The 47,490-nt window shown below is 59.0% G+C and carries 43 protein-coding genes, 8 pseudogenes and 1 riboswitch; of the genes and pseudogenes, 27 read left to right on the top strand and 24 right to left on the bottom strand.

Going from position 1 to position 47,490, the window contains the following annotated elements:
- Positions 1–440: 440 nt before the first annotated feature.
- On the bottom strand, positions 441–2,792 hold the full coding sequence (gene metE, locus NKI38_RS27520; RefSeq protein ID WP_352663246.1) for a 5-methyltetrahydropteroyltriglutamate--homocysteine S-methyltransferase: 2,352 nt from the start codon (positions 2,790–2,792) through the stop codon (positions 441–443).
- Between the two features lie 94 nt (positions 2,793–2,886).
- A riboswitch (cobalamin riboswitch) is annotated at positions 2,887–3,088 on the bottom strand.
- A gap of 269 nt (positions 3,089–3,357) precedes the next feature.
- Here metE and NKI38_RS27515 point away from each other — a divergent pair.
- Positions 3,358–4,350: pseudogene (locus tag NKI38_RS27515) on the top strand (IS630 family transposase).
- A 352-nt stretch (positions 4,351–4,702) separates the two neighbouring features.
- Here the strand turns inward: NKI38_RS27515 and NKI38_RS27510 are convergent.
- The 6 genes and pseudogenes from NKI38_RS27510 to NKI38_RS27485 form a co-directional block, all read right to left on the bottom strand.
- The gene (locus NKI38_RS27510) at positions 4,703–6,397 is read right to left on the bottom strand and encodes an alpha,alpha-trehalose-phosphate synthase (UDP-forming) (protein ID WP_352663243.1); all 1,695 of its coding nucleotides are present in this window, start codon (positions 6,395–6,397) and stop codon (positions 4,703–4,705) included.
- Between the two features lie 879 nt (positions 6,398–7,276).
- The gene (locus NKI38_RS27505; RefSeq protein WP_023812682.1) at positions 7,277–8,269 is read right to left on the bottom strand and encodes an adenosine kinase; all 993 of its coding nucleotides are present in this window, start codon (positions 8,267–8,269) and stop codon (positions 7,277–7,279) included.
- Positions 8,270–8,318: 49 nt separating this feature from the next.
- Positions 8,319–9,491 carry a methionine adenosyltransferase gene (metK, locus tag NKI38_RS27500; RefSeq protein ID WP_023812683.1) on the bottom strand — a complete coding sequence of 391 codons (1,173 nt, stop codon included), beginning with the start codon at positions 9,489–9,491 and terminating at the stop codon, positions 8,319–8,321.
- A 53-nt stretch (positions 9,492–9,544) separates the two neighbouring features.
- A complete protein-coding gene (gene glyA / locus NKI38_RS27495; protein WP_352583645.1) occupies positions 9,545–10,882 on the bottom strand; it encodes a serine hydroxymethyltransferase in 1,338 nt (445 codons plus the stop codon).
- A 28-nt stretch (positions 10,883–10,910) separates the two neighbouring features.
- On the bottom strand, positions 10,911–11,240 hold the full coding sequence (locus NKI38_RS27490; RefSeq protein ID WP_352663239.1) for an ArsR/SmtB family transcription factor: 330 nt from the start codon (positions 11,238–11,240) through the stop codon (positions 10,911–10,913).
- Positions 11,241–11,503: 263 nt separating this feature from the next.
- A pseudogene (locus NKI38_RS27485) lies at positions 11,504–11,809 on the bottom strand (recombinase family protein); the annotation flags it as partial.
- 436 nt (positions 11,810–12,245) lie between these two features.
- On the opposite strand from NKI38_RS27485, the gene NKI38_RS27480 reads away from it, so the two are divergent.
- On the top strand, positions 12,246–12,548 hold the full coding sequence (locus NKI38_RS27480; protein WP_352663237.1) for a hypothetical protein: 303 nt from the start codon (positions 12,246–12,248) through the stop codon (positions 12,546–12,548).
- Positions 12,545–13,021, top strand: a complete 477-nt coding sequence (locus tag NKI38_RS27475) for a type II toxin-antitoxin system VapC family toxin (RefSeq protein WP_352538830.1) — start codon at positions 12,545–12,547, stop codon at positions 13,019–13,021. The genes NKI38_RS27480 and NKI38_RS27475 overlap by 4 nt, the downstream gene beginning before the upstream one ends.
- Before the next feature lie 762 nt (positions 13,022–13,783).
- Here the strand turns inward: NKI38_RS27475 and NKI38_RS27470 are convergent.
- Positions 13,784–14,278, bottom strand: a complete 495-nt coding sequence (locus NKI38_RS27470) for a MaoC family dehydratase (protein WP_352663234.1) — start codon at positions 14,276–14,278, stop codon at positions 13,784–13,786.
- Between the two features lie 98 nt (positions 14,279–14,376).
- On the opposite strand from NKI38_RS27470, the gene NKI38_RS27465 reads away from it, so the two are divergent.
- Positions 14,377–14,538 (top strand): hypothetical protein, encoded by a 162-nt coding sequence (locus NKI38_RS27465; protein WP_352663231.1) that lies wholly within the window; start codon positions 14,377–14,379, stop codon positions 14,536–14,538.
- A gap of 218 nt (positions 14,539–14,756) precedes the next feature.
- Here NKI38_RS27465 and NKI38_RS27460 read toward each other — a convergent pair whose 3' ends face one another.
- From NKI38_RS27460 to NKI38_RS27445, 4 genes and pseudogenes are all read right to left on the bottom strand, one after another.
- Positions 14,757–15,047 carry a bifunctional hydroxymethylpyrimidine kinase/phosphomethylpyrimidine kinase gene (locus NKI38_RS27460; RefSeq protein WP_352657479.1) on the bottom strand — a complete coding sequence of 97 codons (291 nt, stop codon included), beginning with the start codon at positions 15,045–15,047 and terminating at the stop codon, positions 14,757–14,759.
- Positions 15,001–15,672: pseudogene (locus NKI38_RS27455) on the bottom strand (thiamine phosphate synthase). Before NKI38_RS27455 ends, NKI38_RS27460 begins: the two are co-directional and overlap by 47 nt.
- Positions 15,673–15,736: 64 nt before the next feature.
- A pseudogene (locus NKI38_RS27450) lies at positions 15,737–16,000 on the bottom strand (thiazole synthase); the annotation flags it as partial.
- A gap of 18 nt (positions 16,001–16,018) precedes the next feature.
- Positions 16,019–17,176, bottom strand: a complete 1,158-nt coding sequence (locus NKI38_RS27445; protein WP_352663228.1) for a porin — start codon at positions 17,174–17,176, stop codon at positions 16,019–16,021.
- 992 nt (positions 17,177–18,168) lie between these two features.
- Here NKI38_RS27445 and hemN point away from each other — a divergent pair.
- Both hemN and NKI38_RS27435 read left to right on the top strand, forming a co-directional pair.
- A complete protein-coding gene (hemN, locus tag NKI38_RS27440) occupies positions 18,169–19,614 on the top strand; it encodes an oxygen-independent coproporphyrinogen III oxidase (RefSeq protein ID WP_352663225.1) in 1,446 nt (481 codons plus the stop codon).
- A 152-nt stretch (positions 19,615–19,766) separates the two neighbouring features.
- Positions 19,767–20,056 (top strand): annotated as a pseudogene (locus NKI38_RS27435) (isopentenyl transferase family protein).
- Here the strand turns inward: NKI38_RS27435 and NKI38_RS27430 are convergent.
- From NKI38_RS27430 to NKI38_RS27420, 3 genes and pseudogenes are all read right to left on the bottom strand, one after another.
- A pseudogene (locus tag NKI38_RS27430) lies at positions 20,012–20,176 on the bottom strand (hypothetical protein); the annotation flags it as partial. The pseudogenes NKI38_RS27435 and NKI38_RS27430 overlap by 45 nt on opposite strands.
- 300 nt (positions 20,177–20,476) lie before the next feature.
- Positions 20,477–20,557: pseudogene (locus NKI38_RS33565) on the bottom strand (isopentenyl transferase family protein); the annotation flags it as partial.
- 317 nt (positions 20,558–20,874) lie between these two features.
- Complete coding sequence (locus tag NKI38_RS27420; RefSeq protein ID WP_352663222.1) at positions 20,875–22,662, bottom strand: F-box protein; 1,788 nt, start codon at positions 22,660–22,662, stop codon at positions 20,875–20,877.
- Between the two features lie 186 nt (positions 22,663–22,848).
- Here NKI38_RS27420 and NKI38_RS27415 point away from each other — a divergent pair, with 186 nt between their 5' ends.
- From NKI38_RS27415 to NKI38_RS27335, 17 genes and pseudogenes are all read left to right on the top strand, one after another.
- On the top strand, positions 22,849–23,100 hold the full coding sequence (locus NKI38_RS27415; protein WP_352663220.1) for a hypothetical protein: 252 nt from the start codon (positions 22,849–22,851) through the stop codon (positions 23,098–23,100).
- Between the two features lie 1,126 nt (positions 23,101–24,226).
- Positions 24,227–25,174, top strand: coding sequence for a LysR substrate-binding domain-containing protein (locus NKI38_RS27410; protein ID WP_352657468.1), 948 nt, complete (start codon positions 24,227–24,229; stop codon positions 25,172–25,174).
- 997 nt (positions 25,175–26,171) lie between these two features.
- The gene (sctQ, locus tag NKI38_RS27405; RefSeq protein ID WP_352663218.1) at positions 26,172–27,161 is read left to right on the top strand and encodes a type III secretion system cytoplasmic ring protein SctQ; all 990 of its coding nucleotides are present in this window, start codon (positions 26,172–26,174) and stop codon (positions 27,159–27,161) included.
- Positions 27,158–27,820 carry a type III secretion system export apparatus subunit SctR gene (gene sctR, locus NKI38_RS27400; RefSeq protein ID WP_352657462.1) on the top strand — a complete coding sequence of 221 codons (663 nt, stop codon included), beginning with the start codon at positions 27,158–27,160 and terminating at the stop codon, positions 27,818–27,820. The genes sctQ and sctR overlap by 4 nt, the downstream gene beginning before the upstream one ends.
- Positions 27,820–28,083: a type III secretion system export apparatus subunit SctS gene (gene sctS, locus NKI38_RS27395; protein WP_352657459.1), complete on the top strand. Its 264-nt coding sequence runs from the start codon at positions 27,820–27,822 to the stop codon at positions 28,081–28,083. Before sctR ends, sctS begins: the two co-directional genes overlap by 1 nt.
- A 29-nt stretch (positions 28,084–28,112) precedes the next feature.
- Positions 28,113–28,994: a type III secretion system export apparatus subunit SctT gene (gene sctT / locus NKI38_RS27390; RefSeq protein WP_352663213.1), complete on the top strand. Its 882-nt coding sequence runs from the start codon at positions 28,113–28,115 to the stop codon at positions 28,992–28,994.
- Positions 28,991–29,770, top strand: coding sequence for an EscU/YscU/HrcU family type III secretion system export apparatus switch protein (locus tag NKI38_RS27385; protein WP_352663210.1), 780 nt, complete (start codon positions 28,991–28,993; stop codon positions 29,768–29,770). Before sctT ends, NKI38_RS27385 begins: the two co-directional genes overlap by 4 nt.
- Positions 29,767–30,132: a hypothetical protein gene (locus NKI38_RS27380; RefSeq protein ID WP_352663207.1), complete on the top strand. Its 366-nt coding sequence runs from the start codon at positions 29,767–29,769 to the stop codon at positions 30,130–30,132. The genes NKI38_RS27385 and NKI38_RS27380 overlap by 4 nt, the downstream gene beginning before the upstream one ends.
- Positions 30,133–30,545: 413 nt before the next feature.
- Positions 30,546–31,115: a TyeA family type III secretion system gatekeeper subunit gene (locus tag NKI38_RS27375; RefSeq protein WP_352657451.1), complete on the top strand. Its 570-nt coding sequence runs from the start codon at positions 30,546–30,548 to the stop codon at positions 31,113–31,115.
- A gap of 88 nt (positions 31,116–31,203) precedes the next feature.
- Positions 31,204–31,632, top strand: a complete 429-nt coding sequence (gene sctX / locus NKI38_RS27370) for a type III secretion apparatus assembly protein SctX (protein WP_352663203.1) — start codon at positions 31,204–31,206, stop codon at positions 31,630–31,632.
- 5 nt (positions 31,633–31,637) lie between these two features.
- Positions 31,638–32,015, top strand: a complete 378-nt coding sequence (locus NKI38_RS27365; RefSeq protein WP_352657445.1) for a hypothetical protein — start codon at positions 31,638–31,640, stop codon at positions 32,013–32,015.
- Positions 32,012–34,108, top strand: a complete 2,097-nt coding sequence (gene sctV / locus NKI38_RS27360; RefSeq protein ID WP_352663200.1) for a type III secretion system export apparatus subunit SctV — start codon at positions 32,012–32,014, stop codon at positions 34,106–34,108. The genes NKI38_RS27365 and sctV overlap by 4 nt, the downstream gene beginning before the upstream one ends.
- Positions 34,105–35,460 carry an FHA domain-containing protein gene (locus tag NKI38_RS27355; protein ID WP_352663197.1) on the top strand — a complete coding sequence of 452 codons (1,356 nt, stop codon included), beginning with the start codon at positions 34,105–34,107 and terminating at the stop codon, positions 35,458–35,460. The genes sctV and NKI38_RS27355 overlap by 4 nt, the downstream gene beginning before the upstream one ends.
- A complete protein-coding gene (locus tag NKI38_RS27350; RefSeq protein ID WP_352657436.1) occupies positions 35,457–35,699 on the top strand; it encodes an EscE/YscE/SsaE family type III secretion system needle protein co-chaperone in 243 nt (80 codons plus the stop codon). Before NKI38_RS27355 ends, NKI38_RS27350 begins: the two co-directional genes overlap by 4 nt.
- A gap of 13 nt (positions 35,700–35,712) precedes the next feature.
- Positions 35,713–35,946 carry an EscF/YscF/HrpA family type III secretion system needle major subunit gene (locus tag NKI38_RS27345; RefSeq protein ID WP_352657434.1) on the top strand — a complete coding sequence of 78 codons (234 nt, stop codon included), beginning with the start codon at positions 35,713–35,715 and terminating at the stop codon, positions 35,944–35,946.
- A 222-nt stretch (positions 35,947–36,168) separates the two neighbouring features.
- Positions 36,169–36,285, top strand: a pseudogene (locus tag NKI38_RS27340) (integrase core domain-containing protein); the annotation flags it as partial.
- A 388-nt stretch (positions 36,286–36,673) separates the two neighbouring features.
- Positions 36,674–36,826, top strand: a complete 153-nt coding sequence (locus tag NKI38_RS27335; RefSeq protein ID WP_352657431.1) for a hypothetical protein — start codon at positions 36,674–36,676, stop codon at positions 36,824–36,826.
- A gap of 470 nt (positions 36,827–37,296) precedes the next feature.
- Here NKI38_RS27335 and NKI38_RS27330 read toward each other — a convergent pair whose 3' ends face one another.
- The 9 genes from NKI38_RS27330 to NKI38_RS27290 form a co-directional block, all read right to left on the bottom strand.
- Positions 37,297–38,991 (bottom strand): hypothetical protein, encoded by a 1,695-nt coding sequence (locus NKI38_RS27330; RefSeq protein WP_352663192.1) that lies wholly within the window; start codon positions 38,989–38,991, stop codon positions 37,297–37,299.
- A gap of 113 nt (positions 38,992–39,104) precedes the next feature.
- A complete protein-coding gene (locus tag NKI38_RS27325; protein WP_352663189.1) occupies positions 39,105–39,314 on the bottom strand; it encodes a hypothetical protein in 210 nt (69 codons plus the stop codon).
- A gap of 163 nt (positions 39,315–39,477) precedes the next feature.
- Positions 39,478–39,981: a type III secretion system stalk subunit SctO gene (gene sctO / locus NKI38_RS27320; protein WP_352657425.1), complete on the bottom strand. Its 504-nt coding sequence runs from the start codon at positions 39,979–39,981 to the stop codon at positions 39,478–39,480.
- Positions 39,978–41,348, bottom strand: coding sequence for a type III secretion system ATPase SctN (gene sctN / locus NKI38_RS27315; RefSeq protein WP_352657422.1), 1,371 nt, complete (start codon positions 41,346–41,348; stop codon positions 39,978–39,980). The genes sctO and sctN overlap by 4 nt, the downstream gene beginning before the upstream one ends.
- A 4-nt stretch (positions 41,349–41,352) precedes the next feature.
- Positions 41,353–42,003, bottom strand: coding sequence for a FliH/SctL family protein (locus NKI38_RS27310; protein WP_352657420.1), 651 nt, complete (start codon positions 42,001–42,003; stop codon positions 41,353–41,355).
- Positions 41,982–42,653, bottom strand: a complete 672-nt coding sequence (locus NKI38_RS27305; RefSeq protein WP_352657417.1) for a hypothetical protein — start codon at positions 42,651–42,653, stop codon at positions 41,982–41,984. Before NKI38_RS27305 ends, NKI38_RS27310 begins: the two co-directional genes overlap by 22 nt.
- Positions 42,654–42,703: 50 nt before the next feature.
- Entirely contained in the window at positions 42,704–43,468 is a 765-nt protein-coding gene (gene sctJ / locus NKI38_RS27300; RefSeq protein ID WP_352657413.1) for a type III secretion system inner membrane ring lipoprotein SctJ, read from the bottom strand.
- Positions 43,469–43,487: 19 nt separating this feature from the next.
- Complete coding sequence (locus tag NKI38_RS27295; RefSeq protein WP_352657410.1) at positions 43,488–43,892, bottom strand: EscF/YscF/HrpA family type III secretion system needle major subunit; 405 nt, start codon at positions 43,890–43,892, stop codon at positions 43,488–43,490.
- Complete coding sequence (locus tag NKI38_RS27290) at positions 43,889–44,206, bottom strand: hypothetical protein (protein WP_352663182.1); 318 nt, start codon at positions 44,204–44,206, stop codon at positions 43,889–43,891. Before NKI38_RS27290 ends, NKI38_RS27295 begins: the two co-directional genes overlap by 4 nt.
- An 842-nt stretch (positions 44,207–45,048) precedes the next feature.
- Here NKI38_RS27290 and NKI38_RS27285 point away from each other — a divergent pair.
- The 4 genes from NKI38_RS27285 to NKI38_RS27270 form a co-directional block, all read left to right on the top strand.
- A complete protein-coding gene (locus NKI38_RS27285; RefSeq protein ID WP_352657405.1) occupies positions 45,049–45,321 on the top strand; it encodes a hypothetical protein in 273 nt (90 codons plus the stop codon).
- A 7-nt stretch (positions 45,322–45,328) separates the two neighbouring features.
- A complete protein-coding gene (locus NKI38_RS27280) occupies positions 45,329–45,862 on the top strand; it encodes a SycD/LcrH family type III secretion system chaperone (protein ID WP_352657403.1) in 534 nt (177 codons plus the stop codon).
- The gene (gene sctE, locus NKI38_RS27275) at positions 45,855–46,868 is read left to right on the top strand and encodes a type III secretion system translocon subunit SseC family protein (RefSeq protein ID WP_352663178.1); all 1,014 of its coding nucleotides are present in this window, start codon (positions 45,855–45,857) and stop codon (positions 46,866–46,868) included. The genes NKI38_RS27280 and sctE overlap by 8 nt, the downstream gene beginning before the upstream one ends.
- A 225-nt stretch (positions 46,869–47,093) precedes the next feature.
- The coding region (locus NKI38_RS27270) for a hypothetical protein (protein ID WP_352663175.1) at positions 47,094–47,490 on the top strand (397 nt) is incomplete at its 3' end.

Below are 47,490 nucleotides of genomic sequence, written 5' to 3'. Positions count from 1 at the left end.
CCATGCTGACCTCCTTGCCCAGCATGAAGGTTGAATCAGATTTGCACGCCTAAGGGAATCCCAAGCCGATTCAGTCTCATTTCATCCCGCTCTAGCAATACCCGAAACCTGCAACCTCGCCCGTAGTCTGCGCAAATCAACTGGGGAAGCGGACAGACGCGCAGCATCATATATTGTCGCCGCCTGAGCGAAACATGCCAAGCAGTCTACTTTGAGAAACGACGTGTGTACGATTTGTTCGAGGAGCGGGGCCTGTATGTTCCCAAGGACCGATACTATAGCGTGGTGTCACATTTATATTTCTGCGGGATGAGGACACGTGCCGAAGGAAAATTGCACATTTTCGCCGTGTGGCTTATTTTCAAGAGTGTGATCGGTTTGGCATATTCCCGGCCGACATCCGCCACCGGCAACTCCCCACACGGTGAGGAAGAGAAGTCTTACGCCTGCATTTTCTGCTGGAGCGCGCGTGCTGCAGCGACCATGTTCATGAGGGCAGGGCGGACCTCCTCCCATTTGCGTGTTTTGAGGCCACAGTCCGGGTTTATCCACAGTTGGCCGTCGGACAGTCGCTCGCGGGCAAGCATGACTAAGTCCGAAATCTCGCCGACTTCCGGGACGCGTGGTGAGTGAATATCATAGACGCCGGGACCGATTTCGTTCGGATATTTGGAGCTCGTGAAGGCGTCCAACAGTTCCATCTTCGAGCGCGACGTCTCAATCGAAATGACATCCGCATCCATTCCAGCAATCGCGTGAATGATCTCGTTGAACTCCGAATAGCACATGTGGGTATGAATTTGAGTCGCGTCCTTTACACCCGTTGAAGCGATCCGGAAACATTCGACAGCCCAGTCGAGATAGACTTTCCAGTCAGATTGGCGCAGTGGCAATCCTTCGCGAAACGCGGCCTCATCGATCTGGACCATCCTTGCGCCGGATCTTTCGAGATCCGTCACTTCGTCGCGGATGGCGAGCGCGATCTGGCGGCAGGCTTCGGAGCGGGGTACGTCGTCGCGAACAAAAGACCAGTTGAGAATGGTGACTGGGCCTGTGAGCATTCCCTTCACGGGCTTTTCCGTAAGCGACTGGGCGAATTGCCACCAGCGCACTGTCATCGGATTGCGCCTCGATACGTCGCCGAAAATGATGGGGGGACGCACGTAGCGCGACCCATAGCTTTGTACCCAGGCATGCTGGGTGAGCGCGAAGCCGGACAACTGCTCGCCGAAATGCTGTACCATGTCGTTTCGCTCGAACTCACCGTGCACCAGCACGTCCAGCCCGATCTCTTCCTGCCAGCGAATTGCAGCCTCGATCTCCTTCTTCAGGAACGTCTCATAGTCGACATAGCTCAGCTGGCCCTTCGCATGAGCGGCCCGCGCCTTGCGTACCTGCGGCGTCTGCGGGAAGGACCCGATGGTCGTCGTCGGGAACGGCGGCAGCCCGAGTGAGCCGGCTTGGACTCTGGAGCGCTCGCCAAAAGCGCTCTCTCGTCGATTCGCGCTGTCCTCAATGCTAGCGATCCGCCCCTGAACAAGCGGGTCATGGATCCTCGTGGATGTCACGCGCGTGGCGGCAGCCTCGGCAGACGCTTTCAACGCGCCTGCCACCGCATCCCTGCCTTGGGACAGGGCCCGGGCCAGCAAGACCAGCTCGTCGGTCTTCTGGGCCGCGAAGGCGAGCCACGACCTGATGTCGGCGTCGAGTTCCGTCCCCATGCGCAGATCAATCGGCACATGCAGCATCGAGCAAGAAGGCGCGATCTCGACGCGGTCCAAGGGCCAGCCGGCGACGATCGGTTTGATGCGGTCGAGAATGGCGGGCAGGTTCGCACGCCAGACGTTGCGGCCATCGATCAAGCCAAGCGAGAGCACCAGATCCTTCGGAGCGAGCCGACCCCCCGTTTCCAGCTGCTCGGGAGCGCGCACGAGATCAATATGCAGCCCGGCCAGGGGCAGAGAAACCGCGGTTTCGAGATTGTCTCCCAGCGACCCGAAATACGTAGCCAGCATGATCTTCAGCTCGGGCGCGGCTTTCGACAGCTGGCCATAGGCGAATTCGAACGCAGCTCGTTCGTTCGGGTTCAGATCGAGGACAAGCGCTGGCTCATCGATCTGCACCCAGTCGGCTCCCGACAGCTTCAGCTTCTGCAGGACTTGCTCGTAAACGGGCAGCAGCCGCGGTAGGAGCGCGATGGGACCGAACCCCTCGGCAGGCGATTTCGCCAGCTTGAGGAAGGTGATGGGTCCAAGGATGACTGGGCGTGTGTGAATGCCGAGAGCTTTAGCCTCGAGGAAGTAATCGACCGGCTTCGATGACGAGAGGGCGAACGTCTGATCATCATCGAGTTCCGGCACAATGTAGTGGTAGTTGGTGTCAAACCACTTGGTCATTTCCATCGCGGTTACACCAGGTCCATGAGCCTCCTCCTGGTGACCAGCGTGTCCACAATCCTCCGTCTGACCCTGGTTGCCGCGCGCCATTGCGAAGTAGATGTCAAGTGGGGCCTCGCCGCTATTCCAGCCGAAACGGGATGGAACGGCCCCGACCATGGCTGCGGTGTCGAGCACATGGTCGTAAAGCGAGAAGTCGTTCGACGGGATTTTCGACACGCCGCGATCGCGCTGCTCTTCCCAGCTAGCGGCACGGAGCGCCTTCGACGTCGTGAGAAGGTCGCCAGCGGACGATGTTCCGGACCAGTAGCTTTCAAGCGCGAATTTCAGCTCTCGCCGACGACCGAAGCGCGGCACGCCGAGCGTTGCTACAGGAATTTCCTGAGAGTCAGTCATGTCATACCCCGATGGTTGGGGCGCCGATGACAAGGAAGGCGCTAGCAGGCCGGCACGAACGCCGGCTTGCAGCGCCACCGAGACACCCCGCCCGTGGACGTAATTCGCCGTGGCAGGTCTCCTGGCTCGCGGGGTCATAGCCTCTACCCGCCTTCCTGAGGGTATTCGCCTCAGTGACATGAGTGGGGTTGGCTCGCCGCTAACAGTTGCGGGGGCAGCGCCGGCATTGCACCGGCTTCCCTCTTAGCTCCGCTGCGGCAGCGCCGCACGCGAGGACCACGACACGCAGACAATCACAGCAGTCCGCTCTTTTGTCAATGACGCATAACGAAATGTTTATGTCGTTATGTGATTTCGCTTTTACGCTTGTCTAACATTGTGAAATATTCAGTCGCCCATTGGCGGCGCTGCTCCGCTGCCACCATTGTCCAACTAATGGATCCCTGTCGGGCTGCGACATCCCTCGCAGGTCGCCGATGAAGGATTTCGGACAAGACTTCAAGCGCGTGACAACGTCATTAGAGCGATTCCTATTTTGAGAGAATCGTAGGATTCCCAAAGCCGGATGTTTGTGATTCAAGATGCTGGCTGGATTGGAGGCCAGCATCTGATGACGCGAGCGCTTTCAAATGACCTTCGTGAGCGTGCAGTAGCGGCGGTTGGCGACGGGGAGACCTGCCGTGCGGTTGCCTCGCGCTTTGGCGTTGCGGTTTCCTCTGTAGTGAAGTGGTCGCAGCGTTACCGTGCCACTGGCTCGGTGGCGCCGGGCAAGATGGGCGGACATCGCAAGCGCGTCCTTGAGCCGCATCGGGCCTTCATTATGGAGCGGCTTAATCAGACCTCTGAACTGACGCTGCGTCGGCTGAAGGACGAGCTGGATGCTCGCGGGGTCAAGGTCTCGCACAATACGGTGTGGCTGTTCCTGCGCCGCGAAGGCCTGAGCTTCAAAAAAAACTCTGTTCGCCCTTGAGCAGGCGGTGCCGATATTGCCCGCAGGCGCCAGCGATGGCGCTCTTGGCAAAGCGGTCTCGATCCACAGTGCCTGGTCTTCATCGATGAGACCTGGATCAAGACCAACATGGCTCCACTGCGAGGTTGGGGGCCGAAAGGCAAACGGCTGCGCGGCTTGGCTCCACACGGCCACTGGCGCACGCTGACCTTCCTCGGTGCACTACGCTGGGACCGGCTCGCAGCACCTTGCATCTTCGACGGACCGATCAACGGCCAATGCTTCCGTGCTTATGTCGAGCAGCAGCTCATCACCGTGCTGAAGCCCGGCGACATCGTGGTCATGGATAACCTGGGAAGCCATAAGTCGGCGGCCATCAGGCAGACGATCAAAGCTGCCGGCGCCAGGCTTTGGTATCTGCCGCCCTACTCGCCGGACCTCAATCCGATCGAGCAGGCCTTCGCCAAGATCAAACACTGGATGCGACAAGCTCAGAAACGCACCGTCGAGGACACGTGGCGCCACATCGGCCACCTCGTCGAAACCATCGAGGCAGCCGAATGCAAGAACTACTTCGAAAACGCAGGCTACGCTTCCGTCAAAATATGAAACGCTCTAGAATGCAGAAGATCGCATTGGTGGCGATGTTTAACGATGCGGCCGCAAGCCGTGCGTGCGTGGTAGAAGCGGTTTTCTCGGAGTGAGCGCCAAACCGTGGTCCGAGGGGAATTGGCACGCCAGTCGTCATCACGGGTGACTAGGCAATCGTGATGACTCCGCTCGGCGGCAAGAGACCACACTGACGGAGCCTGGCTCAAGGGTCTGATGCAAAGCCCGACTGTGGTCCCGATAAGCCGCTTAAGCCGCATTCAGGCGGTCAGGATAAGTATCTCTCTCTCCAAGCGCTCGGCATTGAGGGATGCGCAAATGCAGGCAAAGCTCGCGTGCTTCATATTCTGCATCATACGATCGGCAGGACCCAGTTTTTATCCAGTGCACGCGTCAGCGCGGTGTGCAATTCTGGCTCGGTCCGATACGAAGGCATTTGGGCCTCGCTGATCCAGCCCAAGCCAACATAGTGGAAGTGATCCGCAGGGACCGTAACCCGGCTGCTGTCCAGTTGCCGAACGAAGTCCGCTGACCAATGGTGGATCGTATACGCTTCAAGTTTGTCCATCATCCTCCGCCAGCGTTGGATGCGTTCTTCGCGCGGCATGCTGGCCGCTCTTGAGATCGCGGTAGCTATCTCGTCGGAGAGCCTCGGATTTACCAGCAGGGCGTCCTCGCCGAAGTCTTCGGCCGCGCCGGCAAACTTCGATAACACCAGAACGCCAGGGTCGCTCGGATCTTGTGCAGCAATGTATTCTTTCGCCACAAGATTCATGCCATCGCGCAACGGCGTCACAACGCAAACACGCGCGGCTCTGCAAAGACCCGCTATCTCAGCTTGGGTGAACGACCTGTTCTCATAGATAATCGGCATCCACTCGTCCGTGCCATGCCGGTTGTTGACTTGATTGACGAGTCTTTCGACGTCGCGCCGATATTCGCTGTACGCTTGGATGTCGCCACGTGAGGGAGTTGCGATTTGCAAGAGCGAGACACGTTGCGGCTCGACTGCCAGCAGATCGAAAGCTTTAATCCGATTGTCGATGCCCTTGGTGTAGTCGAGCCGATCGACGCCGATAACTAGCTTTGCTCCGCCAAGTTTCAACTGCGAAATGTAGGCTTTCTGCGCCTCAAGCGAATCTGCGGCACACTGTTCGAATTGCTTCGGATCGATACCTATAGGAAAATTTTGGCATTGCGTCTGGCCATGGTCCGAGAAAACGACTCCGTTCTTGCTCTCCAGCCCCAAATGAGATTGGACACAGGCGAGGAAATTGCTCACATCACGGTCGGTCTGGAAACCGAGCAGATCATACTCGAGCATACATTTCATTAGCTCGCCAGAATTGGGCACGCGCTCCATCATGTCAGACTCGGGCCATGGCGTATGCAGGAAATGGCCGATCGGCCGGTCAATGCCGAGTCTGTGCAAATCAGCGCCGAGCGGCAGGAAATGGTAGTCATGAACCCAGTAGACTGCGTTATCTCCCAATTCGGACACCGCGCGCGCCATGAAGGCATTGACGTCGCGATAACTTTTATAATCCTCTTCCGAGCCTGAGATCCGGTCCGGCAGCGAGTGGAGCGCCGGCCACAATAGTGAATTTGCAAAACCTTGATAGTACCGAGAATAGTCCGCTGCCGGCCCATCGAGCCACCCGATTTGACCTTTGCCACGCTGCACGAGGGGCACCTGTTGCTTATCCCCGTCGCCCAGATGCTCGGAAAAAACTACCCAGACCGCGCCGGAACGCTCCACGACGCACTCCAGGGCCGCCGAAAGCCCGCCTGTCTTGGGCTGATCAGAATTGACAGTCGCACCGCGGTTGGAAATTGCGATAAGACTCCTATGTGGCTGCTGGGCCGCCGTGTTGAAGCGCTGGTCTGCGGCTGAGACAACAGGACGGGACGGGCCAACTTCGGCTTGTTGTTCTCGCTCCTGTGGCAAGTCTCTCAGGGGTTGTTCAAAAGCGATTAGTTCGTGAACAGCCCCAGTTTGCCATGTGAGGTTCCGGCGCGGCGAGTTGGCGTTGTTCAATGCGTCCATTTCATGCCTCCGTTGAATATTCCCCATGATGGAGCAACTGGCATTCCCAGATTGGCACACCCCCTGCTGACGAGAATCTGACGAGCGTCAGAGCAAATGGCGACCGATTGTCGCGTTTCGGCTTCGGCGCCCTCAAGAACCGGCTTATCGCGAAAATAGCTGGCGACCCGATCGAGCGGACCGTGCTTGCGGTAATTGTTGGATTGTTCGGATAAGAGATACACCCAGTAGATGCCAGCACCTGTTGAAATGAACTGAAACTATGTCGCTGCCGCCAAGGCTGCCGGGCCCCGTGATGCGATCCTGCGTCTGCCGAACAGTTTTGACACGGAGATCGGAGAGGGCGGGATAGTCCCTTTCCGCCCGTCAGGGCCCGTTTTTTGAATCCCTTCCTCGTTGCCCTCGACGATCCCAAAATCGTGGAAGCCAGACCGCGATGTGAATACCAGCCAGGCGAGCACTTCCTGACATCCGCGAATGCCGGGCTCCACATCCGGCGCCTCGTCGAGATTGACGAAGATGAAGCCCTGCTGCCAATTCCGCTGGTCCCATACCAATGGCGAACCAGTCTGCCTGCATTCGGCATCGTGGGACGTGATCGCAAGTCAAGTGCTCCGACGGACGCCGCGAGTTCTCCGTTACCTCAGGAACCTTACTGGCCTTCCCCAAGCTGAGCTTCTGGAAAATGCCGGTGGCGATCTCGATGACGGTGAATGCCGTCAAGGCAAGCCCGCCTTGCACCGCTCTTCCAGCGAGCTTCATGGCAGCAGAATCGGTCAGTTCTCCGAAGCGAATGGCTGTCGCTATCAGCGAGCTTTGACACAGTTCCGCCACTGCGATGATCGCGTCAGTAGGGCGGCTGGTTAGTTGCCCGCGCATCTACAGCAACCCAGCCCGTTCCGCCTCGCGGCGCAAATTCTGCCTTGGCCTTGGGCCGATCTGCTGGATCACCAGGCCGGCCGCCAGCGAGCCAAGGTCGCCGCAGGTCTTGAGGTCGCGGCCCTGCGTGTAGCCATGCAGGAAACCGGCGGCGTAGAGATCGCCGGCGCCCGTCGTGTCGACCAGCTCCTTGATGGCGGTCGCATGGATGACCACGGTCTCGTCGCCGCGCACGATAACCGAGCCTTTTTCCGAGCGTGTGACGGCGGCGATCTTGCAGTCCTTGCGGATCTGCGCCACCGCTTCGTCGAAGGACGAGGTCTGGTAGAGCGACTTGATCTCGTCGCTGTTGGCAAAGACGATGTCGACCGTGCCCGAGCGCATCAGATCGAGGAACTCGTCGCGGTAGCGGTCAACGCAAAACGAATCCGACAGTGTCATCGAGACTTCGCGCCCGGCCTCGTGCGCGAGCTTCGCCGTCTGCCGGATCGCCTCCTTGGCGCGCGGCGGGTCCCACAGATAGCCCTCGAAATAGGTGACCTTGGCGCCAGACGCCTTGTCGGCCTCGACATCCTCCGGCCCAAGCTCGACGCAGGCGCCGAGATAGGTGTTCATCGAGCGCTCGCCGTCCGGGGTGACGAAGATCATCGAGCGCGCCGTCGGCGGCTCGCCCTCGAGCGGCCTGGTGTCGAAGGCAACGCCCTGCGCATGGATGTCGTGCGCATAGATTTCGCCCAGCGCATCGTTGGACACCTTGCCGAAGAAGGCGGCGCGGCCGCCGAAGCTGGCGACGCCGGCCGCCGTGTTGCCGGCGCTGCCACCGGAGGCCTCGATCGCCGGCCCCATGTGGCTGTAGAGCAGCTCGGCGCGCTTGGTATCGATGAGGTTCATGGCACCCTTGATGATGCCGTTGGTCACCAGAAAAGCGTCGTCGCACTGGGCGATGATGTCGACAATGGCATTGCCGATGCAAAGCACGTCATAATCCGGCATCAATGTCTCCGCTTGGGCTTTCCGCTTGCCAATTCGCTTGCCGGCGGCTTCACGGGGCGGCTAGTCCTGCCTCGCGACGCAATTCGTCCGCCCTGTCTGTCTTCTCCCAGGTGAAATCAGGCTCTTCACGGCCGAAATGGCCATAGGTGGCTGTATTGCGGTATATAGGGCGCAAGAGATCAAGCATCTTGATAATGCCTTTCGGTCTGAGATCGAACAACTCAAGAATGAGGCGCTCGATCCTGCTTTCCTCAACCCTGGCTGTCCCGAACGTGTTGACCATGACGGAAACCGGACTGGCCACGCCGATTGCGTAAGCAAGCTGCACCTCGCACACGTCCGCAAGTCCGCTGGCGACGATGTTCTTTGCGACATAGCGGGCCGCATAGGCAGCCGAGCGGTCAACCTTGGACGGGTCCTTGCCCGAGAAGGCGCCGCCGCCATGACGACCCATCCCGCCATAGGAATCGACGATGATCTTGCGTCCAGTGAGACCGCAGTCGCCGCGCGGCCCGCCGACTACGAACCGCCCCGTCGGGTTGACCAGAATTCTGATGCCTTCCGTCTCCAGGTGGGTCGGCAGGACAGGCTTTATGATTTCCTCAATGACGCCCTCGCGGACAGTCTCTTGCGAGACCTGCTCGTCATGTTGCGTCGACACGACGATGGTATCCAGGGCGACCGGGCGCAACCCCTCATAGCGCACTGAGACTTGGGATTTCATGTCAGGACGCAACCAGCCAAGCTGTGCCTTCCGGACATACGCCTGCCGTTTCGTCAAGCGATGAGCGAGCTGGATCGGCAAAGGCATCAGGGTATCGGTTTCGCGGCATGCGTAGCCGAACATGAGGCCCTGATCTCCCGCTCCCTGCTGGAGGTCTTGCCCTCTTCCCTCGTCAACGCCTTGGCTGATGTCGGGCGACTGCTCGGTGAGGGCATGGACGACGGAGCAACGCCGGCCGTCGAAGCCGACGGCCTCGTCGTCGTACCCAATGTCGAGAATCGTATCGCGCGCAACTTGGCTGTAATCCACCTGGGCATCGCTGGTAATCTCGCCAGCCAGAACGACTATCCCTGATTTTACCAACGCTTCACAGGCGACGCGCGCCTTGGGATCTGTGCGGAGGATGGCGTCGAGGATGGCATCCGAGATGTTGTCGGCCAACTTATCCGGGTGCCCCGCGCCAACCGATTCGGAAGAGAACACGAACTGCCTAGCCATGAATACCTCGCTTCGGGTGTTGGATGTGGTATGGGCATTTTGCTTGGCCCACCTTACTTGTCGGAGATGCCCGGGACCTCGAACGCAGCGCACAAGTCGGCAACGTCTCTTCGCACGCAGGCATGGAGATCTTCGTCGTCTGGCCGCTGGAGGACGGAGTCAATGAAGCCAGCAATTTGCTCCATTTCCACATCGCGCATGCCCATTGACGTCACTGCTGGTGCCCCCAGGCGAATTCCGCTTGTGACCGCCGGATCCCGCGGGTCGCCAGGCACCATATTAAAGTTTGTGATGATTCCTGCCTTTGCTAGTCGCTCGGCATAGGCCTTGCCCGATAGTGGCCGATTGCGAAGATCAAGGATCAGCATGTGATTGTCCGTCCCCCCGGTCACCAGGTCATGACCTCGCTCAAGCAGTGCATGTGCCAGAGCCTTGGCGTTCTTGACCGTCTGTTGGCCGTAGCTTCGGAAGGACGGGTTCGCGGCTTCGTGCAAGGCAACCGCTAGCGCAGCGATGGCATTCATGTGAGGCCCGCCTTGCAGGTGAGGGAAGACCGCCCGGTCTATTCGTCTGGCGAGATTGTATTTGCTCTTTGTATGATACAGGGCCTGATAGCGATCTTCGTTCCTTGACAAAATGAAGCCACCGCGGGGACCGCGGATCGACTTGTGGGACGTGCTGCTGACCACGTCGCAATGGCCCACGGGATTCGGGTGCGCTCCCGCGGCAATCAGGCCGCTGATGTGCGCAATGTCGGCTACGAGATAGGAGTTCGCTTCCAGGGCAATTTCTGCCATTGCCGCGTAGTCAAAGACACGCGGGTAAGCAGTTCCGCCGACCCAAATGAGCCGCGGCCGTTCCCGCTTGGCTGTCTCGCGCAAGCGGTCATAGTCAATCTGCTGTGTCGTTTCATCCAACCCATAGGGCACGCGTTGATAGTCAGTACCGGAAAAGTTGATGGCCCAACCATGAGTCAGATGGCCCCCTTCCGGAAGGGGCAAGCCCATGACTTTGTCACCGGGACTCAAAAGCGCACGATAGACAGCCTGGTTGGCCGGCGAGCCGGAATAAGGCTGGACGTTGGCATGCTCGCTGCCAAATAGTGATTTCAGGCGCTCAATGGCTAGATTCTCAAGCTCATCAACGATCTCGTTTCCAGCGTAGTAGCGCGCACCGGGGTACCCCTCGGCGTACTTGTTCGTGAAAATCGAGCCGTTCGCTTCCAGCACGGCCGAGGACGCAAAGTTCTCTGAGGCGATGAGCTTGAGGGTCGTCCGCTCCTGCCGCTCCTGTCTCAGAAGCAGCTCGTGAACGCGGCAATCAACCGCGGCCAAGGAAGACCGCCCGTGGGTGTCGGGCTGTGCGATCGCACCGTCTGCGGAGTTGTCCATGGTAGCTTCGCGCTCCAATTGGATTGACCTATTTCACGATCAAGCACGCGGTCCCCTTCGGCCGCGTGTCTCGTACCGCTTCGAGCCGCTGCAGGTCCTGTTTATGATAGCCGTCGCGATGGGGCAGGAGATCGACCAATAATTGAACCAGCCCGCCGTCGTTGGATCCTGCGGTGAGATGGTACGAGCGCCACGGAGGCTGTTCGTTGCAGCAAAGAAAGTCGGCTCTGGCGAGCAGCCGGACGTGTCGCGCAACCCGCTCTCGACACACGCCCAGAATCTCCGCTAGCTCGCAGACAGTTAGGTCCGCATGCGCACAAAGGCCCAGGATTCGAAGGCGGTCTGGATGCGCTGCCATGCGTAGGCGACTAACCAGTGTCATCATGGCTCAGGACCAAGTCCTGCCGAATTTCTCATTTCGCGTTCTCCACAGAAGCTGCAGATTTCGAAGGTTGTCCAACGACCGGACAAATCTCGGTGGCCGTGACACCGTCGATATCCTGTGTCGAACAAACAAATGGGCGCTCTTCTTGCCTTTAGCCGAAATTGCAGGCAGTTCGGCGAGTCGAAGACAAGCGGGGCCACGGTTTGGAACCACTGACCTCAGACGTTGCAATAAGCCTACCATTCACAGCAAGCCGGAGTTGCTAAGAGTCTATGAATTTCCTTGAAGGATCTGTTGCAACGTTTGCCCAGCCTGGCCTGCTCCCGGTTTGCAGCGGTCATCGTCAGGCGATCCATCGCCTCTGCGAGCACGATCAGGAATTTGCCCTCCATCGCATCGCTGATCAGCTCCTGAAGGCCGGGACGCAACAGCGACGCGCCCCAGATCGCGCGGTGGGTATTGCTGTCGACGACTGTCCAGCCTTGCTTTTCAGCACGCAAGCAGCAGAGCCGCAACTGATCCTCGATCGAGGCGTCTCGGTGTTTGCCAGTTGACTAGCGAGCGCCAAGCGCGACCTTCATGAGGCGGCCCCTTACTCCGGGACGCGGTCTCGCGTTTGGCTATCCGTTTCGGCTTGAACGAAATCCCGTGCGGCCTGTCGCGCCAGCAAGGACCAGATTGACGAAGCGTCGATCGGGCTTCGGCAACGCAGGCACAGCCGATTCGCGGGCCGCGCCGGCGACCACACGAAGCTTTTCGGCTGTTGCACGTTTCGGTCGCGCTTTGATCGCGTTCCTGTCCTGACGCGAAATACTCCGTTTCGCGACAATGATGCCAAGTCACAGTGCTTCGACAAGATGGAAATTCTTTGTGATCAATAACGCGCGTCGCGCAGGAGCCAGTGCTGGCCGATGACGGGGCACCTTGTGCTCCGAAGAAGCCATGGCTATATATCCGGATAGAGAACGGAGGCACGCGATGGGCAACACTGCACAGAAGAGAGCCATCGAGAATTATCGCTCTCGCCTGGCTGAGCGCGGCATCGCGCGGTTCGAGATCCTGGCGTTCGACGCAGACCGCGATCTACTGCGAACTCTCGCCCGAAAATTAACGGAGAGCGGGCCGGATGCCCGACAGCTTCGTCGGACCATACAGCAAGCCGTGGCGGGTGAGCCACCGAAAGCGGGCAGCATTCTCGCCTCGTTGCGTCGCTCGCCTCTGGTTGGCTCCAATCTCGACCTCAGCCGGCCGCGCGAAGTGGGGCGCAAGATCGACCTGTGACGCGCTACCTTCTTGATACCAATATCATCAGCAACGTCATAAAGCCGGAGCCTTCGGGCTCGTTGCTGGCCTGGATGGGCGCGCAGAAGGACGAAGACCTCTTCATTGCTTCGCTAACTGTCGCCGAAATTCGCAGAGGCATCCTAGAGAAGCCGAAGGGGAAAAAGCGCAGCAGCCTCGAAACTTGGTTCGAGGGCTCCGAAGGCCCGCAAGCGCTGTTCGCTGGCCGCGTGCTATCGTTCGACGAGAAAGCTGGCCTCGTGTGGGCGCGGCTGATGGCCAACGGCAAAGCCAGAGGCCGTTCGCGGAGCGCCCTAGACACAATCATTGCCGCTGTAGCCGAAGCCAACGAGTGTGTCGTAGTGACCGACAATGAAAAGGACTTCGAGGACGTTCAGATCATCAACCCGCTCCGTAGCTCTGGAAGCCAAGCGGGTGATGATAGCTCCAACAGTCCGGCCGATTCAATTTGAGGATTTCAACGGCACAAAGTCCGAACGTCTCGAGTTCCGCTTTAATGCCATCCCGGTTCATCTAGTCAGCTCGATCTACCAACAGCTCGCACGCACGAGCGGCGCGGACAAGGCGCGATCGCAGGGACTGCGCGATACGCGCGTCGAGCTCGTCCATCTTACACTCGCTCTCGTCTTCGAACGCCTCTCGCCAAACGCCACTGTAGTCGATCCCGCGTGCGGCTCGGGGCCTTCTCATCGAGGCTTTCTCGGGACTGGTCTGGCGCGTTACCAATGGCAAGTTCGCCCGCCGGGAACTCGTCGGTCTGTACTCCCAGCTCTGGGCGTCCACATCAACTGCGGAGCTCTTGGCATCGCCGTGTTCTGCCTTTAGCTGGCAGCTCTCGAGCTCTCGAGCTCTCGAGCTCTCGAGCTCGACGAGCAGCCGATCAGCGACATCCGCGACCTCAAGTTCGACCCGGTTGACTCGATAACACCCTATTGGCAGATTCAGTCGGGGAGGATCTGCCCACTCCGATCACAAGCCGATCTTTCGACGCCGTGGTCGGGAATTCTCCATGGACCTTCATGAAGAAGGAATGCAGCGCCGAAAGCCGAAGCGCTTCCGATACATCGACGCCCCTTCCGAGACGGAGCCCCGATTAGGCATTCCTGCCACTCTATCTAGCCGACCCCCGTGGCCGCGTTGCCGATCGGTGCGCACTGGTCGCCTACATCGCCCCGGCACGTCAAGATCGTCTGCGCTGACGCTCGTTGAGCAATTCAGGCCGCCTCCGGCTGGGGTTTGATCAGCGTCAGCGTCAACCAGCGCGCGGTCAGCGCCGGCTTTTTCGAGCCCTCGATCTCAATCGTCACGCCCAGCGCCGTCTGCACCCAGCCCGACGGCCTGACCTTGACGTCGGCCAGTACGAAACGGGTGCGGATGCGCGATCCGGTTTTCACCGGCGCCAGGAAGCGCAGCGATTCGAAGCCATAGTTGACACCCATCTTGCAGTTTTCGAGCGGCCGCATGGTCTCGAAAGTCATCGCCGACAAAAGCGAAAGCGACAGGAAGCCATGTGCGATGGTGCCGCCGAACGGCGTCTCGCGCTTGGCGCGCTCCGGATCGCAGTGGATGAACTGGTGGTCATCGGTGGACTCGGCGAACTGGTCGATCATCCGCTGCGAGATCACCCGCCACGGCGACACGCCGACTTCCTTGCCGACGCTGGCCAGAAGTTCGTCGAGACTGATCGGTTCCACGCTAATGTCCTCCATTTCAACCGTCCGAAGCGCGAGCGGCTTCATTCCGTGAACAGTGTCACCCCATGCTGCACCGACCGCCGGCCATCCATCGGCAGGATGGCTTCGGTGAGATGACTGCCGTCACGGCTGCACGAATAGAACGTTCCGCCGGCAATCTCATTCGGCGCACCGATGCGGCCGATCCGAACATGGCCGCAGACGGGCTGGCTTCTACCTCGGTCGCGGTGCGCGTCCTGCAGGCCACTGAAAACAGCTCGTCTTGCTACCGGTGATCATTCCGCCGGCGCCGCTATGCGGTATTGTCGCAGATTGATAAAATCAATTGTCTGGATAGGAACCATCCGTGTCTCGAATTTGGAGGAGTCCAGCAGACGGCGTGGCTTGTGGTCCTTGTTGAAGCGCGCCGACCTCATTGGCCGCTAGCTCTGAGCCGGCAAGAAGCGCCAGTTCAATGACATTGGGTGTCGACACGGCAAAGCGGCATCAGATGCTAATTTATTATGCGGGATAGCGCTTGCTTCAAGAAGCGCTCGGCCTGACGTGGAAGCAGCACTGGATCTGGATTGTCGGTATGCGCGGATATTCGCGCAGCACAGCGGCAACCGCAGCGACGATCGATCTCAGCCGTTGCGAGCATGCCGATGTTGGTGGCGGCCACTCTGTTAGGCTGAAGCGTAGCGCGCATCTGATCCGCCACCAGACCGGGTTGCGTAACTTGGATTTCCAAGGCGTCTTCATGGGTTTGCACCGTCAGCGCGCTCACAGCAAGGCAGGTGCGCACGCCAAGGCAAGCGATCGTCTCGATCTCGCGGGCAATTCCAGCCCCACCGCGGGAATCTGACCCGACAACGACGAGCAGATGCGGTTCTCGCCCCAGCGCCATTGCTCTGCCTTTCGATCCATTCTCGCGTGCGCGCTTCTGGGGCGTCGTTCAGCGCAAAGTCGGTGACCACGGCTGCGCTTTCCGCGCCAGCCTCGAAAAACGCCTTCGAGCCGGTCAGGTTGAGGCCGCCGATGGAGACCAATGGGATCGGCGCGACCTGGTGCTTCCACTCGCTGATCCGCTCGAGCCCTTGCGGCGCCCATTTCATCTGCTTCAGGCTAGTTGGATAGATGGGCCGAGCGCCACATACTCCGGCTCGGCCACTGGCGCCGTTTCCAGTTCGGTGTGATCGTGGATCGAAAGGCCGAGCTTCAATCCGGCGTATTTAATCGTCAGCATCGGCGGCAGCCAAATCCTTTTGACCAAGATGGACGAAGTCGCAGCCTTCCTCGATTGCCGTGCGCCAATTGTCGTTGACGCTCACTTGGCAACCATGGACCGCGCAGGCGTCGTTCGCGCGGCGGATTTCCGTCTGCAGTCCTTTCTCGTCCATATCCTTTATCCGGAGCTGCAGCAGACTCACGCCGAGCGGCGCCAGCCGGTCAACCCAGCCGGCACGTCGAAATTCAGATAGAAGGGATCGAGCTTCATGAGAAGACAGCCCTGCCGACGGTCGGTGAGTAGCGCGGTTCGAGCATTCCCGAGTTGAAAGCTTCACGACCGGCATCGACCGCTTTGCCGAACGCACGCGCCATGCCGACCGGATCGGCCGCCCTCGGGACCGCCGTGTTCAGGAGCACGGCGTCAAACCTGAGCTCCATGACGGTCGCCGCGCACGACGGCCGTCCGAGCCGTGCATCCACAATCAACGGAATGTAGGGGAAATGTCCGCGCATCAACTGGACCTCGGAGCTCAACGCTTCATCGCATTAGAATGAGCGTTCGAAACGCAGGATACCGCCGACACTGCTCTTCTTGTTGGCATTGGTCCAGTTCACTTCGGAAGCTTTCACCTTTCCGACGGCGGAGCCTCCGTAGCGGTCATAGTCGAGTTCAGCCGTAACTGTGAAATCTGGAAGAAGCGCGTAGGCGACGTTCGCAGCGACACCATAGTTCTTGAGCTGATCACCCGAGAGCTGAAGGTTCAACGAAGTTGTCTCGTTGAGCTCGTAAGCGGCGCCAGCCCAGAAAGCCCAGTTCCCGCCCCAAATCTTATAGAAGCCGCGACCATGAGCGTCGATCGCGTTCATGGGGTCGTCGTTGAGCTTGCCGTTGGAACCGTAGCCGAACATTCCGAACAGCAACAGTTCGTTGGTGACATTGATGTCGACACGGACCTTGGCGGCCACCGATTCGTAGTTGCTATCATAACCAGCAACGCCGGTGATCGCTCCCCAGCCATGTGTGTATTTCAAGCCGCCGACTATCTGCGGAGCGTAGTTGTCGATTGTGCCGACCACGCCTGAGCCTTCTTCGAGCGAAACCACGGCCGAAAAGCCGTTCCCGGCGTCGAAGTAGTACTGGACCACATTGGTATCCAAAGCGCCGTACGGAACCGGCGTCTGGTTGAGTACGTCACCCGCGCCGCCAATAAACATGTCGAAGGCCGACCAGTCCTTACCAACTCGGAGGCCACCAAGCTGAATCCAGGCGAAAGTCAAGATGCTGTCTCCGTTGAAGGCATAGGACCGAGAACTGTCCGAAACCGAAGTGTGGCGGTTACCGAAATTCACGCGGGTTTCGGTGTAGGTCTTCAACGTGCCGAGTTCGGTCTCCTGGCCGGTCCAAGCTTTCAGTGTGAAGCGCGTGTTGTTTTGCCATGTACCCTGATCCTCACCAGTCCTCACATCTGAGGTTCTTGCGTGGTAAAACAATCCGACATCGCCCAAGCCCACGTAGTAGCTAAGATAGCCGCCGATGCGCAGGCAGGTCTCGGTGCCTGAAATATAGACGTAGCTGGAGCCGTAGACGTCGCAGATCTTGAGGTACTCAGTGGGATCAGGCTCGGGGACGATGATCACGGCGCGAGCGTCGGAAGCGGCGATCAGTGCCGCAGTTGAGCCGAGGAGGAGGCTCCCAATGGTCATTGTTGATCTCCGTCTAAATAGTAAAAGGAATCGAGACCGATGAATGATTTTTGCTGAGCGAACGATTGACAGCGAACCAAGCTTAATTCCAGGAGTGTTGCTGCACCTGCCGTGCTAATGCTTAGGAGAATTTAGAATGTGGTTGAGACTTGCTGTCACATTTATTAAGTAGTTATCACTCCAGACGATCATACAACATTTTTGTACAATTACCCTTTTCACCTCCGCGGCGGGCCTCACAAAGGGTACTACTGCAAATGACGTGCCACCCTGACGACCCAGATGCGGCTTGAAGCTCAAATGTGCGGGCGGACCTTGGTTCGCGCTTCCGTTCTTTTTGCCTTGCGGATCCACCCAAGCACGAACGGCAAACGTTTCGGCTACGGTTCGTCTGTTCGCTTCGCGACAGTTTGGCTTAATGGCGACGGCATTGTTTCCTGTGAGCGAGCCCCGCCGTTGAGGCATCATGCGGCGGCCACCGCTCGGTACGACGCCGTCACTTTGGCGAGCTGATGGTCGATAACCACGCGCCGCAGCCTTGCACCACTGAGTCGGTAGGCGCCAGCCTTGGCATTGCGGCGGACCTGACGGTCGCGTCGAGCAGGTTTTCGTGCTGAAAGCGGCGCGCCACAGCTAATGCTTCTTGCGAGCAATTCACACAACGAGCTCATCGAGACGGCAGAGATCATTATGGGCGGCGCTAGCTGGCGTGCAAAGTCTGGATCCAACACCGTATTGTCTCATCGGAGGCGGCATCTGCGCTCAGAAGAATCTCCCACGCGCGGTGGAAAAACGATGCGCGTGAGGGTTTCGGCGGGAACACCATCGTCAGTCGCTGACCGAGTGCGCTCAGACCATCGCTGTCCAGCCAAGACTGAACGGCGCCCATTGCTTAAAAATTTCGAGCCCAAAGCGGAACGGACTGACATAGCGCAAAGACGCAGGCGAGCGCAGCGGTAAGGTTGGATGTTATCAGCATGGGACGGTGACCGTTGCAGACCACGAAATTTCGAGAGGCCCGGCTGCCTTGGTACACTATCTATCCGGCTGTGTCGGAGTTCTCCGGGGCGGTCGGCGCCGAGGCTTATGAGGAATGGCTCAGGAACCTGCCGGATGATGATCCGGTGTCACTCTACCTGCACGTTCCGTTCTGCCGATCAGCCTGCTGGTATTGCGGCTTCCCAACCACCATCACCCGCCATGATGCGCCCATCCTCAACTATCTGGCGGCGCTGCGTGACGAGATCCGTCTGGTTTCGGAGCGAGTGCCGAAGACGCTGCCCGTGAGCGACATACATTTCGGCGGCGGAACGCCGTCTCTCATCGGACCAGCCGAGTTCCTCGCTCTGATGGAGTTCCTGCGATGCCGCTTCGCCATCTCGAAAACAGCTACGGTCGCCATCGAGATCGATCCACGCACGCTCACGCCCGAGATGGCGGAAGGCTTGGGAGCGGCCGGCGTGAACCGCGCGAGCCTGGGCGTACAGAGCTTCGATCCCATTGTTCAAAAAGCGATCAACCGAATCCAGAGCGAGGCCCAGACGTCGGCTGCCGTGGAAGTGCTGCGCCGGCATGGAGTAAGCCGCATCAACTTCGACCTCATCTACGGCCTGCCGCATCAAACGGTGGAGTCGTGCGTCGAAACAGTGAGGGCGGCGGTCGCCATGCGCCCCGACCGGCTTGCCTTGTTCGGCTACTCGCACATCCCATCCCAAGTAAAGAATCAGCGCCTCATCGAGGCGGAATTTCTTCCCGACAGCGCTGCCCGCGCTGAACAGTATGCGGCTGTCGCCGTGACGCTGATTGCCGCCGGCTACCGACAGATCGGGCTCGACCATTTCGCCTTGCCGGACGACGAGCTCGCGCTGGCACAGGAAACCGGTCGCCTGCGACGTAACTCGTTGGGCTACTCTGCCGATACCTGCAGAACCCTGATCGGTTTCGGCGCGTCGGCTATCGGCCGCATCGGCCAGGGGTACGTTCAAAACGAAGTTACACGGGATATCTACATCCAGCACATCGCAGTTGGCCGACTGGCGACATCGAAGGGCCATCGCCTCACAGACGACGACCGCGTGCGAGCCGCAATCATCGAGCGATTAATGTGCGATTTCGAGGCTGACGTGCCGGCAATCTGTGTCGCCCACGGATCTGATCCGATCCGTCTTCGCGGTTCAGATGAGCGTTTGGCGATGCTGGCCAAGGACGGAATAGTGGACTTCGAAAACGGTCTTGTCCGCGTACGGCGGGAGCATCGCTTTGGGATTCGCGCTGTTGCTGCCGCATTCGATGCTTTTAGGGATGGCCTTACGTATCCCGCAGTTGAGGGCAAGCACACAACACGGAAGCTAACACAGGGAGTATCTTTTGCCGGAGAGAACGAGCTGCCATCGTGCGGTGCCCGGTTAGTAGTGAAGCGCCGTAAAATGTCGACATAGGCGTTGGTGAACTGGACCGAACGACGAGAACAGCCTATCCAGTGTGTTGTCGGCAGTTAGTTCGAAAAACTAGGGCTTCTAGCGGTAAACACATGCTAATCCATTTGATTTACGGGCCAACCTGCAGCGGCAAGACAGACGTTTTAATTTAAATTGCACGAGAGACCGGACGGCCGGTCATTGCGTTGGATCGTGTACAATGCTGTTCTCAAACGCTATGGGCAGCGGGGGTGCCTCGGATTCCGAACTGCAATCTACCCAGCGGGTTTACTTGGATACGCCCCCTAACCGCGGGCACATCCACGCCGTGACTGCCCATCGTAAGCTGATCATGCACGTGGATGAGCTTAGATCTCAGCCAGGGCTCACTCGAAGCCGGCTCGTCTTCCTTCTCAATTCACATGCGCGAGTCAGCATCGGGCTGGCGCTCCGTGGCATGTAAGGCCGATGCGGCTCGGCAACTCGGACGCCTTTCTAGTGCATCTTCATTCCAGACAGCCGCAAGTTCCTGTAGCGATGAAGGTCGTCCTTGTCTTGGGACAAACATGTCTGTGACCCGACGCTTTGCTCTCTCCGTACCGCGCCATCACTTGCCATCGCATTCCAATCCATGCCCGAATGAGCGGTTCAGTCATGTGGCCTCCTCCGTATCCACCGTAGCAAAAGCAATGCTTCCGCTGCCACACGGCTTATGTCGCCCAGCACCAGTCTTAGTCTTGCTCCCGCAGACACTTAACATAATTCTCAGGAGCTACCGTCCCAGCACCGCAGCGAGTTAGGGAGGCTCGCACTAAGCTGCCATTCTGGAAAGTCACGTTCCTGCCAACGTTGTTGGAGCTCTTTGCGAAGCCGCGGCATTTTCGCTGATGGTCAGGCTGTGCTCTCTCGCAAAACGAATGGCGCAACGATATCCGTCAACGTCTTCCAAGGTGGGACGGACTGCCCAATGGTGGGTCGAGCCGTCGCTTACCCCGTGCTTGCCTCACAGATCCGCGACCAAGAACCCAGCCTCATGCTCCTTCAGAATCCGATGATCTCCTGTTCAGAATAGCAGCTGCGAATCATGTAATGCCGTCCTCTGAGTGGGCCATGAACTTCAATCCGGGCTAGATCGCAGTGGCAACGAACGTCAACACGCACAAATATCATGAGAATCCAGATTGTCGCCGATAGGTCATCCCCTGCGATCGGCTCCGGCTCATTTCACCCTCCGTTGAAGACGTCCGTAGGGCAGAACCTTCTTTCGGATTATCTCACCTCCTAAGGCAATATCGCTGCGAAGGCGCGAGCCCGATGCACCCACTCGTGAAGGCCGTCCGCAATGGCAGCGGTGCGCCAATGTAGCTCGGGCGCAAGCCCCGCCATGCCTGCTCCAAGGGCTCGGAGAGCCGAGACGCGATCCATGGGCAGGTCGAAAACCTCGGCGAGGGCGATAAGACGCTGCTGGAGCTCGGGGGTAAGCCCTGCGATGCCCGCTCCGAGGGCCCATAGCGCCGTGTTGCAATCTGTAGGCCGCGCGAGCCCCTCCGCGAGGACGACAAGACGCTGTTGGAGCTCGGGTGCAAGCCCTGCCACACCCGCTCCGAGGCCAGTCAAGGCCGAAGCGCGATGCTGGGACCGACCGAGCCCTTCGGCCAGGAGGACGAGACGCTGCTGGAGCTCAGGTGCAAGCGCTGTTAAACCCGGTCCGAAGCCCAATAGGCCCGCGGCGCGAGGTCCAGGGTCGTCAAGTGCTTCGACGAGGACGACGAGACGCTGCTGGAGCTCGAGGGCAAGCCCTGGCACCGCCTTTGCGAAGCCCTCCAGGGATTCGGCCCGAGACCAAGGCTCAAGCCCTTCGGCGAGAAGGACGAGACGCTGCTGCAGCTCGGGGGCAAGGCCTGCCACGCCCGCTCCGAGTCCCCTCAAGGCCGAAGCGCGGTCCCCGGGATGGTCAAGCCCCTCGGCGAGAACGACGAGACGGCGCTGAAGCTCGGGGGCAAGCCCTGCCACACCTGCTCCGAGGCCCTCCAGGGCCTTGGACCGAGGCCAGGGGTCAAGCCCTTCGGCGAGGAGGACGAGACGCTCCTGGAGCTTGGGGACAAGTCCTGCTACACCCGATCCGATGCCCCTCAACGCCGAGGCGCGACTATCATGGTCGCCAAGTCCTTCTGCCAGGACCACGAGACGCTGCTGGAGCTCGGGTGCAAGGCCTGCCAGACCCGCTCCGAGGCCCCTCAAGGCCGAAGCACGGTCCTTGGTCTGGACCCCCTCGGCGAGGGCGACGAGACGTTGCTGGAGCTCCGGCGCAAGCTCTGCCACGCTTGTTCCGAGGCCCTGCAGCGCCAAGTAGCTATACAAGGGCCCAACTCCCTCGGCCAGGGCGACGAGACGCTGTTGGAGCTCGGGCGCAAGCCTTGCCACACACGCTCCGAAGCCCGATAGGACCGAGGCACGAATGCAGGGGTGAAGCAGTCCCTCGGCAAGCGCCACCACGCGCTGCTGGAGCTCGGGCGCAAGCCCTCCTGTGCCCTTGCCGAGGGCTCGGAGGACCGAGCCGCGTTTCGACTGGTCAACCGTTTCGACTAGGGCCACGAGGTGCTCCAGCTGCACTCTGGTGAGGCAATTGAAGTTGCGCGCGAGTGATTCCATGACGCCGGGGTGCATCAGCAGCGGGGCGCCGGGTTGGGGTTGCGTCAGCCTGCTCCAGATCGCCTGAACCTGGATAGCCCTTTGACGCGTTTCTTGAGGCGCCGCGACTATCATGGCTGCCACACGCAGCTGTTGATTTGTTTGTGACATGCTCAGCAGACCGATCGGGCTGAGCCGCTGAGCAATCTCACCAAGAATCTCCGGCGGCAGATCAAGGATACTGCTGGTGCGCTGGCTGCTCAGAGGAGGAAACGCTTGATCTTGAGGCTCAGAGCGCGTCTGCTCCACCACAGAACATGATTGACCGGGTCCTTCAACGCCAGCTGGCGGTCCGATGAGAGAATTGTCCCTGATATCACGCTCGATGGGGTTAAATGCCGAGATGGGCACCTTGCCACGCTCCTCAATGCCCCTCATGATTCACCTCCTATAGCTACCAACTGAATGAGATCATCGTGATTATCGCGCAGCGGAATCCTCAAGGATCGGGCAGTTCTTAGAACGTCGCTGGCTTGACCAGGTTGAGCCCGCGAATTGCTCGATCGGACAAGATGCTTTCGGTTATCGACCATGCGGTGAGCTGCCCTGTCGAAGGAGATCGGGATGAAAGCCGCCAGTTCCAGGCGGCCCTCCAATGACTTGACCAATATCGGCGGCACCAATGGTGGCGAATGTCAAACCGCTAGAAACAACCAGCATTCGGAAATTGCGAGTCAACAGCAGTACGGACCCGGGAGATGTTCAGCATCATGGCTCGTCGGGGCGCTCCTGTGGTTTGTGGCGATGTCTCGGATCGTCTTCATCGTCAAAATGGTTTCATGCAAAAGACGTACCGCTTTAAATGATCGACATTGATCCGAGCGCTTATGTCGAGGGGATGGAGATTTTACCTGCTCAGTCAGCGGCGTGAATGTCGGCACTGGCACGGCGGAGCTTCTGCCTGCGGCGTTGCCCCGCGCCGTTTGGAGCCTGGTTGAAGTTCATTGCTGGGATTCTGGATCGATTGTGTGTGGTATCCATTGTTGAGTTTCAAATCGGTTGACGATTTCCTGTGCAGGAGACCCATCTCATCACTCTGCGCCCGATCCGGCATGCGCGCGACAGCTTGCAAATCGGCACATAAAGCCGTTCGATCAGCGGCCAGGCCCTCCAGATCGTAGCGGAGATTGGTCTGCGGTCGTCACGAAAAGAACCGGCGTCAGAGCGTCTTTCGCGTGGGCGAAGGTTCCGCTCCTTCTGCCCGGCGACCTCGTCGAGTTCGGCTGCCCTGGTGGGATGACGCCTTCGTTGAAGTCGAGCGCTGCGTCGGCGATGCTCGCTAAATGATCCGGCAAGGTACGTTGCGGGCTCCGCGATTGCTTGCCCGCTTCAATATATCGATCTCTCCGCTTTGTTCGAAAGAGGGCATGCCGAATGTCAACAATCCTACCAATCTGTTGCGAACGGAACCAATGGCCACCAAAACGAAGTGTATATTCGGTTGCGCAAACTGGCCTTAATCTTGCGTTGTGCTTTGTCGCAGCACGAAAAAGTGCCGGAGGTTCAGTTCACAATATGGGATCGTGAGTGAATGCTCCCTGCGACTATCCGCTTGGCTCCCTGGTGAGTTTCGAAGATAGGCGCGATTATGAAATCTGGGGCCAGGCAGAACTCGAGCAAGACTCTTATTCTGAGGCTTCCTCCAGATGCCGTTTAAGCCAGCGCTCCTCTGGTCGTCAGCAAGGTGGCGGTTGCCGGGAAAATGATATGTTGAAACAGGGACGGGTATGCCGGCCCCAAGCATTAAGCGAGGGACAACCGTGGACTATATATAGTACGGGAATTGATGTATCCTTGGAACGCCGCAGTGTGTGCAAAATGTGGTGGTCGCCAGCCAGTGCGGAATGGGGTCACTCTCGGCTAAAAGCAGGGGCGGTGCTGCCGCAGCCATGAGCGGATACAGCCGTATTCTAATTCTCTTCACCCCTGCCAAGACTATCCCATGCAGCTACGCCACCTCCGCTATTTCGTGAGCATCGTTGATGCTGGGAGCTTCTGCCGGGCAGCGGCCACTATCCATGTGGCGCAGCCGGCCCTCAGCCAACAGATCGCTGGCCTTGAAGCCAGGCTCGGCGCCACCCTGTTGCATCGCAGCGCACGGGGCGTTTGCCCGACCCGTGCGGGCAAGGCCTTCTACCGGGAGGCCGTCTCCATCTTGGAGCGGATAGAGCAACTGCGCGGCATCATTCGCTCCGCGGAGGGAGAGCCAGAAGGTTCGGTCGGGGTCGGCATGTCTTCGACGCTCGCCGTCTCCCTCGCTGCCACCTTGGTGGGCGCCTGCAGGACGGCACTCCCCAAAGTGACCCTGCGCTTGGTCACTGGGGATTTTCTCCGCATTAGGTCGCTCGTTGAATCGCACTCGCTCGACGTTTGCATGGTCTTCGAGGATACACCTACCCTCGGCGTTTCCCGCAAACCGCTGTTCCGCCAGCGCCTCTATCTTGTCCAGCCTGCCAACACAGAAGACGTCGCGCCTTGCGTGTCCCTCGAGGAGCTGGCGGCACTTCCTCTCGTGCTGCCGGCACGGCCGCATATGATGCGTGACGCACTGGACCGGGCATTTGGAGTGGCCGGCGTGCTACCCAACTGCGTGGCTGAGGTTGATACACTCTACAGCGTGCTCTCCTTAGTCAAAGCCGGCGTAGCAAGCGCGATCGTTCCCAAGGGGGATTTCTCGGATATTCCAGGCCACGAAGCTCTGAGGCCCGCGGTCATCGATCCGCCGATACATCTGACGGCATGCCTCATCTCATCCGCCAACATGCCGCTCACCTCCGCCGCTGAGGCGGCAAGTGCCCTGCTCGTCACGCAGATAGAAAAGCATCTTAGCGAAGCGCGGCCCTTCGAATGGGAGCGCGTTCCAATTCAATCATTGTCCAGAGGCGAGTAGGGGCCTGTCTTTGGACGACATCTCTTTGGCGACCGAGCGATTTCGCTACAGACCCACTGAGCTGGTTTCAGCTGATGCCCTGCGAGCGCTGCCGGTTGCAATTTTCTGCGCATGGCGCACATGGCGGTTGATGATGTTCATTTCACCTGATTGCCCCAGGCATCGCCACCCGACCAAATGCTGAAAGTAAGACCGGCAGCGCTGCCGTCTAAGACATCCTGCTTTCGAACCTGCGTTCGAACCCTGGTCTGCGTGATCGGTGCGGTGATGGAGGAGGTCCTCAAGCCCAGATGGACGAGGTGCTGGGTGTTCTAAGGGGGAGCGTACACCGGAGACACTTGGCGATCGCACGGGCTATTACGGCCCCCTCTCAGCCGTATCGGCAAGCTTGATCTCCGGGTTCCGTAGGACCTGGCCGGCCCTTTTCCAATGAGCTATTCGAGCGCTACCAGCGTTCGGAGCGGGTTTCTGCGACGCTTGCGAAATGTACGTTGATCGTGTGTCGACCCGCAAGGCTAAGTCGATCACCAAAGAACTGTGAGGTCTCGGCTGGTCGAATAGCATCAACAAGCGGCCGTAGGCGGGCTCCAGGCTGCGATGGTCCGCGTTTGTCGCCAATCTGGGATCCTGATCAGCGCGTGCCACGCGATGCCTGCCGTCCAACCTTGACCTTGCTGAACGTTACGCCTTTGTTTCTGAGCGGCCACTGCCTATCAAGACCATGAGGGAGAATGTTACGTCAGAGCTCATTCATAAGAATGGCGGATGATCCAATATCGACACGGTATTTGCGTCTGGCCCGCGTAGGGTCGATTGGATGTAAACGACAGCTCAACGATTGAGCGGATGGCATTCCCGCAAGTCAATCATTCGGGACATCCGTTGCCGTGACGAGAAGGATTCATTGGAACCCGATGATTTGCATCAACAGCCTGTCCGAACCGATCGCGTCATTGGGCAGCTTACCCGCCTCGTGAATGAATAGCCGAGAAGGCACGTGATCGATCTGCCTTGCTATAGTTCGCGAGAGGCCGCCGCCATTTCGCTTTTTGCAGCTCGCTTGCCGGCTGCTTTCAGCCTCACCGGCATCGACGTGGCAGCCGTCATGCCTGACTCGACACCACCGCGTGTTCCGATGGATTGCCGCCGGTTTATGATGCGCCTGAATGGCCATGATTTCCGCATCTCGATCGACCCGACGCTCCTTCCGTCCAGAGCGGTGAGACATTGGCCAGACATCACGTCGCTGCCACTGGATGACAGCTTGCGGGAAATTCTGTTTGACACCGTCCTGCGCGATATAGCGGTTCAGGTGGAACGATGGTGCGGTGAGCGGCCCATCTGGTCGTCGTCCGAGATCAGCGGAGTGCTTCCCTACGCAATTAGGCTTGTTCGCTTGGAGGGGCCAAACAAACTCCTCGGGCTCGTAGAATTCGGTGCCGGCGGGCTCGATTGGATCGCCGACTGCTGCTGCGATGCGCTGCCGGTCGTGTGCACAGTCCTCGACGATTTGGCCTTCTCTCTCGATCTGAGGGTCGCTCGCGTGACCCTTACCTTGGCGGAACTACAAGCGCTTGCGCCGAGTGACATCATCCTGCTCGACGCCTCACCGGTCGCTCGTAACGGCGCGATGACCGTACTGCTGTGCCTATCGGGCAATTCACGATTTCGGGCCTCCATCATGGACGGCCGCCTCGCAGTCCTTTCACCAGTGGACCACATGATGGAAAAACCAGAGCCTCTCCCTCCCGAAACCTTCGACAGCATCGACCTACCGGTCGATGTGGATGTTGGACGCCTGACCATGTCATTCAAGCAGCTTCGTGAACTCGCTGTGGGCCAAGTACTGGATCTTGGTTTCGACGCTACGACCAATATCACTTTGCGAGTTAATGGCAGGGTGGTCGCTGTGGGCGAGTTGGTGCGCATCGCCGATCGAACCGGTGTGCGTGTCTTAGACATGCGCCTACAACGCGGCGAGCCATGAACACCGGGTTGCCTGATCCCGTTGTCTTGATCGTCTTGACCGGGGCGCTCGCAGTCGTCCCATTCCTTGCGATTACCGTCACGTCGTATGTCAAACTGGTGGTCGTGTTCGGCCTGATCCGCAATGCTCTCGGCATTCAGAACATCCCGCCGAACATGGCACTGAATGCGGTCGCCATCCTGCTCTCCGTTTATATCATGCAGCCAGCTGCCCAAAACGCATACGAAGCAGTGCGCAACAAAGAGATCGCGTTCGAAGATCTCCGTGGGCTCGGCGAAACGATACCGCTAGTTATAGAGCCATTTCGCGACTTTCTCCTGAAGAACACGTCGCGACAGGAGCGACAATTCTTCGCCCAGGCCACCCGGGAACTATGGCGCGAAGCGGACGCCGCCGCGGTTACTGATAGCGATTTTATGATTTTGATCCCGGCATTCATCACATCCGAGTTGGCCGATGCGTTTAAGATAGGTTTCCTACTATTCCTGCCTTTCATCGTCATAGACCTGGTCATATCGAATATTCTTCTGACAATGGGAATGATGATGGTTTCGCCGATGACAATCTCTCTGCCCTTCAAGCTGTTCTTGTTCGTCGCTGTGAACGGATGGCAGCGCCTGATCCACGGCCTGGTACTGTCCTATGCGGGACCATCGTGATGAGTACCGCCACTCTCGCCAACATTACCATCGACGCACTGAAACTGACTCTGATTCTATCGATGCCCATGATCGTCGTCGCTACAGCGGTCGGGCTGGTCGTCAGCGTGGTGCAGGCGCTAACCCAAATTCATGAGCAGACGCTTCCGTTCGCGGTGAAACTGATATGCGTGAGCCTGGTTCTGCTGGCAACTGGGAGCTGGATCAGTGGGGAGTTGTATCAGTATACGCTGAACATCTTCGACACGATAGCAGCGATGTAAGTGCAGCGATGTAAGTGCAAAGGTGGGAGATGCTCAATCGGTCTGTTATCTCGCGCGGTGACTATGAGGGCGGTTCCAGCGAGTCGCTCTCGATCAACTTATCTGATCCGCCCCATGTCGCAGTTGATCCGTCTCTCTTGTATACTGCCGTTGTCGTCTTTGCACTCGCATCCACGCGTACTGCGGGCATGATGCTGATTATACCCTTTTTGGGGCGTGGCATTGTAACCGGACTGGCGCGGAACGGCGTAATCATGGCATTGAGCCTCCCGGTGATGGCGCATGCTTGGGCAACCAGGCCCGCGAGCCTCGAGATCTGGCATCTGCAGATGTTCCTTGGCTTGGGGCTGAAGGAACTCTTACTCGGGATCGTACTCGGTATGCCGATTGCCGCGACCGTCTGGGGTGTTGAGGCGGCGGGCACCTTCGTTGACAACCAGAGGGGCGCCGCGATGGTCAGCCTCTTGAATCCGGCCAGTGGCAATCAGGTCTCGCCGCTTGGAACGCTGCTGGCGCAGCTCTTCGTCACCTCGCTGTTTGTCACCGGGGGCTTCTCCGAATTGATCAACACGCTCTATCGCTCCCATGACGTCTGGCCTCTGTGGAGCTTGCTGCCTGCATTCGGTCCGGCATTTGCTACGGGGGTTCTGCATCTCGCAGATGTCGTCATGCTACTGACTTTACTTCTCGCCGGTCCAGCCATCGTTGCTATGTTCCTCAGCGAAATCGGTCTGGCACTGATCGGCCGCTTCGCACCACAACTGCAGGTCTTCTTTATCGCCATGTCGGTTAAGAGTGCGGTGGCCCTCCTGCTCTTGATCCTCTCGCTCACAATCGTTCTGGCCGAGGCGGATCAATACGTGCCATCACAGTTCGCGATATTCAACCTCGTCGCGAAATGGTTGCCATGAACGGCCAAAAGACGGAAAAGCCTACTCCCAAAAGGCTTCGCGACCTGCGCAGGAAGGGACAGGTGCCTCGGAGCAATGAAGTCGTATCCGCGGCGCTGACCATCGCATTCTTCACCCTGTTCTTTGCCTCCTTGTCAGGCATGATAGGCCGGCTCGAGGCGATGATCCTATTGCCTATACCTCTTCTCGAGGGTGACCTCCTGAGCGTCACTCACAAGCTTCTGCGGTCCTATGTTGCCGAACTACAATTTTTGCTCGCGCCCTTCATCGGCATCGTTCTGGTGATCGGCGTGGGCGCCAACGCCCTACAGAATGGCCCGATGTTCACGCCCAAGGCGGCCGCGCCGACGCTGAAGAGGCTCAGTCCCAGTGAGAACATCAGGAGGATCGTTTCGCTGGCGAGTTTCATCGAAGTGGGCAAGTCGATTGCAAAGATTCTGATACTCGGCTCTGTTCTGCTGCTCGCTTTGCGCGAAGGTATGCATGCACTCGTCTGGACGCCGAGTTGCGGAATATCCTGCCTGAGGGCGGTGACAGGTAACCTGCTTCTCGGTATCGCAATCTATACCGCATTGAGTTTTCTCACGGTGGCAATTGCACACTTCGCATTGCAGCGCTGGCAATTCACCAAGAAAAACATGATGTCGAAGGATGAAGTGAAGCGGGAATACAAAGAGACTACCGGCAACCCCTTGGCCATGGCAAAACGCAAACAACTACACATGGAGTTGCTTGCAAAAGGTATTTCGGCCAAGCGCGCAGGGCGGCCGTCTTGATCACCAATCCGACGCATGTTGCCGTGGTTTTATTACGACCGGCAGCACGCGCCCTTGCCTCTGATCGGTGCAATGTACCGATCTCGCGCCGCGGCATAAGCCTGCGCGGTGGCTACCTCTATGCCGGTCGTGCGAAACATTCCGATGGCGCGCCCGCTGCTGAAGGACGGACAACGACCAGACGAGTCTATTCCATCAGTTTTACGCAAAATTCGCGGGTCTTCTCCGAGCGCTTGGTAAGCGCAACCAAGGCCGGCCATCGGTCGCGTAAATCTCTGTTCAAGGTGTGCCGAAAACAAAGCTTTCGGCTGCTGCTGGTCGCTCCGTCGGGCGGCTCATATTTGTTTAATATGCAGACATAACGAGCTTATATTTGTCGCCCATGGAATGAGATTATACTACTGTTGTGGCGGTTTGTCTTGCGCACCAGCCAATCGGGCCGTTCGGCTCGATGGTGTGTTCCCCAGATGTAACTGCCATGGGAGCAAGCACCGAAACGAGTTGATGGGGACATGTGGATCCACGCAGCCTTGCACCCCTCAGAAAGAATGGCAAGTCTGCTCCCAATGGGTGGGACAGTGAATTGCCGCTGGGATCCAGAAGGATAGGGATTGGCCAGCCGCTCAAGCGATCCGTCGCCGAGCGCACCGAGCCAGGGCGATGCATGATCCGAAATCGCCCCTCGAGCCATTCTGATCGGGTGGCGATTCGAGCCTGTCCCGGTGCCCGTGGACTCATGGCGCACTGAAGCTGTGCAGGCAAAGGAAGAGCGCAAGTGGCGGGTGATCAGAGCGTCGGTGCAGAGCTGCATGATTTCTATCGGGCCACGCTCTCCGGCGACCCAGGACCGCTTCGGCTTTATAGGGAGATCCTCAATAAGTTTGGCGTCGAGGGCTTTGCACGGCATATCGCCTTTCTTACACGTACGCTCGGCCAAGACATCGCTTCGGCTGGTCCGTCGGTCGAGCCCGCCCGGCTGCGTGAGATCCTCGGCGGATTGTCGGCGTTGCGGGTGCTCGATACCGTGCATGAGTTCTGCGAAAAGATGGTCGATCGGATACAGCGTCGAAGTATGATCGACATCACCGCTACCGGCTTGATGCAGCAGTTGTTGCCGCTCGTCGAAGATGCCGTTCCTAGTCCATCCAAGATCATTCCCATTCCGGAAAGGTTTGGAATCTCTTCCGTTCAATTGGATCTGCACATCGCCGTGCTGCGCGAATCCCGAAATCTTCTCGCGATGATTCCGGTCGGGGTCTACCGCGACATGGAAGCCCGAAAAAAGACATTGCGGGCAGTAGAGGCGGCAATGGACCTCCGCATTGAACAGGAAGAGAGTGCATGAGCGAAGGCGCCTATTCAAGCTTTTTGCTCGGGTTGGTCTTAACACGGATGTTCCCATCAAGGCTGTTGATGCCACAGCGCAGTGATCCATGAATAAAATCAACTTTGATAACCTGAATTATTCAACTTCGACTGCGCGTGGGTCGGCGGAACTGCGCCCAACCCGCCTCGACTTTGGCGGCCTGATCCAAACCGAACTTGTGGCGCTGCTGGAAGCTGTTCGCAAACCCGTGGTCGATACTCGGCCGGCTTCACAATTCGATCTGCTATACGACGCCCCCACGGTCGACGACCTGATGATGGCAGCCTTCGCCCCCCCGATCGCAAATGCCGGAGTCCTCGACTCGCCGACATACGCCACGACCCTCAAGGCCGCACATGCATCGCTGGGCGATCTCGCAGCACAGGCGCAGGACTCAGATTGCGCGGTGTACCGCGACGCGCGCTCGGTACTTGATCAGGAGCTAGCCGACCGTGTTCTTTTCGAGAGCGCCTGCCGCGCTCTGATGCGAGGATAATGCTGATGAAGCCTCTCCTCAGTTCCGACAAGCGCGATGCTGTATCGGCCCTTGCGTATCTCTACCTCAAGTTTGGCTACTTTCAGAATGCAGCCAAGCTTCTGCTCGCCCTCGACCATCTTGACTCTGGACCGGGTTGGGCACGACAGGCACGCTGTCTGGCGTTGCTGCGAGCGGGGCACTGCGAAGAAGCCGCTGTTGAGGCGGGCCGGCTTCTTGTCCATGCACTGGATGGCAAGGACCGATTCCGGGTGATGCAGGTGCGGGCCAAGGCCTGTTGGAAACTCGGCCTCAGGTCCGAGGCGAGAGCCTGTCAGCAAATGGTCGCAATACTGCTGACGGAGGCGGCCGAGCCGGGTGCGTCGTGGGGGAGGGCAGTGTGAAATTTCTCAACGGAGTCCTGGCTGTTGCGACTGGCCGGAACGATATCATTCTGGCGGGGCTGTTAATTGGGATCATCTTCATGATGATTATTCCGCTGCCGCCGGTTCTGATGGATGTGCTGCAGGCTGTCAACCTTGGAATCTCCGCGCTCCTGCTGATGGTCGCAGTCTATATCAAGTCACCCCTCGCGTTCGTCTCATTTCCGTCGGTGCTTTTGCTGACAACGCTCTTTCGGTTGTCGCTCGGCATCGCTGCGACACGCATGATCTTACTGCACACGGAGGCCGGCCGGATCATCAAGACTTTCGGCGATTTCGTAGTGGCTGGGAATCTCGTGGTGGGTGCGGTTACCTTCTTGATCATCACAATCGTGCAGTTCGTGGTCATCACGAAAGGGTCCGAGCGCGTGGCTGAAGTCGCTGCACGCTTTTCGCTCGATGCGATGCCGGGCAAGCAAATGAGCATTGACGGCGATCTGCGAGCGGGCGGTATCGATATCCAAGAAGCACGTCGACGCCGCACCGCCGTCGAGCGCGAAAGCCAGTTGTATGCGGCCATGGACGGTGCCATGAAGTTCGTCAAAGGCGACGCAATCGCAGGCTTGATCAGCATCGTCGTCAACATCTTGGGCGGCCTCGCAATCGGTACACTGCAAAAGGGCATGGGCTTGCACAAAGCCCTTGAGATTTACACGATCCTGACCATCGGGGATGGCCTTGTCAGTCAGATCCCGGCTCTCTTCACCTCAATCTCGGCAGGCTTCATCGTCACGAGGGTAGGCGGCAAGGACAAGGGCTCAGATCTCGGCACCGAAATTGGAGATGAGGTAACTGCCCAGCCGCGTGCGCTGATCGTAGGATCCTTTAGCCTACTCCTGTTCTCGCTGGTACCTGGTTTTCCTTCGATGATTTTCGTCATCTTGGCAGTATTGTGTGGAGGCGGCGGCTGGTTGTTGCAGCGCAGTCGTGCGCCTTCTGCGCCGTCGGTGAGTTCCTACTCGGTCGGCGGCATGAGAGCGCTTGAGACGGCGTCGGACGGGCCGGCTGAACCTAGCGGCGGAGGCGGCGATGCCATCACGCTCACGATCCCGGTGATGGTCGACATTAGTCGTGACGTTCAGAGCATCATCCGGCCGGACTCGCTGAACAAGGAGTTGGCCGCTGTGCGACATGCGCTCCTTCTCGATCTCGGTGTTCCCTTTCCCGCCATTAATCTGCGTGTCAACGACAACAACAAAGATGGCACGTACACTATCATGGTCAACGAGATTCCATGTGGTGAAGGATCCTTACCAGCGCAGCACCTGCTGGCTCGTGATCTCCCCGAGAACCTCGACATGGTGGATATTCCGTATCTTCCCGGTAAGCCCTCCCTGCCTCAAATCGAGGCCACCTGGGTCGACGTCGCACATCGCCAGTCGTTGCAAGCCGCCGGTATCCCATTTTTGGAACCGGTTCAGATAATCAGCTACCACATTGGTTATGTCCTGCGCCGGCAAGCGGACGAGTTTATCGGAATCCAGGAAACGAAAATTCTGCTGAACAACGTTGAGGCATCTTTCCCGGAACTCGCAAAAGAGGTGCTGCGGACAGTTCCCCTGCAGACGATTTCTGAGATCTTGAAGCGACTGGTGTCCGAGGAGGTCTCGCTGCGCAACATGCGCACTATCGCCACCGCACTGGTCGAATGGGGACAGAAGGAAAAAGACACCGTTCTGCTCACTGAGCATGTGCGCTGTGCACTGAAAAGGCAAATCTGTTTCCGGCATTCGGTCGGCAGGAACCTGTTGCCAGCTTACATTCTTTCGCCGGAGGTGGAAGACACGGTGCGTAATGCCATTCGGCAGACGTCCGCTGGCAGTTATCTCGCCCTCGACCCTGGCACAACACGGCAAATCATTGATAAGGTGCGGGAGGCGGTGGGCAATGTTGGCCAGCAGTCACACCAGCCCGTTCTGCTGACTACAATCGATATCCGGCGATACTTGCGCAAGATCATCGAAGTCGATCTTCGTGCGCTACCCGTGCTCTCCTATCAGGAGCTTACTCCCGACATCTCGGTACAGCCGCTGGCAAGGATATCGCTGCCGTGAGTGAGCCGAATGTGGAAAGCGTTACTGGCACTGGCGATGATGCCAAGCTGATCTTGCGCGTGCTGTCCGGTCCCAACCGGGATGCAGAGACGTCACTGGAGGAGGGAGTCTGGTCGATCGGTGCAAGTGATACCGATGACCTCACCTTCGCCGACCCAGAGCTGGCCGCCACACATCTTCGCATTGGCATCGAGGCGGGACGCATCGATATTATTGCCCTCGCACCGGGCGTACGCATCGGCGCCAAGGATCTCCCAATAGACGACTGGACAGTGCTCGAACCGCTGACGCCAGTGCAGGTTGGTCGGACGATCTTTGCGATCGGCCGGGCCCGGAGCAGCTTTGCCGAGATCGACCCCTTGGTGCGAAGCAGGGAGCCTGTTGGGTCGACGCATCGTTCCGCCCGCCCCGAACTGGCGTCGGCGGCTCTGCACGGCCGGCAGATACATCTCATGAGGGGCTCGGGGACGCGGCGACTACGGCTCGGCGCGGTGGCTTGCGCTCTCCTGATTCCGCCGGTCGTTGGGGTTTGGACGGCAATAGGACGAGGTCCCCCCTCCGCCTTGAAAGCGGCTGCAGACGCTGACGCGATGAGGACAGCGCCGGATATCAGTCCCGAATTAGACGTCGCGCGCAACGTCAACACCGCAGGAGACCTACGACCTGGAGACGATGCTAAGCTGAGGGCCGCCCTGAGCAACGCCGGCGTTGAAGCGGAAGTGTTATCGAAACGACCGGCCACTGTGTCGGATTCGCAGCTCATCGATCTCGTAACGACGGTCATACGCGGCTTCGGGATCGAAGGTGGCGTTCGGGTGACCGGCACCGGGCACATCACGATCACAGGATATGGACCCAGCGATGCGAAGGTCGAGGCGGCGCTTCATCGCCTGCGGCAGGATATTCCAGGCCTAAGCGAAGTTGAAAACGCCATCGTGACACCCGAATGCGCTCGCGCTTTTCTAGAGACGGCGATGACGGCCCAACTCCGTCGCTCCACTCACATCTTGACGACGTCAGATGGCCTGCTCGTTTCGGGCGCTCTGACTGCGATTGCTTTTGAAGCGTGGGAGAACGTCGCTTCCCGCTTTCAGCAGAAGTTCGCGCCCTACATCCAGCTTCAGACGCAGTTCACACCGGTCATATTGCCGACGCTGAGAGGTGTACACCTCGGCCGAATCCCGTTCATCGTCCTTGAGAATGGAATGCGCCTGAAGGTGGGCGACAGTCTCGAGACCTTGGGCCAGATCGTTGCCATCAATCGAGACGGAGTTTTTGTGCGCCTCGGCGCGGATGAGGTGCATGTTCCTTATCAGAGCACGCCGAGTTGGATAGCGGAGGAGAAAGGGTGAGCGAAATCATGGCCCAGTTTGAGCTGCAAAGGCAGCTGCTAAGTGATTTCGACGGTGCAAGGAGATCTGCCCTGGAGAGGGAATTCGATACCTGCCGGCAGTCGTTGAAGCGTGAAATGGATGGTGGCGTTTTAATGCAGGAATTCGAAGTCTTGGCAGCCATTGTGGACGCGATAGATGCGGCGAAAGAGGTGATCAACGCGACATGGGAAGCTTTCCCGGTACACAAATGTCGCTAACTTGGAGATAGAGATGGAAATCATTCATGGCCACAACCCTAATCTAAGCAGAAGCCTTGGAAGCGCCACTGCTGCAGCAGAAAGGAATCTTAACAGCTTCGCGAATTCCATGGACCCCAACAACGCGTCCGATCTTATTAAGCTTCAATCTATCAGTCAGCAATGGAGCCTCAGCCTCAATTTGGAGTCCGGCATGATAAAGTTGCTTTATGACGCCCTGAAGGGGGTGTCCCAGAAAATCAGCTGAACATTTTTGCTAGATTCCAGCAGTTCATTCTGATGCGAGCCGGCATGCTGTTTTGGCAGCGCGTTTGTTGCACCCGTATGCATGGAGCGCAGGATTGCCTCAGCGAGGGTCGGGAGCGATTGCGGTGACGTGCTCGTGCATGCGCTTTCACAACGCGTCAATCGCGGGCAGCAAATGCAGGCGGATACGACACTCCGGCCGCGCCCGCGGCCTTGACCTGAGGCCTACGCGAAATGCGTGACGCTCGACGTCAGCAGACCGGGAAAGCCCACCGGCAACGCCTACATCGAAGCGTTCAACGGCCGCTTCAGGGAGGGGTGCCTGAACGCCCATTGGTGGCGCGGAGCCAAGGCTCTAATCGCCACTGGAAGAAACTTCCGTGGCACGTCCGGCGGCAAGGCGCGTTTTTCTGGGCATTTCCAAACGGCGAAGAAAGGTGAGCATCGCGATTTTTAATGGCGGTGCTACCGATGGCATTTGTCTCAAGCGCGCAAAGAACTGCTACGGCTGGTGGAGGGGGAGAGCGCTTCGACGAGGACGATCCGAAGGAAGATTTTTATCGAGATGATTTTCCGCAACGGTACAATCACCGTCGTGGGAATCTTGCTTGCCTTTTCACTCGGCGTCGTCATGCATTGGGCTGCCAATCCCATGCATGGGGATTTTACGACTTGGTTGCCGTTGTGCCGATCCTGTTCGGTTCGCGTTGCAGATGCGGGGGCTTTCGATGTTGCTCGACATGAGTTCGCTGCGCGGACCCATCTACGAACGCGCTAACCGCATCTTGATGGCGGGCATCATCCTGACCGCATGCGTGGCGCTGGCCATCCTGCTCGATCTCTTCGCGACGTCGGTGAAGGGCACGCTGCCCGGCGCTTGAAGGCCTGTTACCTGCGCTTTGGTGCTGCCATCGCCAGGCTCAAGAGTTGAATCCGGAGGCCGCTCTTCGGACTGCTGCCTCGGAATCTCCGACGTCAGATCCGATGCACGGCTCCAAGCCGTCTTCGTTCCGGAACCAACCGCGTGCAGACGCGCCTCTGAGAGGCTTTTGCTAGCGCAGCTTGGGGGGCCCGCCGGTCTGCGGACCCCTTCTGCTCGGCCTAGAAACCGAACACGAAAAGGATGACCTGCGGTGTCTCCGCTCGCGTGTCTTTCGAGCGCCATTGGCGACGTCCTGCATCAGCGGATCGACACTGGCGGACATCAAGATGATCCACATGATGCGCAAGCGACAGGCGGGGTACACCCACTATCCAGGCCTTGGGTTGTTCAGCAGTTCGAAATTCTCGCTGTCTAGCTATAGCTAGTGGACAGGCTAAACTCCATGTTCTCGGGCTACACCAGGATTTATCACCGACCCGGCAATAGTGCTGCCCAGGCGGCAGCTATATCCGCCGGCTGGTCAAGTCCGTCCACAATGGCAGTGATGCGCTGTTGTAGCTCGGGCGCAAGCCCCGCCACACCTGCTCCGAGAGCTTGGACAGCCGAGACGCGATCTATGGGCTGGTCGAGCCCCTCGGCGAGGACGACGATACGCTGCTGGAGCTCTGGGGCAAGCCCTGCCATGCCCGGACCGAAGCCCCACAGCGCTGAGATGCGGGCTGCGGACTGGTCGAGCCCCTCGGCGAGGACGACGATACGCCGCTGGAGCTCTGGGGCGAGCCCTGCCATGCCCGCTCCGAGGCCTCTCAGGGCCGTGCCGCGATTCTCGGGATGACCGAGCCCCTCGGCGAGGACGAGGACACGCTGCTGGAGCTCGGGGGCAAGCCCTGCCATACCCGCTCCGAGGCCCTCCAGGGCAGAGGCGCAATCGGCGGGCGGGTCGAGCCCCTCGGCGAGGACGACGAGACGCCGCTGGAGCTCGGGTGCAAGCTTTGCCACGCTTGCACCGAGGACCCCCAGGGCCGGGCCGCGATTCTCGGAGACGTCAAGGCCTTCGGCGAGGGCGACAAGACGCTGCTGGAGGGCGGGAGCAAGCGCTGCCATGTTCGCTGCTAGTCCCTGCAGGGCCAAGGCGCGATCGTCGGGCTGATTGAGCCCCTCGGCGAGGACGACGAGACGCTGCTGGAGCGCCGGGACCAGCCCAGCCGCACCTGCTCCGAGGCCCTCCAGGGTCACGGCGCGTAGCTCAGGGTCGCCAAGTCCCTCGGCCAGGACGATGAGACGCTGCTGGAGCGCGGGTACAAGCGCTGCCAAGCCCGGGCCGAAGCCCAATAGGCCCTCCGCGCGATCTTCCGGGTCGTCAAGTGCCTCTACGAGGACGACGAGACGCTGCTGGAGCTCGGGGGCAAGCCCCGCGACACCCACTCCGAGGCCGTACAGAGCCGAGGAGTGATGTAAGGGGTGGTCAAGTCCCTCGGCGAGGGCGACCAGACGCTGCTGCAGCTCGGGCGCAAGCCTTCCCACGCCTGTCCCGAGGCCTCGCAGGGCCGAGCCACGTTCCCAGGACTGGTGAAGTCCCTCGGCAAGCGCCACGAGGCGCTGCTGGAGGTCGGGCGCGAGTTCTACCAAGCCCGGTCCGATATCGTCGAGGATCGAGTTGCGGTCGTCGTAGTCCTCAAGCCCCTCGACTAGCGCGACGATGTGCTCCTGCTGCACTCTGGTGAGGCAATCGAAGTTGCGCGCGAGTGATTGCATCACGCCGGGATACATCAGCGGCTGCGGGCCGGGTTGGAGTTGCGTCAGCCTGTTCCAGATGGCCTGAACCCGGATCCTTTCTTCAGGCGTCGCGATTGCCATGGCGGCGACACGCAGCTGTTGATCTGTTTGTGACATGCCCAGCAGATCGATCAGGCTGAGCCGCTGAGCAACCTCACCGAGCATATCCAGCGGCAGATCATCGATACTGCTGGTATGCTGGCTGCTTACAGGAGAAAACGCTTGATCTTGAGGCTCAGAGCGCGTCTGCTCCACCACAGAACAGGATGATTCACCGGGTCCTTCAACGTCAGCCGCCGGTCCGATGAGAGAATCGTCCGTGATATCACGCTCGATGGCGTTGAATGCCGAGATGGGCGCCTTGCCACCCTCCTCAATGCCCCTCATAATTCACCTCCTATGGATACATCTTTAGATCATCGTGATTGTCGCACAGCGGAAGCATCAAGGATCGGGCAGTTCCTAGAACGTCGCTGGCTTGACCAGGTTGAGTCCGCGAATTACTCGATCGGACAAGATCCTTTCCATCGTCGACCATGAGCTGCCCTGTCGAAGAAGACCGGATGAAACCGCCAGTTCCAGGTGGCCCCCCAATGATTGCCCAATATCGGCCGGAACCAATGGTGGCGAATTTCAAAGCGCCAGAAACAACCTGCCTTTGGAAATTCCGGGTCAACAGCAGTGCGTACCTGCGCAATGTTCAGCATCATGGCCCATCGGGGCGCTCCTGTGGTTCCACGCAAAACACGTGCCCCTTCAAAAGGTCAACATTGATCTGAGCGCTTCGCCAGAGCCCTCAGCCTTTCAAGACCACTAATCGCCGTGGTCCCCGCATCGCTGGCAACGGACGGACGCTCCACATTCGATGCAGTTTCACCGACAGATTATGTCTTGCTTACTACCCAAACTGTTCCGCCGCTGAGCGAAATCTTCCAATTCCAGATCCGCTGAGCGTTCTTCCTCCAGGTTGGCGTTGGTGCGCAAGCGGCGAACGAAATCCTCGAATTTGCTAACCTCGCGCCACGCCTCACGTGCCACGCTGTGCGCCTCCTCACGCGCCTGCCGACTGCGGTCGGCCTCAGCTCTGGTCGCATCGAGGCGCTTTTGGAGCAGCTGTTCGTGTTGGCGCAGCGAGACGACCTGCGCATTCACCTCGTCAAGATCAATGAGAGCGGCGGCTTTCCCGATTAACGGATCGTATAGCGCGGCTTCGCGACGGGGTCGGTCTTCCTGCCATCTGCGAAGATCTATCGAAGCGGTTTCGATTGCCGCGACAGCATTGTCGAGAGCCGTGTGCCGCAGGCGCAACGCATCTTCAGCGCGGCGGCGCCGCAGTTGCTTGAGTTCGAGAATGCGATGTACGGCTTTAGGAATCACGCCAAGCAGGCGGCGAGCGCATCGACCATTGCGTCGAAGCCGATCTGCTCTTTTGTCGACTGTCGCAAGAAGCTTCGTATCTGGTCTATTTTAGCGATCGCTGCATCAGCGAGTGGATCTGCTCCCTCCTTATACTCGCCGACACGCACCAACAGTTCCACCTCGTCGTATTTTGCCATCAGCTGCCGCAGGCTGCCCGCCAACCATTCATGATCGGACGACACGATTGCGCTCATGACACGGCTGATACTCGCCAGAATGTCGATAGCGGGATAGTGGTTCGACATTGCCAAGGCGCGTGAGAGCACAATGTGACCATCAAGGATGGATCGGGTTTCATCAGCCACCGGTTCGGCCATATCATCGCCCTCCACAAGCACAGTGTAGAAGGCCGTTATGGATCCGCGGTGATTGTTCCCCGCGCGTTCGAAAAGCCTCGGCAGTGCAGCGAAAACCGACGGCGGAAAACCACGCCGTGTCGGCGGCTCACCGGCCGCGAGACCAATCTCCCTCAGCGCACGCGCGAAACGGGTTACCGAATCCATGAGAAGCAACACACGCTGTCCTTGGTCGCGGTACCATTCGGCGATGGCCGTCGCGACATAGGCCGCTTTGGCCCGTTCCGCTGCGGAGCGGTCGGAAGTAGCAACGACAATAACCACTCTCGATAGCGCTTCTGCGCCGAGATTGTGTTCGATCAACTCCTGCACCTCCCGGCCTCGCTCGCCGATCAGCGCTATCACAGCCACGTCGACCGCTGCGCCACGCACCAGCATCGACATCAGTGTACTCTTGCCTCCGCCCGCAGCGGCAAAGATGCCCGTGCGCTGCCCCTCGCCGCAGGTTAGAAGACCATCGATGGCCCGTATGCCGACAGGAAGGACGTTGTCGATGATAGGCCGGGATAAGGGGTCCGGTGCGTCCCTGTAGACAGGCACGCGGGCTTCCGGAAGCAGCGGCCCATTAGTGGATTCGTCGAGAGGTCGGCCGAAACCGTCGAGGACGCGGCCCAGCAGATTCCAGCCGGTGGGTACCATGAGGGGCTTTCCCGTTGGGACCACTTCAGTGAGCGTGGAGAGGCCCTGCATTTCCCCAAGCGGTGTCAGAATGGCGACGTCGCACTGAACGCCAACGACCTCCGCCGACAATTGCAAGCCGTTCTCCGGATTGCGGAGAGTGCAAAGGTCGCCAATGCGGGCGCCCGGCGCCGTGGCACGGATGACCGTTCCAAGAATCTGAAGGACCCGGCCGCGGACGTGCATTGTCGACGCCTGCGCAATTGCTGATCTTGCGAGCTGGAAAAAACGATCGATGTCCTCCTGCTCAGGGGGAATGGCTGCGTTCGCCGGCTCGGCTGGCTCGGGCATCGATTTACGCTGTTGAGACATTATTATGCTTGGAGTTTGCAGAGGTTTCTAGGCTGCTGCGTAGGCAGCTTTCGATTGCCGCAAGCTGGCTCTCGATGGTGGCTTCGACCAGTCCGGCATCGGTCTCGATGATGCATCCGGCATCATTTACGCGCGCGTCCGCAACTAGGTCGACGGCGCGCGATGCCAGCGTCGGGAGGATCTCGTCTAATCGGCTGCGGACCGCCTCGAGGAGCGACGGTGCCACGCGTAGCCGGACGAGGGATTTGTGCCCCGCGAATTTCAGACCGCGCAAAGCAATCTGCACCGCCGCCTCCACTGGCTCCACAGTTTCGATGATCCGCCGTGCGATCTGCAGGCCCATGTTGACGATCTGCTCTTCATTTTGCGCCATAACCCGCAGAGAATCCGTAGCGATCGCGGTCAGGCGGGCCTCGATTGCCGCTTGTGCCGCAGCCAAGCCGGCTTCTTTGGCGTTCGCCTCGATCACCCGGGCCGATACACGCGCCGCCTCGATGAGCGCATCGGCTTCGCGCCGTGCCTGCATAAGCAGTTGCTCGGCGTCCACCAGCGCCTGTGCGCTCCCAGCCGGCAAGATTCGCCCAGGGCCGAGTATCCCGGCCGATGCAGGTGTCAGCTGAACCAATGCGACCATTTGGGTATTCTCTTACGGACCAGGCGCCGCATCGCATTAAATGCGTCTTCGCCAGCATTGTCGTCACGACAGGCATCCACCGCCGCCGCCCAGAGTGGCGCGGGACGGCGCAAGCCTAGCCGAGTCCGCAGCATTTGCGGAATGCCGCCAATCGCAAGACCGAAGATCGCCGCGCCGCAGTGGAGCAATGCACTGGGCGCGGACGGAATGTCACAAGCACCGATCGCCGACATCAGTTCGGCAGTCGGCCGCGGCAGGAGTGCGGCCTGGGGAGCGAATGCGACGGCTTCTTCTCCAAGCGCCGCGCGAACCGCCGCGATATCGCTCGTGCGAATAAGTCCTGTCAGGCCGGATGCACCCACCCAGGCGCCAGCTAGCCGCATGAGGCGCACCGCGTCCTGTCCCGGGAGGAACGCGAGCCGACTTCGTCGCGCGGCGCAAGCGGAAATGATGGCTGACGGTTGGTCACTTTGGCCACGAAGCAGCCAGCGCCCAAGCTTAATACGAGTGAATGGTTGCGCCAGAGCGATATCCAGCGGCATCCATTCTGGCCAACCATGCGCCATTATGAAATCGAGATCAGCGGCAGGATCGGCAATGCAGCACATCACCGCCTTCGCCCACGGTGCATCAAGCCATTCATCCGACATCGCGGCGGATGTCCCGGCGATCACCGTTGAATTGTTCGATCCGCTTGATCTCATTGAGACGCTATGGCGGATGTCTGGCGGAAGCGACGCCATAGCAGGAACGCGAGGACACCATTGCCGATAAGCGATGCCGCTGTGCCGCACACGAGCCCGACCAGTAGATAGCGTGCGCCCTTGTCCTGTGTCGTGAGGACGGCCGATCTATCGACCGAACGCAGTAAAGCATTATCCTGGCTCGCCGCTAGCAGGATGACGGAAACCCTTTCATAGGACAGGCCCTCCAAGCTGTTTGCGACGAGCTCCTTGATTTTCGGTACTATCTGATCGACGGTGGTGCTGGGTGCGTAACGGACAAGCACAGCAGCGCTCGAGGGGAAGGGCGGGTTTCGATCGTCGCTCATCTCTTGCGGCAACACCACATGGACCCGGGCATTGAGCACGCCATCGATGCTGGTCAGGGTCCGCGACAACTCCTGTGTGATGCCATAAATATAGCGCACACGCTCCTCTGTCGGCGATGAGATCATACCTTCTTTCTTGAAAAGACTGCCCATATCGGCATAGACGTCGTGAGGCAGTCCGGCGCCGTTCAACACTTCCATGGCAGGGGGGACATCCTTAGTATCTACTGCCAACGAGGCAGTGCCGCCGCTGTCCGTCGTTTTTTCGGCATAGATGCCTTGATCCATAAGCAGTGCGAGCATTTCGTTCGCTTCGTGCGCCGGAAGATTGCGGTAGAGCTCGAGCTTTGATCCGCAGCTCACCATCGTGAACATTAATAGAATTATCGCCAGCTGCTTCAATACAAAGGTCACACCCGCGCACCAGCGTAGATCATTGGTTTTTCAGGAAAGTCTCAAGGCTTTGTGTGGCCTTGCCGACCACCTTGGCCAGCATGTCGCACTGTAGGGAAAAAGCTGATATCGTGAGCTGTGCGCTCAGCCAATCAGCCGAGTGGATTTCTCCCGGGTTCATGTTCACCGAAGTGGCTTCTATGGCTTGGGTAAAGCTGGCGCTCAGCTTTTCCATGCTGCTGAGGATGGCGTCTCCCGGTGTCCGGGCGACCCCAGATCCGCGCGCCACCTCGGTCGCTGACCTGTCGTGTTGTAGCGACAACTCGGGCCGAACGGATGCGGCACGAACGGGGTCAATCGATTCAGCCGAAATTTTCGAAACGAATGCACTCTCCGTTGGCAAAACAGACTTCAGAGCCCCTGGACTAATGCTGTTCACGCTCACCAGATGTCCCTCTCTGCCGGATGTGCGACCGAACTCTTGCCAAGCGTTATGACGAGTCCATCGACGTCGGGATCTCCACCCGGAACCTGCTTGAGCACGGCATCACGCTGGCTGAGTCGTCCGGCCAGATGGAGAGCCAGGGCCTTGAATGCCATCCCATACGCGTCATTGATATCCGAAAGCGGACGCAGCTTTTCCAGCGCTGCCTCGATATCTCCAACCGTCAAATCCGCCACGGCGTAGGCGATGACAGACTCCCTACCGCCCGGCGCAATGGCGTGAAGTCCTTTCGCAATACGTCTGGCCCGAATCACGTCATTCGAAACGCAAGCCAGGAATGCCGCCTCGGCAAGATGCCGCCGAAAGCCGAGCCCGATCTCAGTTCGACTCCCGGATGAGCCGGATGTACATGAAGGAGACATCGTTATCGAGTTCCCTTTCTCTGGGCGATTTGCGCGTCATTTTCCGGCAAACCATGCGATCGAGCTGCGGACCGATTCTAACATGCCCCCAGCTTGTTCAAATCGCTCCGCGCCGGCAGGCATTGGTTTGTTAACTTGCATCCGGGACGGCTAATCCATGCGCGGCAGCCACTTCGACAAAGGATTTTGCTAACAAGTACGCATCAAGGCGGAAGAGCTCGCCGCCAGTGTTGTTCGATATCGCGCCAGGCACAAATACAAAGACGATATGCATCCATACTCGCCGCATATGAGGGCGTAAGCGAGAGCATGTTTGTCATTCCTGATCGGGCTGATGTTCGATGCCATTACGCCTGATTATGAGCACATATCGAAACAATATTACGGGTCTGATCTAAATAAGGATATCGACAGTATGACTGGCTTTATTAGGAGTGCATCAGCATGGAACGCGAGCATCAAGCCGTTGCGGGTAAAGCTCTCGCCTTGAGGCAAACGGAATGCCCGCGTGACGCACACATCGGTAGACCGTGTCGTGTCAGTGGCTGAAGGATTCAGATCATTCGTCTGCCTCGTCGTAGGTGTGAAGCGCGTTGAGCTCACCGACGACGGTGCTAGCACAGTCCTTGAGGGATGGAATGTGCCGTGGGCATCGACCATCAGGCAGTTGCTGCTCTCCAGAGGTCAAAACTTTGCCCGCGAGGCGCAACGCCTGCAATTCCACGGGGGAACGAATGGGTAGCAAAGATCTCGATGAGACGATGGAAACCGCGCGGCAAACGATCGCCCAGGTGGAGAGCTCCTTGAAAGAAAATCGCGAACAGCTCGCCAGGCAAGCTGAGCTCTTAGGCGATTATGCCATCAGCGGCGGTATCGACTCCGCATTCGTTGGAACTCGAGACGAGAACTTTCGGCAAGCTTACACATGTGAACGGCAGGCGGCGCTCACGTCCGATCAGCGACCGGTACGTGGGTCGGGCGTCAAGCTGATACGGCAGATGGTCTGAGGCGACGATGCAGAAGGTAGAGGAGCGGCTAACGGGTGATGGAGAAGCGGGCGCTGTTGAGGCTGCAGGGCTGGCGCGGATTACGGAAGAGCTGATCGCAGGACGAACGGATTTGGCGGCTGTTATTGGGATGACGGATGACGAGCTCGAGGCAGTCTACGCGCTCGGCCATCGTTTCTATTCTGCCGGTAAATACTTCGACGCGCTGAACTTCTTTCGGTTTCTATGCATGCATCGGTACATCGACCCGAGATTTTGGTTCGGATTCGGTGCTGCTAGTCAGATGTTGGGCGATTCAGCAAATGCCGTGCGTGCCTATGGAATGGCTGCGCTGCTGAATGACGAGGATCCGCAGATCCCGTTTCGCGCTGCCAAATGTCTTATCAAGCTAGATCAGCCGGCGGCAGCTGTGAGCGCGCTTGAGAGTGTATTGGCGCTTAGCTGCGGCAAACCTGAGCATAAGGATTTGGCTCAGCGGGCGTCGCTGATGCTGCGTCGGCTCAACCCTGAAGCTGATTGTAAAGGAGACTGCGATGCGTAACGTCAACGTTACAGAAGCGATCGGAGGACTGGGACTAAAAGCCGGGGTGCTAACTGAGGTCGACGCGCTCACCAGCAATCTTGTCGCTGGTTTTAGCAAATCGGGCGCTGAACTTTCGCTACCACCAGTCTCTGACGGCGCTGTGTCGCCGGACAGGGTGCCAACGCTACCCCCGCCACGGGCCTTCGATAAGATCCAACTCGTCGAGAAATTTCTAGCGCTCAAGATAAAGATGGCCAACGCCCAGGCTGCCGCGGGTACGGAGGATGTACGGCACTGGGGTGAACTGCAGAAGCAGGAGAACGAGAAAATTGCCCGAAAGATTTCCGAGGCGGCGGAGAAGGTGAGAAAAGCGAAAAAGAGTTCGCTGGCCATGAGGATATTTGGGTGGATTGCGGTCGCGTTCACCGGGGTAGCAGCCGTAGTCACGGGCGGGCTTCTCGCCGCTTCGGCCGCGGCAGTTGCACTCGCCGTGGGGATCCTGACCGAGACGGGCGTCATGGACAAGATGATGCAGGCCATTGCGAAAAGCCTCATCAAAGATCAAGGGATGGCACAGCACCAGGCCGAGCTTTGGGCCACTATCATCACGGTTTTCATCGTCGTCACTTGTTCGGTGGCCACCATGGGTGCCGGTTTCCGCGGTGGGGTAAACGGGGCCGCGAGCATTGCCGCGAAGATCACAAGCCAGGCCGACAAGCTAGCGAAGATTGCCATGGCCGGTCAGCACGTTGCGACAGCGGCCCGAACGGGCGAAGTCATTGCTTCGGTAGCCGAGGCGTTCGCAGGCGGCGGGAGCGGAGTCCTGCAGAAGCAGGCGACGGACGCCCAGGCAGAGACGTTGGATATCAGGAAATTCCTCGCCAGATTGGCGAATCCTCAAGAAGACGAGATCGCACGCATCCAAGAATTGGTCCTCAGCATGACGGTCATGACGCAAAGAGTTGCCGATGCGATCGAGGAGCAGAGTCGATCCGCCTCAACTGCCATACGGCACATCGGCTGACGAGCCATAGCTGTCAAATCCCTGCCCAACGCCAGGAGGATATACATGCTACACACCGTCATACAGACAAACCGAATCGGCGGTCATCTATCGCCGGACGGCGCTTCGCAGGAACATCGACCCTTGTTGGTCATGTCCGCGACCTCTAGTGGCTTGGGTACTAGGAACGGCGAAGTTGCGTCAACGCTTGCCGATTCCTGCAAGTTGGCGTGGGCAGGTCCGCCAATGCTCGCAGGCATCGACGTTCAAACCGCGGCTGCCGAAACTTTGGGAACACGGCTCGCCTCAATTGACATATACACAGTTGGCGCGTTGCTGCACAGGCTCAATCTTCAGTTCCGTGATTCTGCGAGATTGGACCGGCAGGTTGCACGTGATTGCGATATCGCGGCGCAGAACGCCGCTGCCAAGGCACTTCGCGCTTCCGGGTTTTGCCAACTGGTCGGCACAGTCCTAACCTCCGCCTTCGCAATAGCCGGTGCGGGACTGAGCTTTCAGGGCGCGCGCAAAGCACAGGCACGGTTCGATGCCGAGATTGGCGGTTGGAAGGCGCGCAATGGCAAGACGAGTTTTCAGACCGAGGTGCCCAAGCCGGCTACTAAGCCGGATCCCGAAATATCCC

Origin of the sequence: Mesorhizobium sp. M0621 (assembly GCF_040320745.1) — a bacterium.
Classification (GTDB): Bacteria; Pseudomonadota; Alphaproteobacteria; order Rhizobiales; family Rhizobiaceae; genus Mesorhizobium.
Note: the sequence above shows the minus strand (reverse complement) of the source record. Positions and strands in the feature narration are given on the sequence as shown.

What these genes read in the sequence shown, in the direction of transcription:
- NKI38_RS27445 (WP_352663228.1), bottom strand. Translation starts at nt 17,176, where the DNA reads ATGACCATTGGGAGCCTCCTCCTCGGCTCAACTGCGGCACTGATCGCC.
- NKI38_RS27325 (WP_352663189.1), bottom strand. Translation starts at nt 39,314, where the DNA reads ATGATGCTGAACATTGCGCAGGTACGCACTGCTGTTGACCCGGAATTT.
- NKI38_RS27480 (WP_352663237.1), top strand. Translation starts at nt 12,246, where the DNA reads ATGGGCAACACTGCACAGAAGAGAGCCATCGAGAATTATCGCTCTCGC.
- sctN (WP_352657422.1), bottom strand. Translation starts at nt 41,348, where the DNA reads ATGCCCGAGCCAGCCGAGCCGGCGAACGCAGCCATTCCCCCTGAGCAG.
- sctE (WP_352663178.1), top strand. Translation starts at nt 45,855, where the DNA reads ATGCGTAACGTCAACGTTACAGAAGCGATCGGAGGACTGGGACTAAAA.
- NKI38_RS27420 (WP_352663222.1), bottom strand. Translation starts at nt 22,662, where the DNA reads ATGAGGGGCATTGAGGAGCGTGGCAAGGTGCCCATCTCGGCATTTAAC.
- NKI38_RS27280 (WP_352657403.1), top strand. Translation starts at nt 45,329, where the DNA reads ATGCAGAAGGTAGAGGAGCGGCTAACGGGTGATGGAGAAGCGGGCGCT.
- sctX (WP_352663203.1), top strand. Translation starts at nt 31,204, where the DNA reads ATGAATAAAATCAACTTTGATAACCTGAATTATTCAACTTCGACTGCG.
- sctT (WP_352663213.1), top strand. Translation starts at nt 28,113, where the DNA reads ATGCTCAATCGGTCTGTTATCTCGCGCGGTGACTATGAGGGCGGTTCC.
- NKI38_RS27365 (WP_352657445.1), top strand. Translation starts at nt 31,638, where the DNA reads ATGAAGCCTCTCCTCAGTTCCGACAAGCGCGATGCTGTATCGGCCCTT.
- NKI38_RS27415 (WP_352663220.1), top strand. Translation starts at nt 22,849, where the DNA reads ATGAAAGCCGCCAGTTCCAGGCGGCCCTCCAATGACTTGACCAATATC.
- NKI38_RS27385 (WP_352663210.1), top strand. Translation starts at nt 28,991, where the DNA reads ATGAACGGCCAAAAGACGGAAAAGCCTACTCCCAAAAGGCTTCGCGAC.
- metE (WP_352663246.1), bottom strand. Translation starts at nt 2,792, where the DNA reads ATGACTGACTCTCAGGAAATTCCTGTAGCAACGCTCGGCGTGCCGCGC.
- sctS (WP_352657459.1), top strand. Translation starts at nt 27,820, where the DNA reads ATGAGTACCGCCACTCTCGCCAACATTACCATCGACGCACTGAAACTG.
- NKI38_RS27310 (WP_352657420.1), bottom strand. Translation starts at nt 42,003, where the DNA reads ATGGTCGCATTGGTTCAGCTGACACCTGCATCGGCCGGGATACTCGGC.
- NKI38_RS27335 (WP_352657431.1), top strand. Translation starts at nt 36,674, where the DNA reads ATGTTGCTCGACATGAGTTCGCTGCGCGGACCCATCTACGAACGCGCT.
- NKI38_RS27285 (WP_352657405.1), top strand. Translation starts at nt 45,049, where the DNA reads ATGGGTAGCAAAGATCTCGATGAGACGATGGAAACCGCGCGGCAAACG.
- NKI38_RS27330 (WP_352663192.1), bottom strand. Translation starts at nt 38,991, where the DNA reads ATGAGGGGCATTGAGGAGGGTGGCAAGGCGCCCATCTCGGCATTCAAC.
- metK (WP_023812683.1), bottom strand. Translation starts at nt 9,491, where the DNA reads ATGGCTAGGCAGTTCGTGTTCTCTTCCGAATCGGTTGGCGCGGGGCAC.
- sctR (WP_352657462.1), top strand. Translation starts at nt 27,158, where the DNA reads ATGAACACCGGGTTGCCTGATCCCGTTGTCTTGATCGTCTTGACCGGG.
- NKI38_RS27410 (WP_352657468.1), top strand. Translation starts at nt 24,227, where the DNA reads ATGCAGCTACGCCACCTCCGCTATTTCGTGAGCATCGTTGATGCTGGG.
- NKI38_RS27470 (WP_352663234.1), bottom strand. Translation starts at nt 14,278, where the DNA reads ATGGAGGACATTAGCGTGGAACCGATCAGTCTCGACGAACTTCTGGCC.
- NKI38_RS27305 (WP_352657417.1), bottom strand. Translation starts at nt 42,653, where the DNA reads ATGTCGGATGAATGGCTTGATGCACCGTGGGCGAAGGCGGTGATGTGC.
- NKI38_RS27510 (WP_352663243.1), bottom strand. Translation starts at nt 6,397, where the DNA reads ATGGACGCATTGAACAACGCCAACTCGCCGCGCCGGAACCTCACATGG.
- NKI38_RS27505 (WP_023812682.1), bottom strand. Translation starts at nt 8,269, where the DNA reads ATGCCGGATTATGACGTGCTTTGCATCGGCAATGCCATTGTCGACATC.
- NKI38_RS27490 (WP_352663239.1), bottom strand. Translation starts at nt 11,240, where the DNA reads ATGGCAGCGCATCCAGACCGCCTTCGAATCCTGGGCCTTTGTGCGCAT.
- glyA (WP_352583645.1), bottom strand. Translation starts at nt 10,882, where the DNA reads ATGGACAACTCCGCAGACGGTGCGATCGCACAGCCCGACACCCACGGG.
- NKI38_RS27465 (WP_352663231.1), top strand. Translation starts at nt 14,377, where the DNA reads ATGACTGCCGTCACGGCTGCACGAATAGAACGTTCCGCCGGCAATCTC.
- NKI38_RS27345 (WP_352657434.1), top strand. Translation starts at nt 35,713, where the DNA reads ATGGAAATCATTCATGGCCACAACCCTAATCTAAGCAGAAGCCTTGGA.